The sequence below is a fragment of the Pseudaminobacter soli (ex Zhang et al. 2022) genome, assembly GCF_014595955.1.
Taxonomy (GTDB): domain Bacteria; phylum Pseudomonadota; class Alphaproteobacteria; order Rhizobiales; family Rhizobiaceae; genus Kumtagia; species Kumtagia pseudosoli.
On sequence record NZ_JABVCF010000009.1, the window covers coordinates 111,481 to 168,675 of the forward strand.

Sequence of the window (57,195 nt, forward strand, 5' to 3'; positions counted from 1 at the left end):
GGTGATCTCGGCCCGTTCCTTGGTGTGGACGAAATAAAGCTTCAGCGTCCGTGTCTCGGCGCTTGCCATTGAGGTTCCGGTCCCGGCCGCGCATAACGCGACGACCAGCCCCGCAAACCATTGTTTCCAGCGGCGATAGGCTCGCCGGGACTCTTCCTGCTCGACTCGTGTCAAATCAAATGGCCTTGTGGCTGCCGTTTGTCCCCGGATTTGAACACCGGACACGCCCTCACGCGTCCGAATATCGACCCTAATGGTTAATCACAGCTTATTGAAGCCTAAATGCGGTGAGAGCGTGGCGGAACGGCTACAAACGTTCCCTCATCCACGGCATGGTTAACTACCGGTTCTGGGGTACGAGCCTTACGCGACGATGGTGTGACGGAGGTCGCTTGGGAGGCTTAGACGCGGGGCGCCGCTTTCTACGACGCGATCCTGTCGGAGCGGCCCGTCTCGGGATCGATCCCGTATTCCTTGAGCTTCCTGTAGAGCGTGGAGCGCCCGATGCCGAGACGCCGTGCGACCTCGCTCATCTGGCCGCTGTAATGCTCGATGGCCATGAGGATCATGTCGTACTCGACTTCCGAGAGGGGCCGGACCTCCCCTTGCTCGTCCAGGGCTCTGAGCGTTCCGCCAGATGAAGGCTCGACCGTGTTCGCCGGGAATTGCGCATTGGCGAACTGCGTTTCCTGCTCGTCCTCTGGCGAGAACTCCCGCGCGAAATCGGCTTCCGTTGCACCAGGCTCATAGCGGTTGAAGGCGGCCCGGTCCAGATCCACTGTCCCTTCTACCTGCGCCCTGATCTGTGGAAACTCGTCTTCGGTGAGGGTATTTCCTTCGCAAAGCACGACGGCGCGAAAGAGGGCGTTTTCGAGCTGGCGGATGTTGCCGGGCCAGTCGTAGGCCTCCAGCATCGCCAGCGCACGCGGCGAAATACCCTTCACCCGCCCCTTGGTCTCGGAGGCGGAGAAGCGGGAAAGAAAGTGCCGGACCAGCGGCTCGATGTCCTCCCGGCGATTGCGCAGGGGCGGCACGATGATCGGGTAGACGCTAAGCCTGTAGAACAGGTCCTCGCGGAAGAGGCCATCCCTGACCCGCTGCAGGAGATCGCGATGGGTCGCCGAGATAAGGCGGATATCGACCTTGACCGTCGACCGTCCGCCGACCGGATCGACCTCGCCGTTCTGCACGGCGCGCAGGAGTTTCACCTGCACGTCGGGCGCGAGATCGCCCACCTCGTCGAGGAAGAGCGTACCGCCATTCGCCTCCACGAACTTGCCTGCGTGCTTCTCGGTCGCCCCGGTGAATGAGCCCTTCTCGTGCCCGAACAGGATGGATTCGACCAGGTTCTCCGGGATGGCGCCGCAGTTGACCGTCACGAACGGTTTTGAGGCGCGCTCGCCGCTGCCCTGGATGGCGCGGGCGACCATCTCCTTGCCCACCCCCGATTCGCCCTCGACGAGGATGGGGATGTTCGAGGCGGTCGCCTTGCGGGCCAGAGAGAGCGTCCGCTCCATCGCCGCGCTGCGCGTGATGATGTCGCGGAAGCCGAGCGGGCCGGCGGCCTGTCGCACCGTGCGCCGGGCTTCACCGCCCCGGGATTCTACCTTCAGCGCATTCGCGATCGCGGTCTTCAGCCGCTCCGGCGAGGCCGGCTTGACGACGAAATCGAACGCGCCGGCCCGCATGGCCGCCACCACGGTGTCGATGCCGCCCTGGGAGGTCTGCACGATGACCGGCAGCTCCAGCCCGCGCTCGGCCATGCCCTTCAGCACGCCCAAACCGTCCACACCCGGCATGACGAGGTCGAGGATGACCAGCGAGATGTCGCCCCCTTCGGGACCGTCCAGCACCGCTAGTGCAGTTGCCCCGTCGTGGGCAGCGACTGGATCGTAGCCGAAGCGCCGTACGGCCGCGTCGAGAAGCCGCCGCTGGACCGGATCATCGTCGACAAGGAGGATGCGCGCCGCCATGGCCGTTTGACAAACCCCGGGACCCTTCTGGCCATGAATGCCGTGTGGATGATAGTGGCAGCGGACCTAAATAAGCGTTTAAGTGCGTGGTCCAATTTTCGCGGACTGCCGCGATTGCATGCAAGGATTGGGCGGCGCAGGAACCCGCCATCCTGGCGCCAGCGTTGAATGGAAAGGAAGTGCGATGGGATCGTTTCCAGGAGGGACTGCCCATGCGGCAGTTGCTGCGGCCGCCGGTTCGGCGCCGAGCGGCGAACTGCCGGAGTGGGACCTCACCGATCTCTATTCCGACATGGACAGTCCCGAGCTTAAGCGGGATCTCGCGCTTGCCGCCGAACAGGCGATCGCGTTCGAGAAGCGCTGGAAGGGAACCCTGGCATCGGAGGCTGCGGCCGGATCAGCCAGCCGGCTCGGCGAGGCCCTGCAGGACTACGAGGCGCTCGAGGAACTGATGGGGCGCATCGCGTCCTATGCCGGCCTGCTCTATTCCGGCAACACCGCCGATCCGCAGCGCGCAAAACTCTATGGCGACGTGCAGGAGAAGATCACTGACGCCAGTTCGCACCTTCTCTTCTTCGCGCTGGAACTGAACCATATCGACGACGAACTGGTCGCCTCCGCGCTCGAAGCTGACCTCGCCTTCGGCCACTATCGGCCCTGGGTGCTCGATCTCAGGAAGGACAAGCCCTACCAACTGGAGGACCGGATCGAGCAGCTATTCCACGAAAAATCGGTTACCGGCCGCGGCGCCTGGAACAGGCTCTTCGACGAGACGATGACCTCGCTGCGGTACAAGGTCGACGGCGAGGAACTGACGCTCGAGCCTACTCTCAACAGGCTGCAGGACCCCGACCCAAATGTGCGGCAGACCGCAGCCGAGGCACTGGCCGCGACCTTCAAGGACAACCTGCGCACCTTCACGCTGATCACCAACACGCTCGCCAAGGACAAGGAGATCTCCGACCGCTGGCGCGGTTTCCAGGACATCGCCGACTCGCGCCATCTCGCCAACCGGGTCGAGCGCGAAGTAGTGGACGCGCTCGCCGCCGCGGTACACGACGCCTATCCGCGCCTGTCGCATCGCTATTATGCGATGAAGGCCCGATGGCTCGGCATGGAGCGCATGAACCATTGGGATCGCAACGCGCCCCTGCCGGAAACGCCGCAGGCGACCATCGGGTGGGACGAGGCGAAGCGAACCGTGCTGTCCGCCTACAATAGTTTCTCGCCTGACATGGCCGACATCGCCCGGACCTTCTTCGACCGCAGGTGGATCGACGCGCCGGTCAGGCCCGGTAAGGCGCCGGGCGCCTTCGCGCATCCGACGGTGCCGTCGGCCCATCCTTACGTGCTGCTGAACTACATGGGCAAGCCGCGCGACGTGATGACTCTGGCGCATGAGCTCGGTCATGGTGTGCATCAGGTGCTGGCCGCATCGCAGGGCGCGCTGATGGCCTCGACGCCCCTCACTCTGGCGGAGACGGCATCGGTCTTCGGCGAGATGCTCACCTTCCGCTCGATGCTCGACCAGACCACCGACCCGCGCGAACGCAAGGCGATGCTCGCCCAGAAGGTGGAGGACATGATCAATACGGTCGTCCGCCAGATCGCCTTCTACGAGTTCGAGCGGAAGGTGCACACCGAGCGCCGCAACGGCGAGCTGACAGCCGACCGGCTCGGCCAGTTCTGGCTCGAAGTCCAGAAGGAGAGCCTTGGCGACGCGATCGTGCTGCGCGAGGGATACGAGACGTTCTGGACCTATATCCCTCACTTCATCCATTCGCCCTTCTACGTTTACGCCTACGCCTTCGGCGACTGTCTGGTGAACTCGCTGTTTGCCGTGTATCAGGGCGCCGAAACGGGCTTTCAGGAAAAGTACTTCGACATGCTGCGGGCAGGCGGGACAAAGCATCATTCGGAACTTCTTGCGCCTTTCGGCCTGGATGCGTCGGACCCAGCCTTCTGGCAGAAGGGACTCTCGGTCATCTCCGGTCTGATCGACGAACTCGAAAGTCTCGACTGACCAACTTTTGGCTGACGGCAACAGATTGCAGCCGCGTGTACTGACGTGACCTCAGATCCATTCGTCCTCTTCCGCGACGATCCCGCGGGCCGTGACGTGCTGTTCGAACGGCCGAGCGAGATCATCGCGGCCGAGACGGCGCCTGACTTCGCTGCGGCTCTCGAACGAGCGGAGATTGCGCGTCGGCGCGGCAAATGGCTGGCCGGCTATCTCTCCTACGAGGCCGGCTACCTGCTCGAGCCGAAGCTAGCCCCGATCATGCCGGAGGGGCGGCGCGCCCCTTTGATCTGTCTCGGCGTGTTCGATGCTCCTTCGGACCGGCTGCCGGAACGCGCGCTTGCAACGCCTACCAACGGCCCGATCTTCGACGCGCGCGCCGCCTGGAGATTCGAGGACTACGCGCCGCGGTTCGAGCGGCTGCATGGGCATCTTCGTGCAGGCGACTGCTATCAGGGTAACCTGACCTTTCCCATCCATGCGCATTGGTCCGGTGACCCGCTCGCCGCCTTCGAGGCGCTCACCGCCCGCCAGCCGGTGAAATACGGGGCACTGGTTCAACTCAGCCAGCCGGTGGTGCTGTCGCGTTCGCCCGAACTCTTCTTCCAGGTCGACCAGGAGGGCTGGATCGAGACCCATCCAATGAAAGGGACAGCGCGGCGCGGCTCCACCGAGGCCGAGGATCGCCAACTCAGAGAGGAACTGCGCAACGATCCCAAGAACCAGGCCGAAAACCGCATGATCGTCGACCTGCTGCGCAACGACATCTCGCTGATCAGCGAGGTCGGCACCCTCGACGTGCCCGAACTGTTCAGGATCGAGACGTATCCCACCGTGCATCAGATGGTGAGCCGGGTCCGGGCCAAGCTCCTGCCTGACCGGACGATCCGCGACATCTTCGCGGCGCTGTTCCCTTGCGGCTCGATCACCGGCGCGCCGAAGATCCGCGCGATGGAGATCCTGCGGGAACTGGAAGGCACGCCGCGCGACGTCTATTGCGGCGCGATCGGATGGATCTCGCCCGGCGGGCCGATGCGGTTCTCGGTGGCGATCCGCACCATCTCGCTCTTCCCGAATGGCGAAGCCGTCTACAATGTCGGCGGCGGGATTGTGTTCGATTCCAATGTCGAGGCGGAATATCAGGAATGTCTTCTCAAGGCTCGCTTCGCGACGGGGACGGTCCCGGCTTCGGACTGATCGAGACCATGCGGTGGGAACCCGAGCAGGGTTTCATCCGCTTGCCCCGGCACCTTGGCCGCCTTGCCCAATCGGCGGCCGAACTCGGGCTCCGCTGCGATCTTGCCAAAGTCGAACGCGAACTGGCGAAGGTATCAGGCGCATTGCCCTTGCGGGTGCGCCTCGTACTCTCCCCCGATGGCCTTCCCTCCGTGACCACCCAGCCATTCCAGCCGCTTCCGGAGGGCGTGGTGTGGCGCCTTGGGATAGCGAACGCGCGCCTCAACTCCGCCGACCCGCTGCTGAGGCACAAGACCACTCGTCGCGACACGTATCAGCAGGCGCGTTCGGAGTTCACGCCGGCCGAGGCGGATGAGGTCATCCTGCTCAACGAGCGGGATGAAGTCTGCGAAGGCACCATCACCAACGTTTTCGTCGATCCCGGCGACGGCGGACCGCTGCTCACCCCGGCTCTCTCTTGCGGCCTGCTGGCGGGTGTGCTGCGTGGCGAGCTTCTCGACGAAAGCGCCGCGCGCGAGGCCACTCTCTTTCTCGCCGACCTCGAAGGCGCCAAGGCGATCTTCGTCGGCAATTCCTTGCGAGGGCTGATCCCCGCCGAACTCGCACCTCATTGACCCCGGGCGCGTCCCCTCATACCTTCTGGTAAAGCTGTATGGGACGTCCTGATGGCAGCCAGCGAAACATTGACGGTGACCATCCCCTCCGAGACTAGGCGGGAGTTGGAGGAGTACGCGCGACAGACCCAGCAATCCAGCGCCTCGGTGATCCAGGAAGCGATCGAGGCGCATCTGGCCGACCGCCGCGCCTTGCGGCGATCGAGGAGGCAGTGGAAGAGGCCGATAGAACAGGTGAGTTCGTTTCATGGGAGGCCGTCAAGGAGTGGATGAACTCCTGGGGGACCAAGGACGAGATTCCAGTTCCCCAGCCTGACATCTTCACCAAGCGCGGATGAAAGTACGGCTTCTGAGGGCGGCGCTGCGCGACCTTCAGGAAGTGCAGGCGTATATCGCGGCAGAGGATCCTGAGGCCGCGTCTAGAGTGATTGAAAAAATTCAGAAGGCAGTCGATCTGATCGCTGAACGGCCCCAGATTGGCAGACCGGCCTCGCCAGGTAAAATTCGCGAGTGGTCTGTTCCGCGATTGCCGTACGTCATACCTTACCGCATCTCTGGTGAGTTCGTCTAAATCATCCGAATCTGGCACACTAGCCGTAACCGACCCAAAGAATGGCAATAGCAGCACCCCTCCATACGCCCTACGACGGCTCCTCCAAACTCTTCGCAATCGGACTGAAGCCCCTCGACCCAGACACCTGGATCGAGGTCGACCGTCATTTTGAAAGCTATATCGCCGAAAAGAAGCGGCTCTATGCGGAGATTCCCGAGCGGATCTGCGTCGAGGAGCCGGACACCATCGATGGTCAGCGCGAGGTGCTGTCCCTCATCGAAAAGCACCTTCAGACGCATGGGGCGCATCTCTTCGGCAGCCCGGACAGACTCACGCATGCCCTTGCGACAACGGAGACTCACGATACGAAATCCCCGCTCCGAAAAGCCTCGCTGCTCGTCCAGGAGGATCTCGTCCTGATGCGCAAGGGCGAAGGCGGCTGGCGCCTTGCCGCAGCCTCGCTGTGCTTCCCCTCCTCGTGGTCGCTGCTGGAGAAATTCGGCAAGCCGCTGCAGGACATTCATCAGCCTGTCCCGGGCTTCGGCCCCGGAACTCGGATGGCCGAACTGATCAACCGCATGTTCGACAGCCTCAAGGTGGAACAGCCGGTTGAGCGGTGGAACTGGTCGCTTCAGGCCGGCAACGATCTTTACCTACCGCTATCCGATGACGAGCGCACTGATCGAGCCCTTACCCGGCCCTCGAAATTCCCGGATGGCGACATGGTGGCCCGCGCCTTCATGCGCCTGGAGCGACAGACGCTGCGCAAGCTTCCGGTTTCGGGGGACATTCTGTTCACGATCAGGATTCATCTCGATCCGCTGTCTACGCTTTCACGCCATCCCGACTGCGCAAAAATCGCCGAATCCTTTGTCGCCCAGCTTGCTGTGCTTGACGAGGCGCAGCTTGACTACAAGGGACTTACCGCCGACCGCGACCTGCTGATTTCCATCCTGCAGGACATGGCCGGCAAGGCGAACGCGCCAAGGGAAATGGCGATATAGGGTCGCCGTCGCCCGATTCAGCTTTATTTCGGTTCTGTTCTGTGATGTTGCACGCGGGCTCGATCGCTGACGACGAGTTCATGCCTAACGGAGGGACCGATAGAAAATGGTGAGCGGACGATGGCCTGTCCATGGTGAGATAACCGGCCCTGTGGTGATGATCGGCTTCGGCTCGATCGGCCGCGGGACCCTTCCCCTGATCGAACGGCATTTCAAGTTCGACAAGTCGCGCATGGTGGTCATTGACCCAAGCGATGCCGACCGTAAGCTCGTCGACGAGCGCGGCATCAAATTCATGCAAGACGCGATAACCAAGGACAATTATCGGGAACTGCTCACGCCGCTTCTGACGGCCGGCGGTGGGCAGGGCTTCTGCGTCAATCTTTCGGTCGACACCTCCTCTCTCGATCTGATGAAGCTCTGCCGCGAGCTTGGCGTGCTCTACGTCGACACGGTGGTCGAACCCTGGCTCGGCTTCTATTTCGACAATGCGGCCGGCAACGAGGCGCGCACCAACTACGCCTTGCGCAGCACGGTTCGCGAAGAAGTCCGCAGGAATCCGGGCGGCACCACCGCCGTCAACTGCTGCGGCGCTAATCCGGGCATGGTGTCCTGGTTCGTCAAACGCGCCCTGGTCAATATCGCAACCGACATGGGCTTGAATTTCGAAGAGCCGATTGCGTCGGACCGCGAAGGCTGGGCCCGGCTGATGCAGCGGGTCGGTGTCAAGGGCATCCACATCGCCGAGCGCGATACGCAGCGCACCAAGAAGCCGAAGCCGTTCAACGTGTTCTGGAACACCTGGTCGGTCGAAGGTTTCATCGCCGAGGGCCTGCAGCCCGCCGAACTTGGCTGGGGCACGCATGAGACCTGGATGCCCGCCAACGCCAAGACACATGAGAAGGGTACCCAGGCTGCGATCTATCTGGAGCAGCCGGGCGCCAACACACGCGTCCGCTCATGGTGTCCGACACCCGGCCCGCAATACGGGTTCCTGGTCACGCACAACGAGTCCATCTCGATCGCCGACTTCTTCACGGTGCGCGGCAAGGATGGCAAGGTCGAATACCGTCCGACCTGCCACTACGCCTATCACCCCTGCAACGACGCCGTGCTCTCGCTGCACGAGATGTTCGGCGCCGAGGGCAAGGCCCAGCCCGTCCAGCACGTCCTTGACGAGAACGAGTTGGTCGACGGCGTCGACGAACTTGGCGTCCTGCTCTACGGCCACAGCAAGAACGCCTACTGGTATGGCTCCCAACTGTCGCTGGAGGAGGCGCGCCGGCTGGCGCCCTACCAGAACGCCACTGGCCTGCAGGTGACCTCGGCAGTGCTCGCCGGGATGGTCTGGGCGCTGGACAATCCGGAGGCAGGCATAGTCGAGACCGACGAGATGGACTACCGGCGCTGCCTTGAGGTGCAGATGCCCTATCTCGGCCCGGTCCACGGCTACTATACGGAGTGGACGCCGCTCCACGATCGCCCTGGCCTGTTCCCGGAGGACATCGACCAGAACGACCCCTGGCAATTCCGCAACATCCTCGTTCGGTAAGCGTTGCCTTTGACGCAGCCGGCTTGCAATCGCCAGGGTTTCAGGCGATTGCAAGCTGGGCGGACCAAGGAGAGGGATCTGCACATGGCAAATACGATCAGGCCGTTGATTTCTGGCACCGTGGTCCTGCTGGCCGCGGCACTTGCGGGCTGCGTCAGCGGCGGGCCTTCCGGCGGTGGCAGGCCGGTGGCGGCGGCGCCAAGCGGCGTCGAGGGCACATGGATGGATTCGACTGGGGGCGTTTCTACCTTGTCGGGCGGAGTCTTCCAGACAGTCGCCTCCGATACCGGTGAGAAACTCTCAGAAGGCTCTTACGCGCAGACCTCTGCTAATGCGGTTAGCATAAAGGGGATTTCACTCGCGCGGCAGCGTCGGAACCTGCCGGCCGAAGTTGCATTCAACTGCCTGCTGGTGGACCCGAACCAACTTAACTGCACGACGTCATCGGGTCAGAACTTGGTACTGAGGCGGCGCGGCGCGGCCTGACCGCAGTTCCGGAAGCCATCGGCACATCTACCCGGCTCCGCGATTCCGCTTGCATCCCGCAAGGCGGCGATGGAACATGCGCGAATGTAAGAAGCGGTCAGGGCGATGCGCGAGAAGCGCAGGAGAGGGCCGCAGAGGGGAGAAATCCATGAAGAAGTTTGCAGCCATAGTCGCGCTGTCGGCATCGTCGCTTGCAATCTCGGCGGGTGCCTCCTTCGCCGACTACTCCTTGACCATCCTGCACATCAACGACTGGCACAGCCGCATCGAATCCAACAACAAGTACGAATCGACCTGCTCGGCCGAGGAGGAGACCAAAGGCGAGTGCATCGGCGGCGCGGCGCGCCTTGTCACCGCGATCAATGACCGCCGCAAGTCGCTCGAGGGGCAGAACGTTATTCTCCTGAACGGCGGCGACAACTTCCAGGGCTCGCTCTTCTACACGACCTACAAGGGCGCGGCGGAAGCCGAATTCCTGAACCTGATGAAGTTCGACGCGATGACCGTCGGCAACCACGAGTTCGACGACGTCGAGGACGCGCTGGCGCCGTTCCTGGACGTGATCAAGTTCCCGGTCCTCAGCGCCAACGTGCAGGCGAGCGCGGCCGCCAAGGTGGGCGACCGCATCAAGCCGTCGGTGGTGCTCGTCATCGGCGGCCAGAAGATCGGCATCATCGGCGCGGTCACGAACGACACGCCCGAAATCGCCTCGCCCGGTCCGAACATCACGATCGAGGACGACATCAAGACCATCACCGCCGAGGTCGAGAAACTGAAGGGCCAGGGCGTCAACAAGATCATCGCTCTGACCCATGTCGGCTATCCGCGCGACAAGGAGTTGATCGCCAAGATCCCCGGCGTGGACGTCGTAGTCGGCGGCCACTCGCATTCGCTGCTCTCGAACACCGACGCCAAGGCCGAAGGCCCATATCCGACGATGATCGACAATCCGGAGGGCTACCAGGTTCCGGTCACGCAGGCGGCGTCCTATTCGAAGTATCTCGGCGAGTTCACGGTCAGCTTCGACGACAACGGCGTGGTGAAGGAAGCCAAGGGCGATCCGCTCTATCTCGACAACTCGATCAAACCGGACGAGGCCGTGCTGGCGCGCATCAAGGAGCTCGGCGCCCCGATCGAGGAATTGAAGAACAAGGAAGTTTCCGAGACCACGAAGGAGATCGACGGCAGCCGCGAGAGTTGCCGCGCGCGCGAATGCGAGATGGGCAACATGGTCGCGGATGCGATCCTGGATCGCGTAAAGGGCCAGGGCGTCGAGATCGTCTTCCAGAACGGTGGCGGCCTGCGCGCTTCGATCGACCAGGGCGTCGTCACGATGGGCGAGGTGCTGACGGTGCTACCGTTCCAGAACACGCTCGCGACCTTCGAGCTCAGCGGCAAGGACGTCGTCGCCTCGCTCGAGGCCGGCGTAAGCGAGGTCGAGGAAGGCAAGGGCAAGTTCCCCCAGGTCGCCGGGCTGAAATACGCCTTCGACGCCTCGGTGAAGCCGAACGAGGGCCGGATCAAGTCGGTCGAGGTCATGGAAAACGGCGCCTGGAAGCCGATCGACGAGGCCAAGACCTATAAAGTCGCGACCAACAACTATGTTCGCCAAGGCGGCGATGGCTATGCGCTTTTCGCCAGCAATGCGAAGAACGCATACGACTACGGTCCGAGCCTGGAACAGGTTGTCGCGGACTATCTCGCGAATAACCGTCCGTACACGCCGAAGCTGGACGGCCGCATCGTGGAGGTGGCGCAGGCGCAGCCTGCCGCCCCCGAGGCCGCACCTTCCCAGCCTGCACCAGTTCCGACCGAACCGGCGCCGGCTGCCCCGAAAGTGTCAGAGCCTGCCGCCGCCGAAACCACAGCGCCCGCGGCCGCTCCCGCCGAGACGCCGGCTGCTGGCGAAGCGGCAAAGCCGGCCGCGCAGACCCCCAGCTCCTACGTGGTGGCGGCCGGCGACAACTATTGGGACATCGCCGAGAAGCTTTATAATCATGGGTCCAAGTGGAAGCTGATCGCGGACGCCAATCACTACCGGCCGCGCTTCCTGCCTGTGGGCGCGAATCTGACTATACCTCATGCGAAATGACCGTTTGATTTGCGGGCGCGCCCGCATCGGATGCGGCCAGAGGCTGCATTGAAAAGCAAAGCGTGGTGAATACCTATACGGCGGCGCGGAAATCCCTTCCGTGCCGTCGGCGCTTGTCGCGCTGCCCGCCTTGATCATCAGCCGGCTCGAGAGCCGCCTGCTCCGCTCCGGAGAGAAGCCGAATGGACGCAACAACGCCCGTTGCCATTGCGAGGCCAGGAACGGGGCCGCAGCCTCAAGGCCATCCACCGCTGGAGGCGCGTCGGGTCGGCGTTCTGCTGCTCAACCTCGGCACACCGGATGCGACGGACTTCGCCTCGATGTGGCGCTACCTGCGTGAGTTCCTCTCCGACCGACGCGTCATCGAGACGCCGCGTTGGAAGTGGTATCCGATCCTTTACGGTATCGTCCTCAACACGCGTCCGCGTTCGTCCGGCGCGAACTACGATAAGATCTGGGACCGAGAGCGGAACGAGTCCCCGCTCCGCACCATCACGCGCTCGCAGGCGGAGAAACTGCAGCAGGCGTTTGCGGGCGACGAGCGCATCCTGGTCGACTGGGCGATGCGCTACGGCAATCCCTCGACCGAAAGCGTAATGCAGCGCATGCTTGCACAAGGCTGCGACCGCATTCTGGCCGTGCCCCTCTATCCGCAATACTCCGCCAGCACGACGGCCACCGCGAATGACCAGGTGTTCAGCGCGCTGATGAAGATGCGCAACGCGCCCGCCGTGCGCACTCTTCCGCCCTATTATGACGAGCCAGCCTACATCGAGGCCCTCGCCCACTCAATCGAGCGCTTCCTCGGCACTCTCGACTTCCAGCCGGAGATGGTGCTGGCCTCCTACCACGGCCTGCCGGTGAGCTATTTCCAGAAGGGCGACCCCTATTACTGTCACTGCCAGAAGACGACCCGGCTCCTGCGCGAGCGCCTCGGCTGGCCTGCCGAGCGGCTGCTGACCACCTTCCAGTCCCGTTTCGGCAAGGAGGAATGGCTGCAGCCCTATACGGACAAGACGGTCGAGAGGCTCGCGGGCGAAGGAGTGAAGTCGATGGCGGTGATAACCCCCGGCTTCTCGGCCGACTGCGTCGAAACGCTGGAGGAAATCGCCGACGAGGTCGCGGAGGTTTTCCGCCATGCCGGCGGCGTCAACTTCGCCCACATACCCTGCCTGAACGACACCGCCGAAGGCATGAGCGTGATCGAGACGGTCGTGCGCCGCGAACTCGCAGGCTGGATCTGAGCACCAGGGCGGAGCCTACATCACGCGTCGTTCCGGTGACCGGGGAGACCTGTCATTGCATAGTCTCGCCAACCAGTTAGACTGATTCCCGGCCGCTTCCCGGTGGGCTTGGCGGGAAGATGCAACGTTCAAGGGGGGAAGAATGCCGTTCACCGGTTTTGATGTCGTCATACTGGTCCTGGTCGTCCTGGTCCTGCTTGTCCTGTTCATGGGCATCAAGACGGTCGGACAGGGCTACAACTACACGGTCGAACGGTTCGGTCGGTACACCAGGACACTGACGCCCGGACTCAACCTGATCATCCCCTTCATCGATCGCATCGGCGCCAAGATGAACATGATGGAGCAGGTGCTCGACGTCCCCACCCAGGAGGTGATCACCCGCGACAACGCTACCGTCGCCGTGGACGCCGTCGCCTTCTACCAAGTGCTCAATGCCGCCCAGGCCGCCTATCAGGTCGCCAACCTGCAGGTCGCGATCCTGAACCTCACCATGACCAACATCCGCTCGGTGATGGGCTCGATGGATCTGGACGAACTCCTGTCCAACCGCGACGCCATCAACGACCGGCTGCTGCACATCGTCGACGAAGCCGCAAATGTCTGGGGCCTCAAGGTCACGCGGGTCGAGATCAAGGACATCAATCCTCCCGCCAATCTGGTGGAGTCGATGGCCCGCCAGATGATGGCGGAGCGCAACAAGCGCGCGCAGATCCTCGAAGCCGAAGGCCTGAAGCAGGCGCAAGTGCTGGAGGCCGAAGGCCGCAGGGAGGCCGCCTTCCGCGACGCCGAGGCACGCGAACGCGCGGCCGAGGCGGAGGCACGCGCGACCCAGGTGGTGTCAGATGCAATCGCCAACGGCGACGTCCAGGCGATCAACTACTTCGTCGCGCAGAAATACACCGAGGCACTCGGGAAGATCGCTTCCGCCGGCAACAGCAAGATCATATTGATGCCGTTCGAGGCCTCGTCCCTGATCGGAACGCTGGGCGGCATCGGTTCGATCGCTCGCGACATGTTCGGCAACGACGGAGGGTCTCCCGCACCCCGCTCGCCAGCCCGGCCGCCGCTGACGCGCCCGCCTGAGCAGAGGTAGGGAGAGTGCAAGTGCTGGAGTGGATGCTTGTCCAACTCGGGCCCTGGAACTGGATGGTTCTGGGGCTGGTGCTGCTGGCGCTCGAAATTCTCGTTCCGGGCGTCTTCCTGCTATGGATCGGCATCGCCGCCCTGGTGGTCGGCGCGATCTCGCTCATGCCCTGGCAGGCGGAAATATGGGTCTGGCAGGTGCAGGTCCTGGTGTTCCTGGTGCTTGCGCTGATCTCGGCCTATGTGGGGCGCAAGATCACCGCCGCGCAAACCACCACCGATCAGCCGCTGCTCAACCGACGCGGCGAGCAACTCATCGGCCGCACCGCGACCCTGACGGAGCCGATCCTCGAGGGCCGCGGACGCATCAAGCTCGGCGACACCCTATGGCGGGTTTCCGGGCCCGACCTACCGGTCGGCACCCGGGTTATCGTCATCGCAGTCAATGATCTGGAACTGGTGGTGGCGCAAACCTGACCTGCGCGCTGGCCCGGATCGTCAGGCCGCGCCGACCTTGAGCAGATCGTGAAGATGCACGATCCCGACGACCTCGCGGTCCTCGACGACCACGAGCGCGGAAATGGATGCATTCTGGATCATCTGAAGCGCCGAGGCCGCGAGCATATTGGGCTCAACGGTCTTCGGCTTGTGCGTCATCACCTGATCGACGGTCTTCGACGGCAGGTCCTGGTCGAACTGGCGGCGCAGGTCGCCATCGGTGATGATGCCCTGCAACTCGCCGTGGTCATCGAGGACGATCACGCAGCCGAAGCGCTTGGTCGACATCGCCCTGACGGCCTCGGTCATGTCGGTGCCCAGCTTCACCGACGGGATTTCGCTTCCCTGGTGCATGATGTCGCGGATCTTCGTCAGGCTGGCGCCGAGTTGCCCGCCCGGATGGAAGGTGCGGAAATGATCGGGCGTGAAGCCGCGCATCTCCAGAAGCGCGATCGCCAGTGCGTCGCCGATGACCAGTTGCTGAAGCGCCGAGGTGGTCGGCGCCAGCCCGTGCGGGCAGGCCTCGGGCGCGGCGGGCAGGCAGATCACCACATCGGCGGCTCGCGCCAGTGTCGATTGATGGCGCGCCGTCACGCCGATCAGCGGGATCGAGAAACGGCGGGAATAGGCGATGATGCCCTTGAGCTCGTGCGATTCCCCCGACCAGGACATCGCGATGATCGCGTCATCGCGGGCGATCATGCCGAGGTCGCCGTGATTGGCTTCAGCCGGATGCACGAAGAAGGCCGGCGTGCCGGTCGAAGCCAGCGTGGCGGCGATCTTCGAACCGATATGACCGCTCTTGCCCACGCCAGTGACGATCACGCGTCCAGTGATCGAGGAGATGATCTCCACCGCCTGGGAAAACGGCTCCGCGAGACCGTTCTGAAGAGCAGCGGCCAGCGATGCGAGGCCGGCCTGCTCGATGGATACGGTCCGAAGCGCGGATTCAGCCGACGACGAATGGTCCGTCAGCTTCTGCAGTTTCCCTAGCGGCATGCACCCTCTCAGTACGACTTAGTCCCCAAGCTCTCCCATACGCCAGATGTGGAGTTGCTGCCAGTAAACTAGTCTAACTTCTTGTTAGCAACTGCGGACTTTCTGGTCCTACGCGCACCATTGACCGATGCGTTCAAGGCACACCATCCGATTCATTGTTTCATCTGTCGTTCCAGCACCCTCGGCGTGAGCTTACGAGTTTTGGCCGAATTGGCTCAGACTGCGGGCTCCGCTGTCTCTTAACTTGTCGATGGGGCCGAGGCGTCCATCGCTTCCGAGCTACCGCGTGCGACCTCCCCCGACCTCATCCTCTATGGATGATTTAAACCGCTGTTAACCACCCTCCTTTACGGTCCGGTAACCACGGCGCTCGCGCCGCAACATCATTTGGAAGTCATGCCGCCGGTTCGAAACCAGCCACTCAACAGCCTGCGGGCACCGGCGCTCGGCGTACTCCTCGCTGCGGCAGCGGGTACCGCACCTGTTCTGCCGGCCATCGCTCAAGAGACGCCGACCCTGCGCGGGGGGCTATCGCAAGGGAACTCGGCCCGCCCGGCGGCTGAGGCGAGCGGAGCAATTCCGGTGCCCTACGAGCCCGCGAGTGCAGGTGCCGTTCCGGCGGATTCCTCGACTTCCGACGGCAGTCTGTTCGGGCAACGCGACGACGCGCGCAGCGCCTTCTCGGACAATACTCCCACGCCAACGCGCCGGCCCTCCACTGCAGCCGCCCGGGACAGAGAACGGGCACGACTGAACAGCGCCGAGACGGCAGTTGAAGGTTCCGAGCAGCCTGCACCGGAAGACACCGGCCGGCAGGCCACGGCGATCGTCCGGACACCGCCGGTTGGATCTGTCGAGAAGATCGGCCCTCCTGAAGGCACCGGGCGACTCGACGCCATCCAGGACCTCGATCCCACCAACCCCGAAGACAACCCATTCGCCCCGCTCGGTCTGCGGGTCGGCACCTTCATTTTGCGGCCCTCGCTCGAGCAGGGGCTGACCTATACGACGAATGCCGATTACAGCCCGAACGGTACGGATGCCCTGCTCTCGGAGACGACGTTGCGGCTCAACGCGATCTCCGACTGGAGCGAGCATTCGGCCTCGCTCGACGCCTACGGCACCTTCCGCGACTCGCTGTCCGGCTACGATCTGAGGGAGACCAGTGCCGGAGCGCTGGCGGCGCTCAATCTGGACCTCGGCGAAGAGACGCGGGCGCGGACCACGCTGGAGTACGAGCGCGCACCCGAGACAGCATCCTCTCCGGTCACGATCGAGGGTACCGTGTCGGAGCCGATCCGCCAGACATTCAGTGGGAGCATCGGGCTGGAGAGAGAAGTCGGGAGGGCGCTCTTTGGCGCCACAGGCCGCATCGAACACGACCGATACGGCGACGCGGAACTGTCGAACGGGGACTCGCTGTCGCAGGAGGACAGGAATTCCACCCTCGCGACGTTGTCCCTGCGTGCCGGATACGAGATCTCGCCAGTGCTTGCTCCGTTTGTCGAGGGCGAAGTGGGCCGCCGCTTTTATCAGCAGGAGACCGACGGCGCCGGCTTCGAGCGTTCATCCGATCGGCTCGGCGCCCGTGCCGGTCTGGCGGTAGACCTTGGCGAGAAGCTGAGTGGCGAAATTTCCGGCGGCTGGATCCGCGAACAATTCGACGATGACCGTCTCGCGCCGATCGAGGGTCCGACATTGAACGCCCTGATCACTTGGTCGCCCGAACGCGAAACGACCGTCGTTGCATCAGCTTCCACCACCGTCGAAGGCACGACCAATGCTGGCGAAAGCGGATCGATCCTTCACTCGGGAGAGATCTCCCTCGAACGTCAAGTCCGTTCCAACCTCACCGCGAATGGGATGATTGGCGCGGGCTATCGCGACTACTCGGGCAGCACCTCGCACGACTTCCTGTTCAACGCTCAGGTCGGCGCGACCTGGTGGCTGAACCGCTATACCGGGATCACCGGCAGACTCCGTCACGAGAGCCTGCGCAGCAACATCGAGGGACGCGACTACGATGCGAGCAGCGTCTTCCTGGGAATGACGCTGCAACGCTAGGCTTCGCGATCTACTCGGCAGCCTTGGGCCTTGCGGGCTCCAGGTTCGCGATCTGGCGCTCGAGCATGGCGAGCACGTTGGCGCGCATCTCGGCGTGGGCAAGCGAGAAGGCGATGTTCGCCTCGACGAAGCCCTCCGGCGACCCACAGTCGTAGGTGCTGCCTCGGTAGTGATAGCCGAAGAAGGGCTGCTCCCTCACCAGCTTCAGCATCGCGTCGGTAAGTTGGATCTCGTTTCCGGCGCCTGTCTCCTGGCTGGCGAGCACATCGAAGATCTCCGGCTGGAGGATATAGCGGCCGTTAATGTAGAGGTTTGATGGCGCCGTGCCCGGCTTGGGCTTCTCGACCATTCCGGTGATCTCGAACCCGGTCTCGACCGGCCGGCCCTTACCTACGATGCCATATTTGTGCGCTTCGGCGGGGTCGCACTCCTGGACGGCGATGATGTTGTTTCCAGTATGGTTATAAAGATCGACCATGCCCTTCAGACAGCTCTTGTCGGACTGCATGATCATGTCTGGCAGAAGGACCGCGAACGGCTCGTCCCCAACGAGATCGCGCGCGCACCAGACCGCGTGGCCGAGGCCGAGAGGAACCTGCTGTCGCGTGAAGCTGGTCTGGCCCGGTCCCGGCTGCAACTTCTTCAGGTACTCCAACTGACCTGTCTTTCCGCGCTGCTCGAGCGTGTCGTAGAGCTCGAACTGGAGGTCGAAGTGGTCCTCGATCACGGCCTTGTTGCGGCCCGTGACGAAGATAAAGTGCTCGATGCCGGCTTCCCGCGCCTCATCCACCACATACTGGATGACTGGGCGGTCCACGACCGTCAGCATCTCCTTCGGGATCGATTTCGTGGCGGGGAGAAACCGGGTGCCGAGGCCCGCGACAGGAAAGACAGCTTTTCTGACTCGTTTCATGGGCAGGAGATATCCGTTTCGAAAGGAGAATGCCTGGGACAGGCAGACATTTTCATGCCGGATTTAGACGATAATCCAACACCAACAACAAGGGGCATCGCCTTCAAACAAGGCGTCATGAATTTGGTTCCGGGGACCCCATGGTAAACCGATTGCTAACTCTCCCTGGTGCTGAATGAGTCTTCCACGTCCCGAACTGGAGGAACACATGCTCGTTCGCACACTCTCGAGGCGCTTTTCGGGCGCGGTTGCGGCTGCCGGCCTTTTTTTGGCTGTCATCGCATCCGGCAACCCTGCACATGCCGATGCCGGATTCAAGCAATGGGTGGCCGGATTCCGCGCAACGGCCGCGCAGAGCGGAATTTCCAGGTCGACCTACGATCGCGCGTTTCGTGGTGTCGACAGCCCCGACCTGGAAGTGATCGAGAAGGCCCGCTACCAGCCGGAATTCACCGCGCCGGTCTGGGACTATTTCGACAATCGGGTGAACGAGCACTCGGTGGCGGTTGGCCGCCAAATGGCACAGAAATGGAAGCCCTGGCTGGACAGGATCGAGGCGAAGTACGGCGTTGATCGCCACATCCTCCTCGCCATCTGGTCGATGGAATCGAACTACGGCGAGATCCTGAAGAACGACCGCGTGATGCGCAATGTCGTCCGCTCACTGGCGACGCTCGCCTATGCGGACCAGAGACGCGCCAAGTTCGCCCGCACCCAGTTGATCGCAGCCCTCAAGATCTTGCAGTCCGGCGACATTGATGAGAGCCATCTCACCGGCTCCTGGGCGGGCGCGATGGGCCATACGCAATTTATCCCGACCTCTTATCAGGCCTACGCGGTCGACATCGACGGCAACGGCAAGCGCGACATCTGGAACTCCGTTCCCGATGCGCTGGCGACCGCCGCGAACCTACTGAGGAAGAATGGCTGGCAAACGGGCAGAACGTGGGGATACGAGGTGAGCCTACCCGCTGGACGCAAGTTCCCGAGCGGTTCGGTGTCCCTTGCCAAATGGGCCGAGATGGGGGTGACGCGCCCAAGCGGCAAGCGGTTTACGAACCCTGCCGAGAACGCCGTGCTCAAGGTGCCGGACGGCCGCGGGGGGCCTGCGTTCCTGATGACGCGCAACTTCTTCGTCCTCAAGAAGTATAACAATGCCGACAAATATGCCCTTGCAGTAGGCCTGCTGGCCGATCAAATTGCTGGTTATGGGCAGCTTGCCCGCGATTGGCAGCGGCCCTTCACCAGGTTGAGCTACGACGAGAAGCTTGAACTGCAGCAGAGGCTTTCCGCTCATGGCTACTACGACGGTAAGGCCGACGGAAAGATCGGCGAGGGATCGAAATCGGCGATCAAGGCGTTTCAGGTCCAGGCAGGATTGAGCCCGGACGGCCACCCGAGCTTGGAAGTGCTGCAGTCGCTCCGACAGAGATAGCGAGAGCATATTGAAGCCACGCAGATGCTACGCAGCGTGCCTGCTCGTGTTCGCGACGCTTGCGTTCGCGACCGGCAGCATGCTCGTGGCATCGACGCCGCCCGCCTGGTCGCAGGACTCCCGCCCCTGGTTTCTGAGAGGCCTGCTCTCTCCCTTCTTCCCGCAGCGGCAGAGATACCCTGAAGCATACCCGCCGCCGGGTTATGAAGCGCCTGCACAGCCGCCAAGAACCGTCAGACCCAAGAGGACCGTTCGAGAGCGGCCGTCGAAGCCCCAGCCACAAAGTGGCCCGTCCGCAAACAGCGGCCGCTCCGCAGTCAAGCGAATCGTCGAGCCGGAAGTCGCGATCCAGCCCAAGGCGCCGGATGCCAAGGTCGTGCTCGTGGTCGGCGATTTCCTGGCGACCAGCCTGGCCGAAGGCCTGGACGCGGTTTTCGCGGAGAACCCTAAGGTCAAGATCGTGGATCGCTCGAAGGGTTCCTCCGGTTTTGTGCGTCTAGACCGCTTCGATTGGCCGGACAAGATCTCGGAGATCATCCAGGAGGAGAAACCGCAGGCGGTCGTCGTTCTCATAGGCGCCAACGACCGGCAGCAGATGCGAATTGCGGAAGCGCGCGAAACGCTGCGCAACGAAGCCTGGCTTCGGGAATACACCGCCCGCGCAGCCAATTTCGCCAGCGCCGTCTATGCGACGAAGGCTCCTCTCGTCTGGGTCGGAGCTACGCCTTTCCGGTCGCCCAAGGCTTCTGCCGACATGCTGGCCTTCAACGAGATCTTCCGCAAGGTATCGGCCGATGTTGATGCGGAGTTCGTGGACGTCTGGGAGGGTTTTGTCGACGAGAATGGCGCTTTCGTCACGCACGGGCCTGATGTCGCCGGCCAGCAGGTCCGCCTGCGTACCGGGGACGGTGTCAACTTGACCCGCGCCGGCGAGCGAAAGCTAGCGTTTTACACAGAGAAGGCGCTCAAGCGCCTCCTCGGAGAAGCAGGCCGGCTTTCCCCCGCAAACCCGGGCATGAACATGCCTTCGGCTGGTTCGCCCGGAGCCCAGATGCCCCTCGACCGGACGGTGCCGGTTTCGCTTAGCGATCCAGAACTGGACGGCGGATCGGACCTCTTGGGCGCGGTAGCCTCTGCGCCTCAAAAGCCGAACTCCGATGGGAAGGCAATTCCCGGTGTGGCGCCTGCCTCGGTAGCCGGTCGTGCGGACAATTTTTCCTGGCCTTCGGAACCCAACTCCGGGCCGTTGCGCAGTACGATCCCGTCTACTTCGCCCTCTGCAGAAACTGCAGCACCCGCCGCCGCGCCGGCAGCTCATTAGACCGAGCCGCCTGTCGCGTCAGCGCGGCAGGACGCTCGATCCCATCAGGGCCTCGTCGATCGATCGCGCAGCCTGCCTTCCTTCCCGGATAGCCCACACGACAAGCGACTGACCGCGGCGCACGTCGCCAGCGGCGAACAGTTTTTCGATGCTGGTGCGATAATCCCGATCGTTAGCGGCGACGTTGGTGGAGCGCCTGCTGTCCACCTTCATCTGCAGGCGGGGACCGAGTTCCTTGACCACGCCGTCCCCGAATGGCCCGGCGAAGCCGATGGCGATGAAGGCGAGGTCGGCGCGGATGACGAACTCGGTACCGGGAACGGGCTGCCGCTGCTCGTCCACCTCGCAGCATTTGACCCCGGTCAGTTCGCCCTCTTCGCCGATGAACTCGAGCGTAGCTACCTGGAACTCGCGTTCCGCGCCCTCGGCCTGCGAGGACGAAGTGCGCATCTTCGTCGCCCAGTAGGGCCAGACTGCAAGCTTGTTCTCCCTCTCGGGCGGCTGGGGCCGGATATCGAGTTGCGTCACCCGAACGGCTCCCTGCCTGAAGGCGGTGCCGATGCAGTCGGACGCCGTATCGCCGCCGCCCACGACGACCACATGCTTGCCTGCGGCGGAGATCGGCTTCGACGGCCAGGCGATGGAACTGATATCCTCGCCCGCAAGCCGCTTGTTCTGCTGCACGAGATACGGCATCGCATCATGCACGCCATCGAACTCCGCCCCCGGGATACCGGCCGCGCGCGGGGTCTCGGATCCGCCGCAATAGAGCACTGCGTCGTAGCTCGCGAGCAGTTCGTCGATGCTCTTGTCGACCCCGACATTGACGCCGCAAAAGAAAGTCACCCCCTCGCCCTGCATCTGCTCGACCCGGCGGTCGATGAAATGCTTCTCCATCTTGAAATCCGGGATGCCAAAGCGCATCAGACCGCCCGGCCTGCTCTCCCGCTCGTAGAGATGAATCTCGTGCCCGGCCCGGCCGAGCTGCTGGGCCGCGGCCATGCCGGCCGGGCCCGAGCCGATCACGGCTACGCGCTTGCCGGTCTTCGTGGCCGCCGGCTGGGGCCGCACCATGCCGAGTTCATACGCCTTGTCGGCGAGCGCCTGCTCGATGGTCTTGATGGCAACCGGGATGTCCTCAAGGTTCAGCGTGCACGCTTCCTCGCACGGCGCGGGGCAGATGCGGCCCGTGAATTCCGGAAAATTGTTCGTGGAGTGGAGATTGCGGATCGCCGTCTCCCAGTCACCATTGTAGACGAGGTCGTTCCAGTCCGGAATCTGGTTGTGGACCGGACAGCCAGTCGGCCCATGGCAGTACGGGATGCCGCAATCCATGCAGCGCGCCGCCTGTTTCTCGACCTCCTTGTCCGACATCGGCAGCGTGAATTCGCGGAAATGCCGGATGCGGTCCGAGGCCGGCTGGTACTTCGGCACCTGCCGGTCGATCTCGAGAAAGCCTGTTACCTTGCCCATCTTCTTTCTTCACTTCTGCGGCGATCTACGCAGCCAATTGTCGAGCGAGAGACCCGGCACTCGTTTGAACTCGCGCTCATTATCCGTGACGAGCACGGCGCCAAGCGCCAGCGCGTGAGCCGCAATCCAGAGGTCGTTCCCTCCGATCGGCGTTCCAGCGCGCTCGAGTTCCGCACGCACCCGTCCATATATCTCTGCGATGCCCGGGCCCAGCGGCTGAACAGGTACCGCGATCAACGTTGTTTCGACCAACCGTGACAGTCTCGGAGAGTTATTCTTTGCAATCCAGGTTCTGAGCTCGCCGGCCACGACTACGCTGGTCACGATCTCATCGGCCGACGCCAAAATCATCGCATCGACCACGCTTCCCTTAGGGTGGCGTACGATATCGGAGATGATGTTCGTATCGAGGAGATAGATCAGAGCTTCAACTCCTCCGGCGGCGGATCGAGATCATCGGGTCCCGGGCCGTCCCAAGGTTCGATGGTTTCAAGCCACTTGAAAAACGAGGATTTGTCCGTGACCATCACGGGCTCAACTACCAGCCTGTTGCCTTCCTTCGTGACGAACACCTCGGACCCCGGCAACGTCAGTTCGGGAGGAAGGGTCAGGGTCTGACCGCTCTCATCCTGTCGTATTCTTAGGCGCGCGATCATATCGGGCCTCCTTCAGGTTAGACGTCCAGTATATGACTACTCCGCGGCGACGTTCATCCTCATGCGCTCCATCTCGATCAGCGCGCGGCGATACTCGACCGGCATGACCTTCCGGAATTTCGGCCGGTAGTCCGCCCAGTGCTCGAGGATTTCCTTGGCGCGTGCCGACCCGGTGTAGTGCGCATGGTTCGAGATCAACTGGACCAGCCGCTCCTCGTCATGCTTGGTCATGTCGCCCGAGACATCTACCCGGCCCATATGGGCCAGGTCGCCGCCGTGATGGTGCAGCCTTTCCAGCATGTCGTCCTCCTCCGGGACCGGCTCGAGCTCGACCATCGCCATGTTGCAGCGCTCGGCGAAGTCGCCGGCCTCGTCGAGCACATAGGCGACGCCGCCCGACATGCCGGCGGCGAAGTTGCGGCCGGTCTGGCCGATCACCACCACCACGCCGCCGGTCATGTACTCACAGCCGTGGTCGCCCACGCCTTCAACGACCGCGACGGCACCCGAGTTGCGCACCGCGAAGCGCTCTCCGGCAACCCCGCGGAAATAGCACTCGCCGTCGATGGCACCGTATAACACCGTGTTGCCGACGATGATCGATCGTTCGGGAACGATCTGCGCATCATCGCGCGGGCGGATGATGATGCGTCCGCCTGAAAGCCCCTTGCCGACATAATCGTTTGCGTCGCCGGTCAGATCGAAGGTGATACCCCGCGCCAGGAACGCGCCGAAGGATTGCCCCGCCGTACCCGTCAGCTGCACCTGGATCGTGTCGTCCTTCAGCCCCTTGTGGCGGTAGCGCTTGACCAATTCGCCAGAAAGCATCGCGCCGGTCGAGCGGTCGGTGTTGCGGATCGGCAGTTCGACCTTCACCGGAATCTTGGTTTCCAGCGCCGGCCGGGCCAACTCGATCAGCTTGCGGTCGAGCACGTCGTCTATCGGATGCTTTTGCTTCTCAGTCCAGTGCGTCGCCTCTGGGGGCGCGTCCGGCTTGTAGAAGATCCGGCTGAAATCGAGGCCCCTCGCCTTCCAATGGTCGATCATCTCCTGTTTCTCGAGCAGATCGGACGAGCCGATGATCTCGTCGAGATGGCGGTAGCCCATCTCGGCCAGAAGCTCCCGCACCTCTTCGGCCACATAGAAGAAGTAGTTGATAACGTGCTCGGGCGTGCCCTTGAAGCGCTTTCGCAGCACCGGGTCCTGCGTCGCGACGCCGACCGGGCAAGTGTTGAGGTGGCACTTGCGCATCATGATGCAGCCGGCCGCGATCAGCGGAGCCGTCGAGAAGCCGAATTCATCCGCCCCAAGCAGCGCGCCGACAATGACGTCTCGGCCAGTGCGCAGGCCACCGTCGACCTGCAGCGCAACGCGCGACCGCAGCCCGTTCAGCACCAGGGTCTGGTGCGTCTCGGCGAGGCCCATTTCCCAGGGCGAGCCGGCATGCTTGAGCGAGGTCAGCGGCGAGGCGCCGGTGCCGCCGTCGTAACCGGCAATGGTGATGTGGTCGGCGCGTGCCTTGGCCACGCCAGCCGCGACCGTGCCGACACCGACCTCGGACACCAACTTGACCGACACGTCGCCAGCCGGGTTGACGTTCTTCAGGTCGTAGATGAGCTGCGCCAGGTCCTCGATCGAATAGATGTCGTGATGCGGCGGCGGCGAGATCAGGCCGACGCCCGGAGTCGAATGCCGGGTCTTGGCGATCGTCGCATCGACCTTGTGGCCCGGCAGTTGGCCGCCCTCTCCCGGCTTGGCGCCCTGCGCGACCTTGATCTGCATCATGTCGGAGTTGACGAGATACTCCGCCGTCACGCCGAAGCGGCCCGATGCGACCTGCTTGATCGCCGAGCGCTCCGGGTTCGCGCCGCCGCCGGGCAACGGCAAATAGCGGTCCGGCTCTTCGCCGCCTTCACCCGTGTTCGACTTGCCGCCGATCTGGTTCATGGCGCGGGCGAGCGTCGTGTGGGCCTCGCGGCTGATCGACCCGAAGGACATTGCGCCGGTGGAGAAGCGGCGCACGATCTCCGCCGCCGGCATCACCTCGTCGAGCGGTACCTTCCGGCGCCCGGTCTCCTCGGCCATCTTGATGCGGAAGAGGCCGCGGATCGTCTTGGCCTCCGCCGAGTTGCTGTCGATCTGGGCGGAAAACTCCTTAAATGTCTCCCAGGACCCCTTGCGTACCGCGTGCTGGAGCGAGGCGACCGCATCGGGCGACCAGACATGCGCCTCGCCGCGCATGCGGAAGAGGTAATCGCCGCCGACCTCCAGCGAATTGCGCAGGACAGGATCGTCGCCGAACGCATCTTTATGGCGCGCGACCGTCTCGGCCGCGATCTCTTCCAGGCCAACGCCCTCGATCATCGTGGCAGTACCAGTGAAAAACCGCTCCACGAACTCGGATTTCAGCCCGACCGCGTCGAAGATCTGCGCGCCGCAATAGGACTGGTAGGTGGAGATGCCCATCTTGGACATCACCTTTAGGATGCCTTTGCCGATGGACTTGATGTAGCGCGAGACGACCTCGTGCGCGTCGATCTCCGGCGGGAACTCGCCCCGCTTGTGCATGTCGACCAGCGTGTCGAAGGCGAGATAGGGATTGATCGCCTCCGCACCGTAGCCTGCCAGGCAGCAGAAGTGATGGACTTCGCGCGGTTCGCCGGATTCCACCACCAGTCCGACCGAGGTACGCAGCCCCTTTCGGATGAGGTGGTGGTGAACCGCTGCCGTGGCCAGAAGCGTGGGGATGTCGATGCGGTCCGGACCGATCTGACGGTCGGAAAGGATGATGATGTTGTATCCACCTGCCACCGCCGCCTCGGCACGTTCGCAAAGGCGTTCGATCGCGGCCGGCATGCCGGCGGCACCTTCATTGGCGGAATAGGTGATGTCGATCGTCTTGGTGTCGAACCGGTCTTCGGTGTGTCCGATGGAGCGAATCTTCTCCAAATCCGCGTTCGTCAGGATCGGCTGCCGCACCTCCAGCCGCTTCTTCCGCGACGAGCCGACAAGATCGAAGATGTTCGGCCGCGGCCCGATGAAGGACACCAGGCTCATCACCAATTCTTCGCGGATCGGATCGATCGGCGGGTTGGTGACCTGCGCGAAATTCTGCTTGAAATAATGATAAAGCAGCTTCGGCTTGTCGGACATCGCCGCAATCGGCGTGTCAGTCCCCATCGAACCGACCGCTTCCTGACCCGTCGTCGCCATCGGCGACATGAGCAGCTTCAGGTCTTCCTGCGTGTAGCCGAACGCCTGCTGGCGATCGAGCAGGCCCACGTCGCGCCGCAAGGCCCGCGGCTCGACCGGGCTCAGATCCTCGAGGATCAGTTGGGTGTTGGCCAGCCATTGCTTGTAGGGGTGCCTTGTCGCGATCTCGGACTTGATCTCGTCATCCGAGATGATGCGCCCCTCGCGTAGGTCGATCAGCAGCATGCGGCCCGGCTGCAGTCGCCATTTCTGAACGATGTGCTTCTCCTCGACCGGCAGGGCACCGGCCTCCGAGGCCAAAATCACGCGGTCGTCATCGGTCACGACATAGCGCGCTGGCCTCAGCCCGTTTCGGTCGAGCGTGGCGCCGATCTGGCGTCCGTCGGTGAAAGCGACCGCCGCCGGGCCGTCCCACGGCTCCATAAGCGCGGCATGATATTCGTAGAAGGCCTTGCGGTCGGCATCCATGAGCTTGTTGCCGGCCCAGGCTTCCGGGATCAGCATCATCATGGAATGCGCCAGGCTGTAGCCGCCCTGGAACAGGAATTCGAGCGCATTGTCGAAACACGCCGTGTCGGACTGGCCCTCGTAGGAGATCGGCCAGAGCTTCGAGATATTGTTGCCGAAAAGCTCGGAATCGACCGAAGCCTGGCGCGCCGCCATCCAGTTGTTGTTGCCGCGCACGGTGTTGATCTCACCGTTGTGGGCGACCATCCGGTAGGGATGAGCGAGCTTCCACGACGGGAAGGTGTTCGTCGAAAAGCGCTGGTGGACCAGGATGAGCGCCGTTTCGAAGCGCGGATCGGTGAGGTCCTTGTAGTAGGCGCCGACCTGATTGGCCAGGAACATGCCCTTGTAGACGATGGTGCGCGAGGACAGGGACACGCAATAGGCGCCCACGTCACGGTTGTTGTTCTCGGCATAGATCCGGCCCGAGATCACCTTGCGAAGCAGGTAGAGCCGCGCCTCATACTCCTCGTCGTCGACGATGTCGGGCGTGCGGCCGACGAAGACCTGCCGATGGTAGGGCTCCGCCGCCACGATCTCCGGCGCCTTGGACAGGCTGGAGTTGTCGACAGGCACTTCGCGGAAGCCAAGGATCGGCAGACCTTCGGACTGCGCGGACTCCCGGATGATCTCGTCGACATGCTCGCGCAAGGCGGCGTCCTGCGGCATGAACCAGTGGCCGACGCCGTACTGGCCGGCTGAAGGCAGCTCGACGCCGAGCTTCGCCATCTCTTCTCTGAAAAGCCGGTCCGGGATCTGGACGAGCACGCCCGCCCCGTCGCCGACGAGAGGATCGGCCCCGACAGCGCCGCGATGCGTGAGATTCTCAAGCATGAAAAGGCCGTCCTGGACGATCTGGTGCGACTTCACGCCCTTCATCTGCGCGATGAAGCCAACCCCGCATGCGTCATGCTCGTTGCGAGGATCATAGAGGCCCTGTGCGGCCGGCGTCGATTTCGTCGCGGTAGCACTCACCGATGCGGCAGCAAGCTGCCCACGCGTCGCAAATGACATATCGGTCATGGCCGGCCTCGTTTCGTTGGCTCGTCCGCCTCGCTGCAATCGGTCAAGTCCCGGCCGCCAGCAGACAGAGCTGCCGAATGCTCATCAACCGGAGAGCCGGCGTCATGTCGCGGAAACAGCCAAAAGGGCGCTCCTCCGACGGTCGACCCGGTTCGCCGCTCAGCGGAAAAATAAGACAGCACTGCTGTCCTATATTTCCTATGACAGAAACCAGTTTAGCGCACAAGATCGAACTGCAAACAATGGGGCCGATTGGCGCAACAAAACTGCGGTAGGCGATCGCGCGGCGACATTTTCGAACGCAGGGGCTTCCAGCCGTAAGCGAATGAGGGTTGCGCCCTTGAAGCCCACACCGATTTCCCGTTCTGTGCGTCGCGAAACCGCAGGACGATTCAAATGCACTTTTCTTCCGACAATTGGGCAGGCGCGCACCCGAGGGTGGCGGAGAGCCTGCTGCGCCATGCCTCCGGATACGAGCGCGCCTATGGGGCCGGCGAACTGGACAAGGCAGTGGCCCAGAAATTCGCCGAGGTCTTCGAGCGCGAGGTGGAGGTCTTCTTCGTCGCTACCGGCACCGCGGCGAACACCCTCGCCTTGACCCTCTACAACCGCCCCGGAGGCATCGCCTTCTGCCATCGGGAGGCGCACGTAGTTGAAGACGAATGCGGCGCCTTCGAATATCTGTCCGGAGGCTCGCGACTTCACACGGTGGATGGCGCCGAGGGCCGGATCGCGGCGGACCGCCTCGATCGGGCGATCGGCAGGTTCGTGCCGCATGTCGTGCACTCCGGCCGCCCGATCGCCGTCACCATCACGCAAGCCACCGAGGCAGGGACCGTCTATTCGCTGGATCAGATTTCCGCGATCTCGGCGGTGACGCGCAAATACGGACTGCCGCTCCACATGGACGGCGCGCGCTTCGCCAATGCGCTGGCGTCGCTGGGCACCACGCCCGCCGAGATGACCTGGAAGCGTGGGGTCGACATCCTCTCCTTCGGCGGCACCAAGAACGGCTGCTGGTGCGCAGAGGCGGTCGTGCTGTTCGACCGCTCCCGCGCCGAGGAGTTCTCGTTCCTGCGCAAGCGCGGCGCACAGCTCTTTTCGAAATCGCGCTTCATTGCGGCGCAGTTCGACGCCTACTTCGCCGACGGCTTATGGCTCGAGACCGCCGCGCACGCCAACCGCATGGCGGCAAGGCTCGCGGACGGCATAAGGGCTTCGAGGACCGCCCGGCTCGCCTGGAATCCGCAGGCCAACGAGGTTTTCGCGATCGTGAGCAAGGCAACGATGCACAAGGCCTTCGACGCCGGTGCATCATTCTACGATTGGCACCCGCCGCAAGGCTTTGCCGGAGAGATCGGGGCGGACGAGGCCATGTGCCGCCTCGTCACCAGCTTTGCGACGACCGAGGAGGATGTGGACGGGCTGGCCGAGTTGATCGCGTAATCGGCAACGAAAAAGCGGCGCCGAATCGGCGCCGCTCGGATGGATCGGTCTTGCCGGCCGAATTAGGCGGCGTTCGCCTCGATCCGCTTGGACTCAGCCGGGGCAGCGGCGATCGCGATCTTGCGGGGCTTCATCTCCTCGGGAACGTTGCGCTTCAGGTCGATGTGAAGCAGGCCGTTCTTGAGGTTGGCGCCGGTGACCTCGACATGGTCGGCGAGTTGGAAGCGGCGCTCGAAGGCACGAGCGGCGATGCCGCGGTAGATGACGTCACCGCCATTACCGTTCTCTTCCTTGCGCTCGCCCTTTACGGTCAGCACGTTGCGGTGCGACTCGATCTCGATGTCGCCTTCGGAGAAGCCGGCAACCGCCATCGAAATTCGGTAGGCGTCGTCGCCGGTCCGCTCGATGTTGTAAGGAGGATAGGACTGGCCGTTGTCGGGCTGCCCAAGCGAATCAAGCATCGTGAAGAGGCGATCGAAGCCGACCGTCGAACGATAGAGCGGGGAAAAATCGATGTGACGCATAGTCTGTTCTCCATTGAGCAACATGTGGCGTTTTGATCCGTCGCAGAACCCGTTCTGGCCTTCTGCCTGGATCAGCGGCCCCTTCCAGGCGACCGCATTTGCTATGTGGGGATGGCTCGAAAACCATTCAAGACTTGCGAATAGCTCGCAACATGAACCCCGGATGAACCGCATCTTCGGCCGGCATTCAGCAATCTGCCGCTACGGTCCCTGCCATATCAAGGAAAGCGATGCGCCAATTGCGTCATCGCGGAAGCCGAACCGGGTGAAATCGTCCCTTCCGCCCGGTTCGACAGAGGCCGGAGGCCCGCCACGGAATATGGCCTCCGGCCTGCTCCCTTTCGCCACGCTGCCCAAAACCGTCCACTTCTTTGTCATTGCCTTTTATGCTCCTATTTCGAGGGCGATAGGGTTGGCTTGCGTGTCGCAACCCGTGGCGGACAGATGAACGAGATGTTTTTTGACGTTCCGGGCAATCCCCGTCCGGACAATCTGAGAGGCGGGCATCTCGAGACCCGCGACGGCCATCGGCTGCGCTATGCGCTGTCCACGCCTGACGAACGAAAGCCTTCGGGCACCGTCGTCATACTGACCGGCCGAAACGAGGCCCTCGAGAAATATTTCGAGACGATGCGCGACCTCGGCGACCGTAACCTGGCGAGTGCCATCTTCGACTGGCGCGGCCAGGGCGGTTCAGGACGGATGCTGCGCGATCCCCTGCGCGGTCATGTCCGCAGCTTCGACGACTACGCAGGCGACCTCGATCAGTTCTTCACCGACGTCGTCCTGCCGGACTGTCGCGGCCCCTACTTCCTCCTCGCCCATTCCACCGGCGCGCTGGTCGCGTTGCTTGCCTCGAGTTCCCTGGCCAACCGGGTCAGGCGGATGGTGCTGGTCGCGCCATTCCTGGGCACGGCCGCGCTGCCGTTTTCCGTCCGCACCATCAAGCGCGTCATGAACGCCTGCTATTGGATGGGAGCACGCGGCAGCTATGCCTTCGGCAGCAAGCGGGTGGGGGAGATCGCGCCGTTCGCCACCAACAGGCTGACCACCGACGTCGAACGCTTCCGGCGCAACAAGCTCATCTACGAGACTGCGCCGCATCTGGCGCTGCGCGGTCCGACAGTGTCCTGGGTCAGGGCCGCGTGCATTGGCATCGAGAAGGTTCACGAGCCCGCTTTCATCGAGAGTTTCCACGTGCCGACGCTGTTCGTCGCGGCCGGTGCCGACGAGATCGTCTCGAACAGGGCGACCGAGGAGCTTGCGGCCAAGCTCAAGACCGCTTCGCTGATCACCATCCCCGGCGCGCGCCACGAGTTGCTGCAGGAGGCGGATCTCTATCGGGAGCAGTTGCTTGCCGCCTTCGACGCCTTCGTGCCAGGAGCGATCGTCGAACCTGAGTGGGCGGAGTAAAGGGCAATCGCGTACGGATCGTTCCCTCTTCGGGCCACCTTCTCCCCGCTGAGGAGAGGGTGGCCGAGGCTGGATGAAGGGGTATATTTCGAGATGCAATTGGATTGGGCCGAATAGAGGTCAGGGTTCTCCGACACCTATCCGAACAAAATTTCCCGCGCTGCCGCATGTAGTTCGGGCGTGGCGGCGGCAATCACGTCGCCGCCCTGCTCGACCGGTCCGCCGTCGAACCGCGTCACCACCCCGCCGGCCTGCTCGATGATGGGCGCCAGCCCGACGATGTCATAGGACTGCAAGCCAGGGTCGACGACGACGTCCACTTGTCCCGCGGCTACCATCGCGAAGGCATAGCAGTCCGTTCCGTAGCGGGCGAGCCGCACCTGGGCCTCCAGCCTGTCGTAGCGGGCTCGCATGTCTCCCTTGAAGAGCGCGGGCGTGGTGGTGAACAGGATCGCTTCCGACAGCGACTGCGTCTTGCGTGTCGTCAGCGCCCGCTCTCCACCAGGGCCCTCGTAGCGCGCCCCGGCGCCCGTCGCGTAGTAGAGTTCACCGGTGAAGGGCTGAGACATCAATCCCGCTACGGCGTCTCCATCGACGGTGAGCCCGACAAGCGTGCCCCATACGGGGATGCCGGAAATGAAGGCACGGGTACCGTCGATCGGATCGATGACCCATTGATGGCGGCTGGCCGCACCCTCGGAGCCATGCTCTTCGCCAATGATGCCGTGGCCGGGATATTCGGCGCGGATCAGTTCTCGGATCACCCGTTCCGCTTCCTGGTCCGCCTCCGTCACAGGGTCGAAGCCCGCGGCGAGCTTGTTGGAAACAGTGCCCTGGCTGCGAAAACGCGGCAGCGTCTCCTGGGCAGCGGCTGCTGCAATGCGGCGAAGGAACTCTGCCGGAACGATCAAGGACCCACCTTTCTCAGCTTCTACCAAATTGCTCGGAATACAAACAATCGCCTGTTTAACAGGCAGATCTCATCGATTGTGAGGAATTGAACCAGATTCGCTTGACATTTGTGCGATGCACAATATCCTCAACTCGAACAGGGGTTCCTGTTCATGCCCTCCTTGGGCGTTTCCTCCCTAGACTTCCACCGCGTTGTGCGAGCAGCGCGGTTTTTTTTGGGCTCGATGCTCCATCTGCCGATGCGAAAATTCATTCGGCGGCGAGCGGCAGGCCAGTGAACACGTGGTCCGGTAGCGACACCAGATCGGCGCAGAAGCGCGTCAGATCGTCGGCCAGCGAATCGAACCCGGCCGTCTTCTGCAGCGTACGCTCGTTCACGTAAAGGCCGCGATTGACCTCGATCTGGATCGCATGCAGCCCGCGCGCAGGCCGGCCGTAATGTTCCGTGATGAATCCGCCCGCATAGGGCTTGTTGTGCGCGACGGTATAGCCGAGCGACGACAGGAGCGAGATGACGGCTTCGACGACAGCAGCCGAGGCGGACGCGCCGAACCGGTCGCCCACGATGAAATCCGGCCGAACCCCCGTATCGCCAATGCGGATGCTCGCCGGCATGGAGTGGCAATCGACGAGCACGGCATAGCCGAAGCGGGCGTGCGTGCGCGTCACCATGCGCATCAGCGTCTCGTGGTAGGGCTTGTAGACGGCCTCGATGCGGCTGACCGCTTCGCCGAGCGGCAGACGCGACGGATAGATGTCGAGCCCCTCTCCGACCAGCTTGGGAATGGTGCCGAGACCGCCGGCCACGCGGGCCGAGCGGATGTTGGCGAAGGGAGGCAGCGTCTCCTGGAACATGCGCGGGTCAAGTTCCCAGGGCTCGCGGTTCACGTCGAGATACGCCCGCGGAAAATTCGCGGCGAGCAAGGGCGCGCCCAGCGCCACAGCCCCCGCGAAGAGTTCGTCTACATAGCTGTCCTCGGAGCGGCGGATGACCATCGCGTCGAGCTTGGTCATCTCCAGAAAGCGCCTCGGATAGTGGCGACCGCTATGCGGCGAGTTGAATACAAACGGGACCCGCTGTTCGGCCGCCGACCGGATCTCGAACGCCCCTACCGACGTGAAGTCACCGGCCGCCGTCATCTGATTATGCCCACCGCGAACCGCCTGCTGCATTCCCCGAAACCTGCCATCTAGCGCCGGGCCTGTCCAGCATCCAGCCCGTGACCGAGAAGGCGCATTCACTTGATCTTTACGCCGCCCGATTCATATACAAGCTTGGTTAACGGGCCGCGTGCCGCGGCCCTGCAATACTGATTCGGACGGGGAAAAATGACTCGCATTCTTTTGGCAGAGGACGACGACGACATGCGTCGCTTCCTGGTCAAGGCTTTGGAACGCGCAGGCTACGACGTGAGCGATTTCGACAACGGCGCGAGCGCCTACGAACGGCTGCGCGAGGAGCCGTTCTCGCTGCTCCTGACCGACATCGTCATGCCGGAGATGGACGGGATCGAGCTTGCGCGCCGCGCCACCGAAATCGACCCGGACCTCAAGGTAATGTTCATCACCGGCTTTGCCGCCGTTGCGCTCAATCCTGATTCTAAGGCGCCCCGGGACGCCAAGATCCTGTCCAAGCCGTTCCATCTGCGCGAACTCGTCAACGAGGTCGAGAAGATGCTGCAGGCGGCCTGAGCGCCGCAGGGGCTGAGGACATAGAGCCACGCTGCTGACGGGCAGCCCCAGCCGCTCTCCGGGGGCAAATGCGTGGCGAACACCCCCATGACTGCTTCCCGTACAAAGTGCATCGGCGAATTCCCTGAGGTCAGCCGTAACGCTATTGACGCCTCGCAGCAAAAGTGGTGTATGCGCGCCATTCGGATGGGCGTGTAGCTCAGCGGGAGAGCACTACGTTGACATCGTAGGGGTCACAGGTTCAATCCCTGTCACGCCCACCATCCGACCTCCCTGATATTGCTCGATTTTCTGCTTCGTACCCGAGTACGGAAAACGTCTGAATTGCCGGCTGTCACACCTTGGTCACAACAAAGGGATGACGATGGCTACGGTACGCAAGCGGGGGACCAGGTGGCAGGTCCAGATTCGCCGGCAGGGATTTCCTCCAAAATCTCGATCATTTCGAGACCGTAAGAGTGCATTGGAGTGGGCTCGGCACTGGGACGGTCAAGCTGACAGATGCGACCTACCTTTATCACCCAAGGTGCTCGACAGGATCACGCTGGGGCAACTCGTCACCCGATACAGAGATGAGATTTTGCCCACGAAGAAGAGCTGTCAGGTCGAGACGTACATCCTGAACGCCTTCCTTCGCGATCCACTGTGCAAGCGGAAGCTCTCTACGGTCACCAAAGCGGATTTCGCAGCCTATCGGGACAGGCGTCTTGTATCTATCTCAGCGAACTCCCTGAGCCGACAGATCTCCCCTTTGAGGGCGATGTTTGAAGTCGCTCGCCACGAATGGAACCTTCCGCTACGGGGGAACCCTCTCGCGAAACTGAAACTTGGAAGTACGGGCGGGAGGCGGCAACGAAGGATCGGGGCGGAGGAGTTGGACGTGCTGATCAGAGCAGCCAAGCAGACGAGAAACCCCTTCATTCTGCCAATGATACTTCTTGCCCTCGAAACCGGGATGAGGCGGGGAGAACTCATTGGGCTCGAATGGGAGAACATCGATTTTAGGAGTCGAACAGCTTTTCTTCCGATGACCAAAAACGGAGAAAGCCGCTTTGTGCCGCTTTCACCAAAGGCGCTCGAAGTGTTCGGAACGCTGCCTGTCACCGACACACGGATATTCCCAGCGTTGACCGGCAACGCAGTAAGGCTGGCGTGGGAACGAATGCGGAAGCGAGCGGGGCTTGAGGACCTGCACTTCCATGATCTCAGGCATGAGGCGGTCAGCAGGTTTTTTGAAAAGGGCCTCAGCATCCCTGAAGTGGCACTCGTGAGCGGACACAAAGATCCCCGAGCGCTCTTCCGCTACACTCATATGAGGGTACGCGAGATTGCCGAGAAGCTCTCAGCGAGCTCTTCATAAGGCGGGAGGAACCTAAGTGACCCTTGTGCTGACATCCGCTTGCAGAATCCTTCGAGCCTCACCATCTACCGAAGGTTCTACAATGCGAGTGCAATCGGTCAGCCTTTTTTAAGTCCGAGGGCTGAAGGCTCGCTTATTGATTTTTGATTGAGACGCCTTCGGAGGGTTGGTCCGGGCGTAAAGAGTTATTGCGACCCTATTCGAACGTATTCAGATGCCCTACACCCCTCCCCGTCGTCACGACATAATGCATAGCAAGCACCTTCGCCTGAACTTTAGGCTGGGTGAACCCTTGTTCGGACCTTACCTGGATCAGCTAGCGGAAGATGTCATAAGGCATCATGGTCTAGGAAACAGAAGAGATCTAAGGGAAGCCATCAAGAACAGCCTGGCGCTCGTTCTCGGGAATGCATACCGCGCACATCAATTAGATCCAGATCGTTATGTAGTCATCGGGCTTCGAAACAAAGACTATAAGATCTCTCCACACAACCCGTTTAGAATGAATATAAGACAGACTAGGAATGTAATAGACTATTTGGCACGTGAAGGAGGTCACGGTTATTTAGAACGAAGGGCTGGCAACTTTATTCAAGAACAAGGAAAGGGATTTAGGACAAGAGTAAGGGCTACGAGACGTCTCATCGAAGAGATTGATCGATGGGCCCTACGAGAAGATAATAACAACCGTATTACTGGGAACACTTTAGAGAATAATCCAAACTCCCCTGAACTCTCACAACTATTTTCTATTCATACCCCTCCCCTCTTACAACTCAGAGACCCACAGGGAGGATCACTCTCATTCAATCCGACACACGAAACGGGCAGGATGAATGCCAATCTCGTTGCGCTCAACAGGTTCATAGCAGAGGATCACTGGATCGATCTGCTCATTCCCGACCGGGAATCTAAGGCTCTGAGCCAAGGGACAGACGAGGAGCAGGATGCCTTTGGAGAGCGTAGCGGATCTCGGAAGGACCTCGACCTTCTCGGCAGAAGTCAACTCTACCGTGTTTTCAATAACAGCACGTTCGGCAATGGAGGGCGGTTCTATGGAGGCTGGTGGCAAGAGATCCCAAGCCGGTACCGTAGATTCATCACCATCAACGGCTATCCGACTGCTGAACTGGACTACTCCAACCTGCAGATCGCGATGCTCTATGCCCGAGAAGGCCTGAAGCTGGAGGGTGATGCGTATTCGATCGACGGCGTACCTCCTGAGTTCAGGAAGCTTATCAAGTTGACCACCCTCAAGATTATCAACGCCGAGGGTCGCATCAAGGCACCTCGCAAAGACATGCTTCCGCCGCGAGTGTCGTGGCGGGACCTTCAGAGTGCAATCAAGGAGAAGCACACCCCCATTGACCGCTATTTCAACACCGGCGTGGGTATTGAGCTTCAGCGACGGGACGCAGACATTGCAGAGGAGGTGATGCTCACACTGATGGCAGAGGGCACATTAGCCCTTCCGGTTCACGATAGCTTTATCGTGGAGGATGGGAGACAGGACAGGCTGAAGCAGGTGATGTCAGACGCTTATCGCAGGCTGGAGGGCCAAGCCATCGAGATCGACGCCGACACCACCTGGCATGAAGAGAATCTGCCGGAGAACGCACAGCTTCTGCACGATCTTGGCGTCAAGGATCTCGAGGAATACGTTTCGGAAGTCGAAGAAGGCCCAGACTACCGCTACTATCTAGAGCGACGCAGAGCCTTCATTCGACAGAAGGGAGAGCGATGGGTACGAGAGCACCGCATTCGTATATGAGCGGTTACGGCGAACCACGACATTGAAGCCTACAACCTCTCAGGTAAAGCTGCCAGCACCGCCATTGCGTCCGACGTCAACTCAACCCCCTCTCGCCGGATTCTATTCAATAGACCTGCCTTGGTGCGGTAGTAAGCCATCCCTCGCCACCTAGCCTCACCCTTGTCCAACCCACCTCTCTTTTGCAGTATCCATTGTATGCCATCCTTGCACAGGATCACCCGCCACCTTTCATTCAGGTCTACGATCTTGAAGGGATAGCTCTCCCCCTCTTCCCGGATGGCCTTCCTTGACCCATAGAGCTTGGCGAGAAGCGATTTCGGATCATCTACGGTAAACGTAATCATCTTGGGGTGAGCCGTCATCTCGCCACCCTATATTCACAATTCACTTTGATCATAAAATTCCTTTCTACAATATCCTCCTACATGTGTTCTACCAGCAATACTTGGTAGATAAGATATTATACCACATTTCAAGTAAAATTGCAATTTTAATCATCCTAAATTATAGTAACTTGCAGGATGAATTCGATGGTTTACACCGAGATTTCCATCTTTTACGTGATGGGCATATACGCGTACCAATACGCCCCCACCTGGCACTCGCCCGCCCCCCCCCCGGATCAGCCACTCTCCACACTCCGCGTGATGCTGAGCATTGCCGACCGTCTGCACTGACGCCGCTAGAGTAAACCTTTCTGGCGGGCCTCTCTGTACACCTTCTCGTATTAGTCGTGAGAAGACCTCCGGGTGTTCAAAAAACCCCGGCGACAACGGCAAGAAATTCCCTCGAAAAATCAGGCTTACTCAGCACGGCAAAACAGTGTTCAATAAACAGATGTTTGGTGAACAGGAGGGAAGAGTGAAGCGAGCAGCATTGTACCTGCGGGTGAGCACCAGAGATCAGACTACCGAGAACCAGCGCATTGAACTGGAGCGTGTTGCGGCAGCGAAGGGATGGCCGATTACCGCCATTTACGAAGACGAGGGTATTAGCGGTTCACACGGTAGAGATAGGCGTCCACAGTTCGACCAGGCCCTGAAAGATGCTGTGAGGGCGAGATACGATGTGCTCATGAGCTGGGATGTGTCCCGCCTCGGTAGGAGCCTTGCAGGTTTGGTCCAAACACTGGAGGAGATGCAGGCGAATGGCGTCGATTTGTATCTTCACCAGCAGGCCGTTGATACAACTACGCCGTCGGGAAAAGCCTTATTTCAGATGTGTGGCGTGTTCGCAGAGTTCGAACGATCCATGATCTGCGAGAGGGTTCGTGCCGGGATTGCTAGAGCCGTGGGGAGTGGGCAGAAGCTGGGACGCCCCAGACTACGGGTAGACAGACCGACCATTCTGGCTGAGCGCAGCCAAGGCCACTCGATTCGCAAAATCGCAAAACGACATAATATTTCCGTCGGTAGCGTTTACACGATCATCAAAGCCGGGAGCGAAAATACACCTTCATTCGGTAAGGGCTTCTGTCGACTCTGACGTGCTCGCTTCCTCACTCGGCGCAAAGATATCATTCAGGGCCCAGGCCAGCCGCATTCCTGCAGCCTTCAATCTCCGTTCAACGATCGGCCAATTCGCTTGGTAGTAGACCACATTTAAGGCGTAGCTCCCATCCTCCCGGCGCAGGTGCTTTGCATCGCGTACGATTTCCTTGGCGAGCTGATGGCTTTCCCAAGCCCAATCCGCGATCGAGGCCCGCTCTCTGGGATCGCTTTCTTCCGCATCCACTCGACCAGCAAGCCTTTTCCATTTTGCATTTTGCTGTCGGATGATGTCGGTATCCCAAGCCTTGTGGAGACGACTTGCCCGGATAGTATGAAGGGGCTGATGGATATCGCCCACGAAATGGACCAGATACTTCAGGGCGACCATCTTGGCTGGATCTGGTAATTTTGGGTCTGACAGCGCCCGGATATTAGCGCCGATAGCCGCCACTACGCATTGTTTCTCGGGACAATCCCTGTCGGGAACGTACTCTTTAGCGCCGAACGGCATCAGGACAACATGGGACGGTTGTACGGGTATAGTCAAACGCCTCACATGGTCCGCCCAATTCGCCACTTGAACAAGGGACTTCTTGCCTTCCGTGGCGAGGATTGCAGCTATCCTCTCCCGTGCCGCTGACGTGAGATGTCTCTCTGCAATTGCCCCGACAACCTGGTGGCCAATTGTGCCCCATGCCAGAGCGTGACAATTCATTGTCCAGAGCGCCCCGACAACAAGAAGGCACCTACAGAAAAACAACATATTTTCGGTCCTATGCGGAATGGCTCCAAGGAACAGTCCAGATTTGTAAGACGTTCACCAGTTCAGCCTATTCCGGAGGTGTGTTGGTTCCATGAGGGCATGCCGGAGACTTTCGTCAAGGACGGCATCTGCCATGTCTACTACTTCATCCCGCTAGGCTGCCGAGTGTGAGTCTCAGATCCATCACGCCGGAGGGTCCGCACTTCCGCGCTCGACGGCAATTGCTCCAGCTGTTGCAGTATCCTGGTGCTGATCTCTTCTAGAGAAGCTTCTGTCGCGAATGGGATGTAGTCCGACAACACGTTGGAGATCACAGCGCGTTTGCATTTCATAGAGAACTCTCCGAAGAACCGAGTCGTCTTATGGGTGCCGTTCATTACGTTACGATGACACTCGGCTCCTTCCAGCTCTCGCTAGAACCGCAGCCCCCTGCAGTCCTAACCCATTGTAGCAGTTCACTCGCTCGCTGAAATCTTAGAAAGGTAGATCGGGCAGGAACGTAGGTCTTCGCTCGGCTTTGCTCTCGCAGCTCGATCTCGAGCTTGCGGTGTGCCCAGGCTTTGTTGTAGCGCATTGAATTCCCATGGCTGAATGCGAGTGATCCAGTGTCTGTTGCCGCGGAGAGAGTTGCCTTCATAGGATGGAATCCGTTTCAGCTACTACATTTTCTAAGGCTCATCCGCGCGCTGCCCGGTTCCGTTTTTGTTCTGGAGGATCGCGGCTCTAACCTGGAGATGTTTCCGCATGACCTACTGCATGCCTCCAGTTTTGAAATCTTGATCGCCAACAAGGAAATGATGGAGGATCTGGACCGACGTTTCGATGTGATCGTCTGTCAGACGCCGTTCCATGGCATCGATCTGATCAACGACGCCAAGATCGTGATGGTGCAGTACGGCTACGCGAAATCAGCTCACAATTATGGAGCATGGCGATCCCTTGCGGATTTAACGCTTGTGTATGGAGACGTCGCGGCGCAGCACATATCCCGTTTCTGCCCTGTCGACGTGATCGGCTGTCATCGCTTTGATGACTGGCGGGATGAGGAGTGGCGTGCGGATGCCGTGCAACGACATAAGTCAGCACTGGATCGGGGAAAGCCGATCCTGCTTTATGCGCCCACTTGGGGAGAGTTGAGCAGTTCAGATCGTTACTTGGATTCCCTCTTAACGCTACGCACAGATTTCACGCTGATCGTCAAGATCCACCACAATGTCGGTGATCAATTGCGACTTCCCGATGACGTGATCCGCTGTGGACGAGAAGACGACCTGTTCTCGTTGATGTCGGTATGTGACGCCCTGGTGTCAGACTATAGCGGGGCCATTTTCGACGCAGTCCTCTGCCGCGTACCCACCATCCTACTCGATATGCCGACAGACTGTCTGGTAGGAAACAAGACGGAAAAGGGAAGCCTAGAAGTCGGTCGGCGAGAAGAATTAGGACTCAGGATCGCTTCTCCCACCGATCTGAGTTCCGCGAGGCTTCAAGAAGCTTTCGATGATCCGATGCACCTACTTGCGAGGAGCGACCGCGTCCGGTCAGAGCTATTCTACACGGGCCACGCTACAGAAAGGTTTATCACTGCACTGACTGAAATATCCAGTGAACGTCGCGATCGGCCAGAATACCAAATTTACGTGCGCAACGAAGTCCGAGAGCGCCTAGCCGCCCAGCGGGCGCTTAGGCAAACCCGAAGGGAACTGAAGGCAAAGCTTCGCGACCTACGCTCCAGATCCATAACTCTCCCCTTTCGGATCAGGGGCCTGTAGTCGTCATCGCTATGTGTCCGGGTGCCACCCTTTGCGACCCGAATCCCTCTCAATGTGGGCAACACGATCTGCTCTGCAGGGTCCCTTGTCGTATATCGCACTGAACGCTGTCCCACTTAGACCTGTTTGGTCGCGGGCCTTGCCCACGATGGCACGTTCCCTTAAAGCCGCTTAGTAAGCCGGCGCTGTTGTTCAGTTCAGCGCTTGTGAATAGTCACGAGGGTTGTATGTCTGAAACTTATCGATTGGCAGTCGAGGGAATGCTTTCGGCCTCTCAGTTAGCGTTTTCTGATTTGACGGCTTTTAAGGAGCCCAACACACCTGTCACCTTGAGTTTTGACGATCCAGAAATCAGATTCTTGCGCATCGGAGTGCCAGGGCTCCCCCGCTTGGATGCTGGGCATGTCTCGGTGTTCTCAAAGGGTGAGAGTGGTAAGAGTGACCGGGTTTCGACACAGCCTTGGAATCCGTCACTCCACGCTACCAACCTTGAACTTTTTAACGAGATGTCGACTGCATCCCTGGATGTTGGCTCCGCGATCAAGCTCTCCCACTTAGTGATCGAGAAGGCCATGTTTTCAGGGGCAAAGACCCCGGATTTCGTCGCGGCCGCGTCATCTGACGGCACCGAGTGGCAAGTACTCTACAATTCAAAGGCCCGCGCTATCGAGCGAACCAAATTCATACGTGCTCTAGGGAAATCGGCTGCGCTAGGCACTCCCCTTCGGGCAGAGATGCTGGCCATTGCTGAAATTGTTGCTGCCATGGCGAACAATTACCACCAGCGCTCATATCAACTCATGAAAGACTTCAAACTGCCCCGTGAGGCTGTCATTGCCATCCGTGATATTTTCAACGAGCGTGTGCTCGGGAGTATGGATCTGGAATGGAACCATCACGGTGTGCGCCGTTCCTTCAGATTCTGGTCTACTGCTGAGAAAGTTACGTACATTAATTCAGCAAACACCTTTATCGAGGGCCTTTCGAAACAGGTGTCAGATAAGGTTTGCCTAGGGTTCGGATCAGTGCTCTCTCTTGTTCGAGACCGGGACTTAATCCCTCACGACGATGATTTGGACATTATTCTCGCATTCGATCGCGAAGAAGTACCTACAATTTCGCAAGGACTGGCGATAATAGAGGATTTCGCTGCGCGAAATGGCTATGAACTCAACAAGGTCGCCCCCTCGAGATCAGTAAGCCATCGCCAGCTTATTATTTCGCGGGGGGCCAAGAAGGTTGATATATTCGTCGGTCTTTGCGAGGAGGGCCGAGTGTCCTGGCTTCCCCAGAAACGGAAAAGCTTAGCCGTTAGCGATGTATTCCCTTCGGTTAAGGCATCGCTTCTCGGAGTCGACTGCCTCGTTCCAGCTAACGCTCTCAGATACTTGGAGATCGTTTACGGAAAGGATTGGCATATCCCCGATCCCTTTTTCAGCCACAATTGGAGCGTCAAGGACTACCTCGATATCCTCTAAGTGCACTTTCAGCATGGAGCATGCTGAGTTCCGTCCCTCGAAGGTGCGTGGCTACCAGCAACTTGCCACTTTGGGTCGACGATTGCGACGCTGCGATCACCCCTCGCTCGCCTATCAGACCCAACGCCTCGCCGAGGTCCTCACCGCAACCGGCTCCGACACTGTGCTCAATGCGGGCTTCGCGTCTCCCCCTGTTGCCCAACTGCGGCCTCCGGTAACAAAACGCCTCGCCGCTCGATCAAAGCTTAGTGGCGATGGCGGTGCGGGCTCGATCGTGGTCGAAGAACAGGCTCTCGTTCAAACGTTCCTCCCGCATCCGGCGGTCAGCACCCTGCATCGCGGAGAATGCCTGGGTGCAGAGAAAACCAGCGGATACAGCAGGCCTAGGTAAAGCTCTGACGCAGATCCTTCGCTCCAGAACTGCCAGGCGCGCTTTTGCAATCATTGTAATCTGTCGAGCAGCCACTCCGCGGCCCGCCGGGAGGCATTACCATCCTCGTTAACAACATAGCGCCGAATCCAGTGGGCGTATCGTTCGCTGTAGGCCTGCATACTGGCGCTTATGTCCTCCAAAATCGCGCTGACTTCCTCTTTCGTGCGCGCTATCGGACAAGGAATCTCGTTCTCGAAGTCGATATAAAACCCGCGCAGGTTATCACGATATTCGTCGATGTCGGGCGCATAGCAGATCATTGGCTTTCGCGTCACCGAAAAGTCGACCATCGTTGAGGAGTAATCTGTAATCAATAGATCACTCATAGCGTACAGATCCGTGATATTCGGATAATAGCTCACCTCAATGAGGCGAGGGTTATTTGACGTAATCAACGGCACACTGATTTGATGATGGCGGCGAACGAGGAAATAGCAATGCGGATGCTTTTCACAGAGATGCTCCAAGTCCAGGGCTTGATCGAAGCGGTACTTCCCTGAAGTTGAGTATTGATTGTCCCGCCACGTCGGTGCGTATAAGGCTACGGTGGATTGATCTGGTATACTGAATAGACGACGAAGTCGCGCGCGCTCCAGTACCGCGTCAGGCCGACTGAGCATGTCAATACGCGGCGACCCCACCTCAACAAACTCGCCGCCAAAGCGAAACGCACTGCGAAAGAGTTGGCTAACATAGTCACTCGGGCTTAGAAGAGCATCCCAGTTAGCAACTTGCGCTGGCAATTCGGCCAGATAATTCTTGTTGAAGAATTGGACCTCCGAGATATCAAAGCCAATTTTCTTGAGGGGGGTGCCGTGCCATGTTTGCAGCACAATCTGCCCTTCTCTCCGTTTAAATTGCCGCGGGAGGTCATTGTTTATCACCAGCGCAGCGGCCTCACCCAGCGCGGCGTAGAAGGCTGTGCTAAACTTGCGCACAGTGTTGACGTTGACGGGTACCGGAACGGTTGCATCCCGCGCCACGAACACTAGCTCGTATCCGGAAGTCATGCCGGCGAGAGCATCGTGGATTGCCTTCGGATGATCATCAATCCGCTTCCCGCCCCAAGAATCGAACAGGATTAACGGTCGAACTGGCTGGCTTCTAGTACTGCCGTAGACCGCATGCTCAAGGCGAGCCTGATTGTCCTTTCCACTCTCATGAGGTGGGAGTGCTGCTCTGACCTTCAGGCGCATCCCCTCTTGCGTCTGAACCAGTTCGAACGAGAGCTCCCCCTTCTTCAACTGGAGTTTCTCCGTTGATGCAATTGAGCACCGGAGAGTAGATCCGGCCTGATCGAACGCGCAGATCAGATATTCTCCAGTGGGCAACGGCGCGACGACGCCGGGCGCGCGCTCTACACTCGTTAAATCCAAATGCGCGACGAGACACTCGGCTTGTTTTTCAACATCAAAGAGGAACTCTTGTCCCCCCTCCTTCGGCGTCATCGACAGTCGCGCGCCATCGACGGAAGTCCGAAACTTGGCACGTAAGCTAGTGCCTAAGAACCTGATCTCCTCAATCCGTATCTCACGCGAAGTGACTCCATTACCATCTTGATCGGAGGTGATCCCAAATTTCCGGGGCGAGACATCGGTGGGCACATCCTTCTTCGGCGATCTACCAACCGACTGAAACCAGTTTGCGCTCTGCCGCACAGCCTGCCGTACGGTTTTACCAAGACTTTGGTTCTGAATTGCTACCGCTAGTTTCTGATCCGCAGTGCTATAGAAACGTCCCTTGGGTGACATCAATCTCCGCAAGAACGCGCGAAGAGCAGTCGGACGATATTTGAACGGAAGCCGATCCGTCCAGGTGTACTCGCCGATCGTCATTGAAAAGTGCAGGTCAAATATACAATCTTTTCCGCCAACAAATGAATTTAGAGAGCGAAAGTCGATTCTAAACTGAAACCCGCCCCAACTATAATCGTGGGCAAAGGGAGACTTGGCTACTAGCTCCTTCCGAAACACCCTAGTAACTTCAATGGGGACCCTGATGTCTCCATCTCTGACATTCGCCCATACCCTAATCTCACACGAACTGGGATTCGAGAGATTTACGCGGTCTATATGCGCGCTAAAACTAAAGATGCCGCCTTCAGGTAGCGTCCAGTGCCCGGTCTTCCGGATCACCTTCCGCAGCGATTCCGTAGCATCAAATAGAGGCCCGGTTGTCTCCTCTCCACTCGCGCTAAGCGGTAGGGTCGCATAGAAGCGGCCACCGACCTGTTTCGTCTGCAACAACGTTTCGGGATTAGAGCTTATCGATAGAACTCGCTCAACAGATTCCCTCCTATCTTCCAATAACAGATGGTAAACGCTACGCCAGACAACCGGAAGCCTTGGGAATACCAGTTCTTGGTTGACTGACGTCAGAACCTTTTTCAGCTCACTGAAGAGGACGTCCCTGTATTCGGCGCTTAGTTTCGCGCACACGCGCAAATAGATTGGGAAATCTATCGTAAGCGTCTTTACGTCAAAATCATTTAGAAGAGTTCTGTAATTCGCGTTTTCTTCATACTCCGACCTCGTCGACAAGATCGCTCGACATCTGTCTTGCAAAGTACTGATTTGTTCGCGACTTTGTGTGATAGACGAGTTATCGTTTCTTACCCGCCAATAGTATATAACATCCGCAATCACGTCCACCGACCGCGCTCGAAGGTACGCGCGGTTGATTGGCTGTATGTCTTCGTAAAGCATCCCCTCTGGGAAGCGGCCAACTTCCTCCCGGATGAACGAGGTTCTAAAGACTTTGTTCCAGAAGGTGATGTCATAGATCAATTGGGGGGAAAGATGGATGGTTGTTGACTGTACAGTGGCCCGTATCGCTCGGTCGTGGATAGTTGACTGCTGGAGTTGTCCATTCCTCCAGCGGCGAACGCCACCTGTTGCAAAGTCGGAGCCGCTAATTAGCAAACTATCCATCAACAGGTGATGGGCATCGCCAGTTATAACGTCGTCTGAATCGACATAGGCAATGAACTCTCCCTTGGCGAGGTCAGTGCCAACGTTTCTCGCCCGCCCAGGTCCAGAATTGTCTATGGTAACGATACGTATCCTGTCATCCTTAGCGGCAAACTGTTCAGCTACAGCTAGAGAGCCGTCCGTAGACCCGTCATTCACTAGAATGACGTCCAGGTTCTTGTATCGCTGGTTGAGAACGCTGCTAACGCTATCTGGCAGCAACTGCGCAACATTGTGAAACGGAATAACCACGCTAAGAAGCGGTGAAACGACTCTCGCCGATCCTGAAGTGTCCGAGTTCATTCTGATGCTCACATTAGTCAGGCGTTATAGCGCAGGCAGGGTCAGACTGCTGGGTGCGCTACGATCCCCTCCGTCCTCAGCTGCAATCGACACGCGCGATCCGGACAACCCCGAGAGGCTGGGCCGGCAGTCAGCGGCCCGGTCAAGCCACTGCGACACTAGATCGAACGGGCTGCATAGCTATTCGACTACGCGGAGGCCGACGCCCTGATTTCTGCCAGCAGCTCCGTTGTGGAGATACCCTCCGTACGCGGCAGATAGACGACTTGGCAAAGATGCCCCCAGTGATCAAAGCGACCCTCCCAGTCATTGCCCATCACAAGGATGTCGGCCTTGTATTTTTTGATGTACTCGCCCTTCTCCTCAAGCGAGTGCTCCAAAAATACCTCGTCAACTCCCGCGATCGCCTTAACAATCTCCATGCGATCGAACTGCGAATAAACAGGCTTCTTCTGTTTCTTGGAGAAATTGAGGGCGTCAGTCGAAACACCTACCGTGAGATGCCCCCCCAAAGCTCGTGCGCGCTGTAGCATCCTAACGTGACCAACATGCAAAACGTCGAAGGTTCCAAACGTAATTACCCGCTTCATTCCCCTACTCCAATTGGTAACTTATTCATGAAGATCTTCGGTAGGCTCGCAACTCAATCCCCCCGGAACGAGACATCCTCCACTAATGTGCCCGGGTGAGTTCAAGCCGACCGTTAGGAACGATTCACCGTGGCGATTCTTGACGATCACACGTCAGCAAGACTCTCCTGACATTGCGTTTCCCCCTTCAGGAATCGCCTTGCGGCCGACCCAAGCCGAACAGACGAAGATCACTATGACCGCTTAGTGCACATAAACCGCGCGACGTAGGCATCGTCGGATTTGTATTTGGCGAAACCAAACCCCTCGACGAAATACTCCGCACTGAACCCCCGCAGCCCCATCTCGGCAAGAAACGCGCTCGGCTCCACAAAGCGTCGGTAGTGAGATTCCGTCACTTTTTCCAGACTCTTGTCGCGGACCGTTCTGAATTCGAAGGCCAATCTGTCGCCGTCTTTACAAACCTGAGCGCAGGTATCTAGGAATGCGGCCTGTGCGGCATCATCAATCGCATGGATAAAGAAGCGGGCATAGATAAGGAGCGGCAGGTCGCCGTTCTTGGCCTCTTCGATGGTCCGGACAAGCGTGTTCTTGTCGTTCACATCGATGGAAGCGAACCTGGCAGGCATACCGAGCCGATCTGCCAGGGCTTGCCCATACTCGACAGCTGCAGAGGATCCATCTACGCCGAGGGCCGCATTGCCATAGGATGAGAAAAAGATTGTATCTCGGCCATTGCCGCAACCGACATCGACTATCAGGTGCGGTGAGGCTAGTTCGCCCTGAACGAACACCGCGAACTGAGATGGAACTGGCCGCCTCTCACGGCTTTGGCTTGCGTAATAGCCGTTCCAGTATGATTTCAAATCCTGCATCGCTGTCCCCGATCGAAGGTGGCTCGGCAACTTGCAGGTTTCAGATCGATCGTCAATGCTGCGAGGCGGTCAGCACCGAATCCAGCTTACTTCGAAGCTGGAGGAGATTGCCTTAGCGATGGGTTGCCTTCATTCACGCTCTTAGTTTTGAGCGAATCGGGCGGGCTGGCGGCTTAGGAGCCGTAATCGCCTTCTTGGGGGGATCCAACGCTTCGAGCATCTTCCGGATGGTGCGGAGCGTCTCCAATTGCAGCTCGGCGGGTGAAACATTGGACTTGTCCGGCTTAGCCGTCTCTTGGAGTCCTCCCTTACCACTTGCCCTGTGGAGCCGCTCCCTTTCAGAGGCTCCCTTCTTCATCGTCTCGAGGAGCGACAACGCCTCCTCGAACTCAATCAGCCTCCGCCTATAGGGATCGAAGTATCGGGGATAGAGGATGTACGCGCCGGCGAACAGCTGCTCGATCGTCAGCTTTCGAGACCGCCGCGCTACTCGCTGTCGATCATCAGTGAGCCCCCACCCCGAATAGAACGGGGCCCCAAGGCATGTAACCGGGATTCCCCTGATCAAGGCCTCGAAACCGGATAAGGACGTTATCGTGTAGACCTGATCGATTGTCTGCAAGGCATCGGCAAGCGAGATGTCTTCGAAGAGAACCTGGGCTATGCCCAGCACCTCACGCGAGTCTGACTGGGGTGGGTCCTTTCGGATGCCGCGCAGGACCTCTGGGTGAGGCTTGTAGATGATCTGTGCCTTGGGGTTTTCGCTTCGCGCGATCCAAACGAGGTCGTTGTTGGTAATCCCCGGAATGTTGCACCCCTTGAGGATGGACATGTCGCCTTCGACTTGGCCAAGGACCAGAATACGCTTGCGGTCCTTTGGCCCATAGATCTCATCAACGTCGACGCCGAGTCCGACATTGTATTTGCTGAGTCTGCTCGCGAGCAGTGCCTCAATGCCGGCCCGGCCCCTCGCGACCACCTCAGGGTTCGCATCGAACGGGAAGGTGTTGAGAATCTCCTCCAAATCCGATGGGCTGGTCGGGTCATAGTACAATGCCTGGCGGTCGATGCAGATCGAGAGCGGAGGTACCTTGGTTGCGCCGAGCTGGACGGATCTTATGAAGCCGTCCTCGACCCGGTTAAGGGGAATTTTGTGCCGCTCGCAGAACCGCCTGACGAAATCGGGCTCTTTGTAACCCCAGACAAAGACCTCCGCCCTTGATCGATGTCGCAACAGGAGCGGGGCGGTAACGAGCCAAAATTCTTTCTTGGAAAGATTGTACCTTTCACGCCTGATTTCACAATTCGGAAGCCAGTCACTGATAAATGTCTTCCAAGGCGAGAACCCGATCACCACAGAGAACTTGTTAATAGATGCCTTATTCAGCCGAATTGGAATCAAGCAATAGCGATATATAGCCTTGATCCATTGCGATATACCAATATTCGTCATTCGCGCAACGCTTCCACCAGAACGTCAGGTCCCCACCGACCCGCCGCTCGGCTCGCAGCCTCGATAGGGAACCAGGGTTCCATTTCGTCTTTTCCACCCAATATGGAACTGATGTGAAGCACGTGTGACAATCTTGTCCGACGAAGGGAACCGAGGACCGACTACATCTAGGCGAAGTTTGCGCGTCGTTGCCTGGCCTCGGTTGGTATCGGCACGCGTGGCGTCTGCTCAAAGGAATCAGCCGGTTCGCGAACCTTGACGGTCGTCGACACCTGATCGCATTAGGTTACTCTACCACCGGAGTTGGCAAGCGAAGCGGTGGCCCAAATTTGAGGTGTTCAACTATGCCCCAAGACGACAAATTCGATGAATTGTCCATTCCGCCCGGACCTTCCGAAACCGGAATCGAGAATCTTGACCGAATCGCCGCTCTTGAGGCCCGAGTCCTGGCGCTCGAAGCCTTGGTAGAAATGCTGGTGGGCAGGGACGTAGACGAAAGCGACGATGACCCAGAAAGGTATGTCGATCGCGAGTGCTCTGCCCTATTCGGACGGATGATGTTCTCGGAGGGATGGGTCTCCGCTGCAGATACAGATGTTGCGAACGTTGCCGAGACCATTGCAACCAATCTGATCGAGCGCAACGGCCGAGCCAAGCAGCGGAGAAATTCGCATTAGGTTCAAACATATCACCTCTTGGAACTTCATAGAGGGCTTGTTCCTGAGGCCGCGCTGCAAACAGGAAGACGGCTGAGCAACGGGCAGGTGCTTGATCCGGCAAGCAGCGACCCTTTCGCTGTGTCTCGATGACCACCAAGATCACGGGGCTTCCCTCCGTCTTGGCCGTGACCGGTTCCGTGCTCCGGCACACCGACCCGGCTGCGAGCGGATCGGGCAGACCGTAGCAGATACTGGGAGGGCTGCAGAACAGGCTGTGGCTGCCCCTCGACGATTCCCAGGGCTGTCACACTCCTGTCACAACGCGCTCTCCAGAAGTGAACTGAACGAACGGATAGGCGTGTAGCGAGAAAAATGGTACACTGCCGTCAGGCAGCTGAATTTATTCAGTTTTTCGATAGCGAGAGAGCGAAGCGAAAGAGCGGCTCAGCGGGAGAGCACTACGTTGACATCGTAGGGGTCACAGGTTCAATCCCTGTCACGCCCACCATCCGAAAACATTGGAAGCATTGAGCAAATCGGCTTCCGGCGTCCCCCCACAAGACCCTCTGATTTCGCTGCTTCTCGTTCTGGATGCCGCGATTGATCGGAGGTCGCCCGTAAGCCATCAGGCGCGGCCACTTTCGCCTGCGCACCTTGTGGCCCGAGTTGTCAGGTGCGCTGGGCGGCGAAATGGTGTGGTCACGCGGGAGAGGATCGCCCTGCCCGGCACCCACCTTTAGGCTGATCAGCGGAGATCACCTGACCTCTCACGCTCTCGTGAGGAAAACGGCCTTGCTGACAGATTGGCCGGCTGCCTTAATACAGCCCGTTGGCGTGGCCGCGTGCACCGGACGCCGCCCCTTCTCCTGACACGATGTTGTCGGAGCCATTGTAATCCTGCTGACCACCGAAGCGTTCCCGCGACCCGGAGGTGTTGATGCCTGCCGTCACGTCTCGTGTCCTGAAGCGATCCGATCCGCCGAGCGCATCCGCGCCTATCCTGCAGCTCTCAGCGGCCGCCTCGCGCGCCGACTGGATAGCAGCCTATGAGGCCGTTCGGACCGAGACCGAGCGGCGTACCGCGCCGCTTTCCGCCGAGGACCAACTCGTTCAGTCCATGCCCGATGCCAGCCCGATCAAATGGCATCGCGCCCATGTCACCTGGTTCTTCGAGCAGTTTCTGCTTGTGCCGCACGCGGCAAACTACCGCGTTTTCGATGAACGCTTCCCCTTTCTGTTCAATTCCTATTACGTCAGCGCCGGGCCGCGTTACGAGCGGCCCAGACGGGGACTGATCACCCGCCCGGATGTCGAGACAGTCACCGCTTACCGACAGCATGTCGACGCGGCTGTCCGCGCCCTCATCACCGCGGCCGACAATGAGCTGTTTGCCACCCTATGTCCGATCCTGGAGATCGGGCTTCATCATGAGCAGCAGCATCAGGAGTTGATGCTGACCGACATCCTGCATGCCTTCGCACAGAATCCGGTGCTGCCTGCATATGATTCCGGCTGGCGCTGGCCGGTGACTGCGGGCACGGCCTGCGCGTTCGCCGAACTCGCGGAAGGAGTCCACACAATCGGACATGATGGCGACGGCTTTTCCTATGACAATGAAGGTCCTGCCCATCGGGTGCTGGTCGGTCCGGTACGGATCGCCCGTCGGCTTGTCACGAATGGTGACTGGATGCGCTTCATGGCCGATGGCGGCTATGAGACGCCGACACTCTGGCTCTCGGACGGCTGGACGGCGGTCCAGGCGGAAGGGTGGAAGGCGCCCGGCTACTGGCGCGAGGTCGACGGCGCCTGGTTCCGATTGACGTTCGGCGGTCTCGGGCCCGTCGATCCCGACCTACCGGTCTGCCACATCAGCTATTATGAAGCAGACGCGTTTGCCCGCTGGGCGGGCAAGCATCTCCCGAGCGAAGCGGAATGGGAAGTGGCGGCGCGGAGCGGCATGCTCGACGATGCTTTCGGCCATGTGTGGCAGTGGACGCGCAGTGCCTATCTGCCCTATCCCGGCTATCGTGCGGCGCCCGGTGCGCTCGGCGAATATAACGGCAAGTTCATGGTCAATCAGATGGTGCTGCGCGGCAGTTCGCTCGCCACGCCGGGAGGTCACGCCCGATATAGCTATCGCAACTTCTTCTACCCCCAGGCGCGCTGGCAATTCACCGGACTGCGCCTCGTCGACCATCCCTGACGATGTCGCAATGAAAGCGATTCCCGCACGCAGCGTCCGCCCTGCCGAAATGGAAGGCGGGGCGACCTTCGATTTCGCGGCCGATGTCGTGGCGGGCCTCCAGGCAACGCCGAAGCGCATCCCCTCGAAATATTTCTATGACACAGCCGGCTCGCTTCTTTTCGAGGAGATCACGCAGCTCCCAGAGTATTACCCGACCCGAGTGGAGCGCGGTATCCTCACCGAGAACGCCGAGGCAATCGCCAAGTTGTTGCCGGCGGGCAGAGCGCTCATTGAATTCGGGAATGGTTCGAGTGCCAAGACGCGCATTGTTCTGCGTGCGGCAAGAGAGCTCTCAGCCTATGTGCCCGTCGATATCGCCGCCGAGTTTCTGGAGGAACAGGCCAAAACCTTGCGGCTCGAATTTCCGTCCCTGAATGTGCTGCCGGTCGCCGCCGACTTCACGAGAGCCTTCGACCTGCCGGCGAGCCTTCGGACGATGCCGCGGGTCGGCTTCTTTCCAGGCTCCACGATCGGCAATTTCGATCCGCCGGACGCCGCTGCATTCCTTCATCATTCCGGCCTGAGCCTCGGCACGGGCGCGGTGATGGTCATCGGGGTCGACCTCGTAAAGAACGAAGCCGTCCTCCACGCCGCCTATAACGACGCTGCCGGCGTGACCGCCCGTTTCAACCTCAACCTGCTTGCCCGTATCAACCGGGAGCTCGGTGGCGATTTCGATCTCGGTTCATTCGAGCATCGGGCGTTTTTCGACCGCGGGCACTCGCGCATCGAGATGCATCTCGTAAGCCGCGCAGTTCAGCGTGTGTCGGTCGACGGCTGTTCGTTTGATTTCGCGGAAGGCGAGACGATCCACACGGAGAACAGCTATAAATATACCGTGGAGGCTTTTCAGGCGCTCGCCCGTGAGGCCGGTTGGCGACCCATCAGAGTCTGGACAGATAGCGATGGCTGGTTCTCGATCCATGTTCTCGCAAATGAGGCCGATGCCGCCAACCAACCAGGGCCCCGACGCCTGTAACGGCCGGCATTGCTGTCGTGGCCTTCGGTTCACTGTTGCGCGCCGTCGTTCCAGCGCGCCGAGGTGCGAGCGGACATGCCGCCGAGGAGAGTGCATGCTTCCCCGTCGGTCAGGCCCCACGCCCTGAACAGGTTCACCGTAGCGCGCGCCGGAGCGCCAGCCTTGTCATCGGAGATGGAGGGACTGGCGGTGTTGGCAGGGATAGCGACAACGTGCCGGAACTGCAGGCAGATGATGCATGGCACATCATTCAGAATCAATCTGAACCCAGCTCAGCAAAGAAACCCGACTCGTCTGCACGACTTACGTTCCTGGTGCAGGGATTGAGAGTCTGGCTTCCACCTCGGACGAGCATCGCCTCGTGGTCCGACGAGGTTAGGGCAAGACAGGCGTCAGGCCGCCGCGAGGAACCGAAGGTTCCAGCACGCTCCCGGCGAGAGAGCCGGGCGAGGCGGCCCTGCGGCTGGCCTTCCTGAGCCCAATGGCCTAAGGACGGCAATGAAGAACGACCGATTTGAAATACCCATAACCGTCCGATCCGGCGCCGCAGGCACCAATCTCGCCTTGAACTCGGCTCGGGAAGCCTCGGATTTCCTCCTGAACGACTGGTCCGGCAAAAGAACGCCCAAGCATCGCGCAGCGCTCCAGGCCTGCCATGATGCGATTGCCGGCGAGAAACCCGCCATGAATGCAAGGCGTGCCTTGATTGCGGCAGCACGCGAGGCGGATGTTTTCGTCAGCGACAAGCTCCCTGCCTGAACCTGGGGCGTCGCGCCGGCGGAGTTCCCGTTATTCCTCGGTGTTGGATTCAGTCTCGTCGGCAGGCTTCGTGCGTGCCTTCGCCGCCTTGGCTGCCTCCCTCTCCGCTTTTTTCGCCGCCTTGATGCGGTCACGGTCCTTGCGTTCCCAGGCGTAGTTCGGCGCTCGCGCCATGTTGACTCCTTCTGTGACTGAGGCATGGGTACGTGGTTCCAGCCGCTAACACAACAGCGGCCTGGTCCAGCCTCTTAGCTGTGCCGGCGGTCTTGGGCCGTGGGCGCCCCTGGTGGTCGCGCCTTCCTTGCTATGTCCCAAGTGGTGAAGCCGCGACCACGTAAATAGGACGCGCCGCCGCGTACGGAAGGCTGGACACAGCTTCTGGACTGATCATCGCAGGAGCATTCGTTTGCGGGCAGGACAGGCGACATTCGCTGCACTTGTGTTCGTCGCGCCGGCGGTCTATATGTGCGCTGTTGATATTTCGGCCGATCGATCCGGGCCTCGCGATTTCCTCGCGCTTGCTGCGTCAGTCTCCAAAATCTCGATACAAGATGGTCCGGCTCACCGCTGGACTAAACACGATGCATGCGCAAAGGGTTACGCACATGGCAACAGGTACCGTTAAGTGGTTCAACAGCACCAAGGGCTTCGGCTTTATTCAGCCTGACGATGGCGGCCAGGACGTCTTCGTCCACATCTCCGCGGTCGAGCGCGCCGGTCTGGCGGGCCTCGTGGAAGGACAGAAGATCAATTTCGAGGTTCAGCAGGACCGCCGTACCGGCAAGTCGGCAGCCGAGAACCTCAGCAAGGCAGGTTGATTTTAGCTCGCGCGCACCGCTAGACGGAAGGCGGCAAGTCACAGATGAACTGGCGGCCGCGCTGAAATAGCGCGCGAGAACATGTTTGGGTCTGAAGACCGGGGCAGCAGATTGCTGCAAGTCTTCAGACGGGTTGTGAGAGCCAGGCTGCAGAGCAGCGGAAGGCGGGGCCATGCCCCGCCTTTTTCGTGTGCCCGAACAGCGGAGCAGCCTGGCTGACCGCCTGCGCGAAGTCCGGCTCGCTGCCCGCCTTGATCGCGATCTCGGCGAGTTCGATGAACATGGGTTCCACCTCAACTGTTGGGCTTCCGGCCGTGCTCGGCATCAATGGTACGCGTGTCGCCCGTCTCGATCAGCGTACGCGTTGCTTCCACGCTGGCATAGATCCAGAGGATCTTCATCGGCTCGAGCTTCGACGCGTTGATGAACCGGTGCGGCAGGTTGGCGGGAATGAAAGTGGTGTCCTGCGGCTTCAACTCGTGGCGCTCGCCATCGATCTCGGCGATCGCATGCCCCTCGAGCAGCATCACGCTTTCCTCGCAGTTGTGCTTGTGAAGCGGGATCGCCGCGCCCGGCTCGAAGATGGTGATCCCGTTGATGAAGCTGGTCGTTCCAGAGGCGCGGTTCACCAGTGGAATTGTCCTGGCCCCGCCGCCGCGCTCGTGGGCGCAAATCTGGTCAGGTCTGAAGACGGCGGCCTTCTGCGTCATCGGGTTGCCTTTCGTTTGGGGGGTCTCAGCCGGAATTGGAGCCGGTGCCCGGCGGCGGTGCAGCTAACCCGCCAGGTGGGCATCGGACACCAGCAGCCCGTCGGGATCCGCGTAGGCGAAAGCGTTGGGCCGGAACTCAACGCCGCCGAACCGCACGGTCCTGCCCGCCTGCCCTGCCCCCTCCTTCGATGATTTCTTTGGCGACACGCCCAAGCAGAATACCGCGACGTCCATCTGATCGATCTCCGCGCTATCCCGGACGGAGCCATTGATGACGATCCCCGCCCATCCGTTATCCCGCAGGATCAGCGCGATCTTGTCTCCGAGCAGCGCGCAGCGCGTGGAACCGCCTCCGTCGACGATCATGACCCTGCTATTGCCCGGCTTCTCCAGTTCGGCTTTCAGTAGAGCGTTGTCTTCGAAGCACTTCACGGTGGCGATCGGCCCGCTGAAGGACTTCTTTCGCCCGAGCTTGACAAAAGGCGGGTCGCAGAACCGGACGGCATCGTCATAGGCATCAACGAGGTCGGCTGTCTTCATCGATCGTTTCCTCTTTCAGTAGGCGTCGGAGCTTCTGGACCGCTGCATCGGGGCTCGTCAGAACCGGAATGCTCGTAACCGCCTCGACCGCTGCCCTGGCCCGCGAAGTCGAGAAATGGGCAAGGGTGATCGCGTCAATGCCTTCGAGCTTGCCGGCGGCTTCCGAGACCAGCCGATCGTGCGTGGCGGAATCGCCCGCCCGGATGGCCTCGATCGCTCCTTGCACGAGGAAGCTCGTAATCGTCGCCGAAGGGTTCACCCTTTCCGCCTCTTCCCGGAACTCCTGCTCCATGCCGGCGCAACCTTCGTTGATACAAGCGCTCCTTTTTTTGCTCGAACTAGTCCGTTCTGCAAAGAAAGCAGAAACTGGTACTCGCGCATCTTTTACCCAAGGGGACTTGCGTGGAGAAGAGAAATGAATGGGAAGGACAACAAGCACGTCACTGCCTTTCGGCAGGCAAAACTCAAATCGGGGGAGAGCATCGAAGCTCATCTAGAAGGCTGGATCGGCGAGATGATGGGGTCGGGCGACAAGACGCAGCACAATGGACAGTTCGTGCTGACGAGCGAGCGGGCTTGCTTCTATCGTAAAGGCATTTTCGGAGAAGGTTCGAGACAATACCACTTTCGAAGGTCACTTCGGTGGAAACGTTGTCGCTCATGGGCTATAGGGTGCTCCGCCTCCACACATCTCACGACGAACTCGCATTCAAAACAATCGAGTCAAAGTCAGCCTTTGATCAAGTTGTCAGTATCATTGAATCTCTTCGGCATCCGCCGAGCATTGATCCCGCTTTGAAGAAAGATGGCTCTGTTTCAGATAAACTCAAACAACTGGCCGAACTGTATGATGCGGGAATATTAACGGAGCAGGAATTCATCACCAAGAAGGCCGAGCTCTTAGCGAGGCTATAACATGCCGTATTAAGTGCGTGACAACCTACGCGGTTTACGATTGAGAACTCAAACGAGGTTGGTTGCGACCTGTGCTCTCACGGTGGGTGAAACGACGGCTGGAGCTTCGCCGAGCTTGGCAAGCGGACGCGCGAGCGCTTGTTCGGAGCCACGGAAGTCACGCCTACTATCATGCGCAAAGGCTTGCGGCGCGTGCGCGAGCTCGTCGAGATCGCTCGGCCTTTTGGCATTGGTGCAAGGTTGCAAATGAGGTGGCGCGGCTCTCGCCGGCCGTCGAAATGGACTGGCAGATTTTGAAAAGAATAGTTGACGAAGAGAAATATTAAAAGGACTGGGCGTGCCGTTACTTTATTATTGGAGGGGAGACAATTACAGATCTGACTTGGATCATGGGGTCGGT

52 protein-coding genes and 1 tRNA gene (2 of these 53 cut by a window edge) are annotated in these 57,195 nt (G+C 60.3%); 30 read left to right on the top strand and 23 right to left on the bottom strand.

What is annotated here, in order from left to right; all coding sequences use genetic code 11:
* Positions 1-69, bottom strand: the beginning of a protein-coding gene (locus HUI96_RS17385) for a DUF882 domain-containing protein (RefSeq protein ID WP_188255950.1). It extends 1,689 nt beyond the left edge of the window; only the first 69 of its 1,758 coding nucleotides appear in the window; the start codon lies at positions 67-69; its stop codon lies off the left edge, out of view.
* A 353-nt stretch (positions 70-422) separates the two neighbouring features.
* Positions 423-1,973 (bottom strand): sigma-54-dependent transcriptional regulator, encoded by a 1,551-nt coding sequence (locus tag HUI96_RS17390; protein WP_188255951.1) that lies wholly within the window; start codon positions 1,971-1,973, stop codon positions 423-425.
* Between the two features lie 184 nt (positions 1,974-2,157).
* Here HUI96_RS17390 and HUI96_RS17395 point away from each other — a divergent pair, with 184 nt between their 5' ends.
* The 11 genes from HUI96_RS17395 to HUI96_RS17445 all read left to right on the top strand — a co-directional run bounded on the left by HUI96_RS17395 (position 2,158) and on the right by HUI96_RS17445 (position 14,298).
* Positions 2,158-3,996 (top strand): M3 family oligoendopeptidase, encoded by a 1,839-nt coding sequence (locus tag HUI96_RS17395; RefSeq protein ID WP_188255952.1) that lies wholly within the window; start codon positions 2,158-2,160, stop codon positions 3,994-3,996.
* A 45-nt stretch (positions 3,997-4,041) separates the two neighbouring features.
* Positions 4,042-5,190: an aminodeoxychorismate synthase component I gene (locus tag HUI96_RS17400; RefSeq protein WP_188255953.1), complete on the top strand. Its 1,149-nt coding sequence runs from the start codon at positions 4,042-4,044 to the stop codon at positions 5,188-5,190.
* On the top strand, positions 5,139-5,804 hold the full coding sequence (locus HUI96_RS17405; protein ID WP_188255954.1) for an aminotransferase class IV family protein: 666 nt from the start codon (positions 5,139-5,141) through the stop codon (positions 5,802-5,804). Before HUI96_RS17400 ends, HUI96_RS17405 begins: the two co-directional genes overlap by 52 nt.
* A gap of 334 nt (positions 5,805-6,138) precedes the next feature.
* Positions 6,139-6,375: a type II toxin-antitoxin system RelE/ParE family toxin gene (locus HUI96_RS17410; RefSeq protein WP_188255955.1), complete on the top strand. Its 237-nt coding sequence runs from the start codon at positions 6,139-6,141 to the stop codon at positions 6,373-6,375.
* A gap of 41 nt (positions 6,376-6,416) precedes the next feature.
* The gene (locus HUI96_RS17415; protein WP_188255956.1) at positions 6,417-7,361 is read left to right on the top strand and encodes a heme-dependent oxidative N-demethylase family protein; all 945 of its coding nucleotides are present in this window, start codon (positions 6,417-6,419) and stop codon (positions 7,359-7,361) included.
* Positions 7,362-7,467: 106 nt separating this feature from the next.
* Positions 7,468-8,913, top strand: a complete 1,446-nt coding sequence (locus HUI96_RS17420; RefSeq protein WP_188255957.1) for a homospermidine synthase — start codon at positions 7,468-7,470, stop codon at positions 8,911-8,913.
* A gap of 84 nt (positions 8,914-8,997) precedes the next feature.
* Positions 8,998-9,399: a hypothetical protein gene (locus HUI96_RS17425; protein WP_188255958.1), complete on the top strand. Its 402-nt coding sequence runs from the start codon at positions 8,998-9,000 to the stop codon at positions 9,397-9,399.
* A gap of 148 nt (positions 9,400-9,547) precedes the next feature.
* Positions 9,548-11,491: a 5'-nucleotidase C-terminal domain-containing protein gene (locus tag HUI96_RS17430; protein ID WP_188255959.1), complete on the top strand. Its 1,944-nt coding sequence runs from the start codon at positions 9,548-9,550 to the stop codon at positions 11,489-11,491.
* Between the two features lie 182 nt (positions 11,492-11,673).
* Positions 11,674-12,735, top strand: a complete 1,062-nt coding sequence (hemH, locus tag HUI96_RS17435) for a ferrochelatase (RefSeq protein ID WP_188255960.1) — start codon at positions 11,674-11,676, stop codon at positions 12,733-12,735.
* A 142-nt stretch (positions 12,736-12,877) separates the two neighbouring features.
* Complete coding sequence (locus HUI96_RS17440; protein ID WP_188255961.1) at positions 12,878-13,831, top strand: SPFH domain-containing protein; 954 nt, start codon at positions 12,878-12,880, stop codon at positions 13,829-13,831.
* 11 nt (positions 13,832-13,842) lie between these two features.
* A complete protein-coding gene (locus HUI96_RS17445) occupies positions 13,843-14,298 on the top strand; it encodes an NfeD family protein (protein ID WP_188255962.1) in 456 nt (151 codons plus the stop codon).
* Between the two features lie 21 nt (positions 14,299-14,319).
* Here the strand turns inward: HUI96_RS17445 and HUI96_RS17450 are convergent, their stop codons facing one another.
* Positions 14,320-15,318 (bottom strand): KpsF/GutQ family sugar-phosphate isomerase, encoded by a 999-nt coding sequence (locus tag HUI96_RS17450; protein ID WP_188255963.1) that lies wholly within the window; start codon positions 15,316-15,318, stop codon positions 14,320-14,322.
* 396 nt (positions 15,319-15,714) lie between these two features.
* Between HUI96_RS17450 and HUI96_RS17455 the strand changes: the two genes are divergently transcribed.
* The gene (locus tag HUI96_RS17455) at positions 15,715-17,382 is read left to right on the top strand and encodes an outer membrane beta-barrel protein (protein WP_188255964.1); all 1,668 of its coding nucleotides are present in this window, start codon (positions 15,715-15,717) and stop codon (positions 17,380-17,382) included.
* A gap of 10 nt (positions 17,383-17,392) precedes the next feature.
* Here HUI96_RS17455 and galU read toward each other — a convergent pair whose 3' ends face one another.
* The gene (gene galU / locus HUI96_RS17460) at positions 17,393-18,295 is read right to left on the bottom strand and encodes a UTP--glucose-1-phosphate uridylyltransferase GalU (RefSeq protein ID WP_188255965.1); all 903 of its coding nucleotides are present in this window, start codon (positions 18,293-18,295) and stop codon (positions 17,393-17,395) included.
* A gap of 208 nt (positions 18,296-18,503) precedes the next feature.
* On the opposite strand from galU, the gene HUI96_RS17465 reads away from it, so the two are divergent.
* Entirely contained in the window at positions 18,504-19,730 is a 1,227-nt protein-coding gene (locus HUI96_RS17465) for a lytic murein transglycosylase (RefSeq protein WP_188255966.1), read from the top strand.
* A 10-nt stretch (positions 19,731-19,740) separates the two neighbouring features.
* Complete coding sequence (locus HUI96_RS17470) at positions 19,741-21,051, top strand: SGNH/GDSL hydrolase family protein (protein ID WP_237684185.1); 1,311 nt, start codon at positions 19,741-19,743, stop codon at positions 21,049-21,051.
* Positions 21,052-21,069: 18 nt separating this feature from the next.
* Here the strand turns inward: HUI96_RS17470 and HUI96_RS17475 are convergent, their stop codons facing one another.
* From HUI96_RS17475 to gltB, 4 genes are read right to left on the bottom strand one after another with little or no spacing between them, the layout of a single operon-like run.
* Positions 21,070-22,524, bottom strand: a complete 1,455-nt coding sequence (locus HUI96_RS17475; protein ID WP_188255967.1) for a glutamate synthase subunit beta — start codon at positions 22,522-22,524, stop codon at positions 21,070-21,072.
* 9 nt (positions 22,525-22,533) lie between these two features.
* Positions 22,534-22,947 (bottom strand): type II toxin-antitoxin system VapC family toxin, encoded by a 414-nt coding sequence (locus HUI96_RS17480; RefSeq protein ID WP_210320228.1) that lies wholly within the window; start codon positions 22,945-22,947, stop codon positions 22,534-22,536.
* Positions 22,944-23,180 (bottom strand): AbrB/MazE/SpoVT family DNA-binding domain-containing protein, encoded by a 237-nt coding sequence (locus HUI96_RS17485; protein ID WP_188255968.1) that lies wholly within the window; start codon positions 23,178-23,180, stop codon positions 22,944-22,946. The genes HUI96_RS17480 and HUI96_RS17485 overlap by 4 nt, the downstream gene beginning before the upstream one ends.
* 36 nt (positions 23,181-23,216) lie before the next feature.
* A complete protein-coding gene (gene gltB / locus HUI96_RS17490) occupies positions 23,217-27,923 on the bottom strand; it encodes a glutamate synthase large subunit (protein ID WP_188255969.1) in 4,707 nt (1,568 codons plus the stop codon).
* Positions 27,924-28,319: 396 nt separating this feature from the next.
* Here gltB and HUI96_RS17495 point away from each other — a divergent pair, with 396 nt between their 5' ends.
* Positions 28,320-29,369, top strand: coding sequence for a threonine aldolase family protein (locus HUI96_RS17495; protein WP_188255970.1), 1,050 nt, complete (start codon positions 28,320-28,322; stop codon positions 29,367-29,369).
* Between the two features lie 62 nt (positions 29,370-29,431).
* On the opposite strand, the gene HUI96_RS17500 is transcribed toward HUI96_RS17495, so the two are convergent.
* Entirely contained in the window at positions 29,432-29,893 is a 462-nt protein-coding gene (locus HUI96_RS17500; RefSeq protein WP_188255971.1) for an Hsp20 family protein, read from the bottom strand.
* A gap of 444 nt (positions 29,894-30,337) precedes the next feature.
* Between HUI96_RS17500 and HUI96_RS17505 the strand changes: the two genes are divergently transcribed.
* Positions 30,338-31,306 (top strand): alpha/beta fold hydrolase, encoded by a 969-nt coding sequence (locus HUI96_RS17505; protein ID WP_188255972.1) that lies wholly within the window; start codon positions 30,338-30,340, stop codon positions 31,304-31,306.
* A gap of 137 nt (positions 31,307-31,443) precedes the next feature.
* Here HUI96_RS17505 and hisN read toward each other — a convergent pair whose 3' ends face one another.
* Complete coding sequence (hisN, locus tag HUI96_RS17510; protein WP_188255973.1) at positions 31,444-32,217, bottom strand: histidinol-phosphatase; 774 nt, start codon at positions 32,215-32,217, stop codon at positions 31,444-31,446.
* 250 nt (positions 32,218-32,467) lie between these two features.
* A complete protein-coding gene (locus tag HUI96_RS17515; protein WP_188255974.1) occupies positions 32,468-33,358 on the bottom strand; it encodes an N-formylglutamate amidohydrolase in 891 nt (296 codons plus the stop codon).
* Between the two features lie 189 nt (positions 33,359-33,547).
* Between HUI96_RS17515 and cpdR the strand changes: the two genes are divergently transcribed.
* The 4 genes from cpdR (at position 33,548) to HUI96_RS17535 (ending at position 37,041) form a co-directional block, all read left to right on the top strand.
* A complete protein-coding gene (gene cpdR / locus HUI96_RS17520) occupies positions 33,548-33,910 on the top strand; it encodes a cell cycle two-component system response regulator CpdR (RefSeq protein WP_188255975.1) in 363 nt (120 codons plus the stop codon).
* Positions 33,911-34,098: 188 nt separating this feature from the next.
* Positions 34,099-34,173: transfer RNA gene (locus HUI96_RS17525), tRNA-Val, on the top strand.
* Between the two features lie 263 nt (positions 34,174-34,436).
* The gene (locus HUI96_RS17530; RefSeq protein ID WP_337918432.1) at positions 34,437-35,270 is read left to right on the top strand and encodes a tyrosine-type recombinase/integrase; all 834 of its coding nucleotides are present in this window, start codon (positions 34,437-34,439) and stop codon (positions 35,268-35,270) included.
* 214 nt (positions 35,271-35,484) lie between these two features.
* Positions 35,485-37,041, top strand: coding sequence for a hypothetical protein (locus tag HUI96_RS17535; protein WP_188255977.1), 1,557 nt, complete (start codon positions 35,485-35,487; stop codon positions 37,039-37,041).
* A gap of 29 nt (positions 37,042-37,070) precedes the next feature.
* On the opposite strand, the gene HUI96_RS29100 is transcribed toward HUI96_RS17535, so the two are convergent.
* On the bottom strand, positions 37,071-37,406 hold the full coding sequence (locus tag HUI96_RS29100) for a hypothetical protein (protein WP_210320213.1): 336 nt from the start codon (positions 37,404-37,406) through the stop codon (positions 37,071-37,073).
* 499 nt (positions 37,407-37,905) lie between these two features.
* On the opposite strand from HUI96_RS29100, the gene HUI96_RS17540 reads away from it, so the two are divergent.
* Positions 37,906-38,529, top strand: coding sequence for a recombinase family protein (locus tag HUI96_RS17540; RefSeq protein ID WP_337918433.1), 624 nt, complete (start codon positions 37,906-37,908; stop codon positions 38,527-38,529).
* On the opposite strand, the gene HUI96_RS17545 is transcribed toward HUI96_RS17540, so the two are convergent.
* Positions 38,500-39,297, bottom strand: coding sequence for a S1/P1 nuclease (locus HUI96_RS17545; RefSeq protein WP_337918434.1), 798 nt, complete (start codon positions 39,295-39,297; stop codon positions 38,500-38,502). The genes HUI96_RS17540 and HUI96_RS17545 overlap by 30 nt on opposite strands.
* Positions 39,298-39,902: 605 nt before the next feature.
* Here HUI96_RS17545 and HUI96_RS17550 point away from each other — a divergent pair.
* Together HUI96_RS17550 and HUI96_RS17555 are read left to right on the top strand one after the other, a co-directional pair.
* Positions 39,903-41,069, top strand: coding sequence for a CDP-glycerol glycerophosphotransferase family protein (locus tag HUI96_RS17550; RefSeq protein WP_188255979.1), 1,167 nt, complete (start codon positions 39,903-39,905; stop codon positions 41,067-41,069).
* A 227-nt stretch (positions 41,070-41,296) separates the two neighbouring features.
* Entirely contained in the window at positions 41,297-42,547 is a 1,251-nt protein-coding gene (locus HUI96_RS17555; RefSeq protein WP_188255980.1) for a hypothetical protein, read from the top strand.
* A 441-nt stretch (positions 42,548-42,988) separates the two neighbouring features.
* Here the strand turns inward: HUI96_RS17555 and HUI96_RS17560 are convergent, their stop codons facing one another.
* The 4 genes from HUI96_RS17560 to HUI96_RS17575 all read right to left on the bottom strand — a co-directional run bounded on the left by HUI96_RS17560 (position 42,989) and on the right by HUI96_RS17575 (position 49,170).
* Positions 42,989-46,252, bottom strand: a complete 3,264-nt coding sequence (locus HUI96_RS17560) for a bifunctional glycosyltransferase/CDP-glycerol:glycerophosphate glycerophosphotransferase (RefSeq protein WP_188255981.1) — start codon at positions 46,250-46,252, stop codon at positions 42,989-42,991.
* 188 nt (positions 46,253-46,440) lie between these two features.
* Positions 46,441-46,842 (bottom strand): adenylyltransferase/cytidyltransferase family protein, encoded by a 402-nt coding sequence (locus tag HUI96_RS17565; RefSeq protein WP_188255982.1) that lies wholly within the window; start codon positions 46,840-46,842, stop codon positions 46,441-46,443.
* A gap of 233 nt (positions 46,843-47,075) precedes the next feature.
* Entirely contained in the window at positions 47,076-47,717 is a 642-nt protein-coding gene (locus tag HUI96_RS17570) for a class I SAM-dependent methyltransferase (protein WP_188255983.1), read from the bottom strand.
* A 133-nt stretch (positions 47,718-47,850) separates the two neighbouring features.
* Positions 47,851-49,170 (bottom strand): capsular polysaccharide biosynthesis protein, encoded by a 1,320-nt coding sequence (locus tag HUI96_RS17575; protein ID WP_188255984.1) that lies wholly within the window; start codon positions 49,168-49,170, stop codon positions 47,851-47,853.
* A gap of 344 nt (positions 49,171-49,514) precedes the next feature.
* On the opposite strand from HUI96_RS17575, the gene HUI96_RS17580 reads away from it, so the two are divergent.
* The 3 genes from HUI96_RS17580 to egtD all read left to right on the top strand — a co-directional run bounded on the left by HUI96_RS17580 (position 49,515) and on the right by egtD (position 53,053).
* Positions 49,515-49,847 (top strand): hypothetical protein, encoded by a 333-nt coding sequence (locus HUI96_RS17580; protein WP_188255985.1) that lies wholly within the window; start codon positions 49,515-49,517, stop codon positions 49,845-49,847.
* 919 nt (positions 49,848-50,766) lie between these two features.
* On the top strand, positions 50,767-52,032 hold the full coding sequence (gene egtB / locus HUI96_RS17585) for an ergothioneine biosynthesis protein EgtB (RefSeq protein WP_188255986.1): 1,266 nt from the start codon (positions 50,767-50,769) through the stop codon (positions 52,030-52,032).
* Positions 52,033-52,081: 49 nt separating this feature from the next.
* Complete coding sequence (egtD, locus tag HUI96_RS17590) at positions 52,082-53,053, top strand: L-histidine N(alpha)-methyltransferase (protein ID WP_237684205.1); 972 nt, start codon at positions 52,082-52,084, stop codon at positions 53,051-53,053.
* A gap of 29 nt (positions 53,054-53,082) precedes the next feature.
* Here the strand turns inward: egtD and HUI96_RS30075 are convergent, their stop codons facing one another.
* The gene (locus HUI96_RS30075) at positions 53,083-53,298 is read right to left on the bottom strand and encodes an antitoxin Xre-like helix-turn-helix domain-containing protein (RefSeq protein WP_337918450.1); all 216 of its coding nucleotides are present in this window, start codon (positions 53,296-53,298) and stop codon (positions 53,083-53,085) included.
* Positions 53,299-53,551: 253 nt separating this feature from the next.
* Here HUI96_RS30075 and HUI96_RS17595 point away from each other — a divergent pair, with 253 nt between their 5' ends.
* Positions 53,552-53,812 (top strand): DUF982 domain-containing protein, encoded by a 261-nt coding sequence (locus tag HUI96_RS17595; RefSeq protein WP_188255988.1) that lies wholly within the window; start codon positions 53,552-53,554, stop codon positions 53,810-53,812.
* A gap of 30 nt (positions 53,813-53,842) precedes the next feature.
* Here HUI96_RS17595 and HUI96_RS17600 read toward each other — a convergent pair whose 3' ends face one another.
* The gene (locus tag HUI96_RS17600) at positions 53,843-53,986 is read right to left on the bottom strand and encodes a hypothetical protein (RefSeq protein ID WP_188255989.1); all 144 of its coding nucleotides are present in this window, start codon (positions 53,984-53,986) and stop codon (positions 53,843-53,845) included.
* 431 nt (positions 53,987-54,417) lie between these two features.
* Between HUI96_RS17600 and HUI96_RS17605 the strand changes: the two genes are divergently transcribed.
* A complete protein-coding gene (locus tag HUI96_RS17605; RefSeq protein ID WP_188255990.1) occupies positions 54,418-54,630 on the top strand; it encodes a cold-shock protein in 213 nt (70 codons plus the stop codon).
* Positions 54,631-54,754: 124 nt separating this feature from the next.
* Here the strand turns inward: HUI96_RS17605 and HUI96_RS17610 are convergent, their stop codons facing one another.
* From HUI96_RS17610 to HUI96_RS29435, 4 genes are all read right to left on the bottom strand, one after another.
* Positions 54,755-54,913 (bottom strand): hypothetical protein, encoded by a 159-nt coding sequence (locus HUI96_RS17610; protein ID WP_188255991.1) that lies wholly within the window; start codon positions 54,911-54,913, stop codon positions 54,755-54,757.
* Positions 54,914-54,923: 10 nt separating this feature from the next.
* On the bottom strand, positions 54,924-55,340 hold the full coding sequence (locus tag HUI96_RS17615) for a cupin domain-containing protein (protein WP_188255992.1): 417 nt from the start codon (positions 55,338-55,340) through the stop codon (positions 54,924-54,926).
* 63 nt (positions 55,341-55,403) lie between these two features.
* Positions 55,404-55,880 (bottom strand): ribonuclease E activity regulator RraA, encoded by a 477-nt coding sequence (rraA, locus tag HUI96_RS17620; protein ID WP_188255993.1) that lies wholly within the window; start codon positions 55,878-55,880, stop codon positions 55,404-55,406.
* Positions 55,858-56,373: an aspartate/glutamate racemase family protein gene (locus HUI96_RS29435; RefSeq protein ID WP_237684186.1), complete on the bottom strand. Its 516-nt coding sequence runs from the start codon at positions 56,371-56,373 to the stop codon at positions 55,858-55,860. The genes rraA and HUI96_RS29435 overlap by 23 nt, the downstream gene beginning before the upstream one ends.
* A gap of 149 nt (positions 56,374-56,522) precedes the next feature.
* Here HUI96_RS29435 and HUI96_RS17630 point away from each other — a divergent pair, with 149 nt between their 5' ends.
* The gene (locus HUI96_RS17630) at positions 56,523-56,795 is read left to right on the top strand and encodes an SHOCT domain-containing protein (RefSeq protein WP_337918436.1); all 273 of its coding nucleotides are present in this window, start codon (positions 56,523-56,525) and stop codon (positions 56,793-56,795) included.
* 337 nt (positions 56,796-57,132) lie between these two features.
* Positions 57,133-57,195: the start of an HNH endonuclease gene (locus HUI96_RS30080; RefSeq protein ID WP_188255994.1), read on the top strand. Its footprint extends 795 nt past the window's final position; 63 of the gene's 858 nt are visible here — the first part of the coding sequence; its start codon is at positions 57,133-57,135; its stop codon lies beyond the right edge, outside the window.

What these genes read in the sequence shown, in the direction of transcription:
- HUI96_RS17390 (WP_188255951.1), bottom strand. Translation starts at nt 1,973, where the DNA reads ATGGCGGCGCGCATCCTCCTTGTCGACGATGATCCGGTCCAGCGGCGG.
- HUI96_RS17395 (WP_188255952.1), top strand. Translation starts at nt 2,158, where the DNA reads ATGGGATCGTTTCCAGGAGGGACTGCCCATGCGGCAGTTGCTGCGGCC.
- HUI96_RS17405 (WP_188255954.1), top strand. Translation starts at nt 5,139, where the DNA reads ATGTCTTCTCAAGGCTCGCTTCGCGACGGGGACGGTCCCGGCTTCGGA.
- HUI96_RS17410 (WP_188255955.1), top strand. Translation starts at nt 6,139, where the DNA reads ATGAAAGTACGGCTTCTGAGGGCGGCGCTGCGCGACCTTCAGGAAGTG.
- HUI96_RS17415 (WP_188255956.1), top strand. Translation starts at nt 6,417, where the DNA reads ATGGCAATAGCAGCACCCCTCCATACGCCCTACGACGGCTCCTCCAAA.
- HUI96_RS17420 (WP_188255957.1), top strand. Translation starts at nt 7,468, where the DNA reads ATGGTGAGCGGACGATGGCCTGTCCATGGTGAGATAACCGGCCCTGTG.
- HUI96_RS17425 (WP_188255958.1), top strand. Translation starts at nt 8,998, where the DNA reads ATGGCAAATACGATCAGGCCGTTGATTTCTGGCACCGTGGTCCTGCTG.
- HUI96_RS17430 (WP_188255959.1), top strand. Translation starts at nt 9,548, where the DNA reads ATGAAGAAGTTTGCAGCCATAGTCGCGCTGTCGGCATCGTCGCTTGCA.
- hemH (WP_188255960.1), top strand. Translation starts at nt 11,674, where the DNA reads ATGGACGCAACAACGCCCGTTGCCATTGCGAGGCCAGGAACGGGGCCG.
- HUI96_RS17440 (WP_188255961.1), top strand. Translation starts at nt 12,878, where the DNA reads ATGCCGTTCACCGGTTTTGATGTCGTCATACTGGTCCTGGTCGTCCTG.
- HUI96_RS17450 (WP_188255963.1), bottom strand. Translation starts at nt 15,318, where the DNA reads ATGCCGCTAGGGAAACTGCAGAAGCTGACGGACCATTCGTCGTCGGCT.
- HUI96_RS17455 (WP_188255964.1), top strand. Translation starts at nt 15,715, where the DNA reads ATGCCGCCGGTTCGAAACCAGCCACTCAACAGCCTGCGGGCACCGGCG.
- galU (WP_188255965.1), bottom strand. Translation starts at nt 18,295, where the DNA reads ATGAAACGAGTCAGAAAAGCTGTCTTTCCTGTCGCGGGCCTCGGCACC.
- HUI96_RS17465 (WP_188255966.1), top strand. Translation starts at nt 18,504, where the DNA reads ATGCTCGTTCGCACACTCTCGAGGCGCTTTTCGGGCGCGGTTGCGGCT.
- HUI96_RS17475 (WP_188255967.1), bottom strand. Translation starts at nt 22,524, where the DNA reads ATGGGCAAGGTAACAGGCTTTCTCGAGATCGACCGGCAGGTGCCGAAG.
- HUI96_RS17485 (WP_188255968.1), bottom strand. Translation starts at nt 23,180, where the DNA reads ATGATCGCGCGCCTAAGAATACGACAGGATGAGAGCGGTCAGACCCTG.
- gltB (WP_188255969.1), bottom strand. Translation starts at nt 27,923, where the DNA reads ATGACCGATATGTCATTTGCGACGCGTGGGCAGCTTGCTGCCGCATCG.
- HUI96_RS17495 (WP_188255970.1), top strand. Translation starts at nt 28,320, where the DNA reads ATGCACTTTTCTTCCGACAATTGGGCAGGCGCGCACCCGAGGGTGGCG.
- HUI96_RS17500 (WP_188255971.1), bottom strand. Translation starts at nt 29,893, where the DNA reads ATGCGTCACATCGATTTTTCCCCGCTCTATCGTTCGACGGTCGGCTTC.
- HUI96_RS17505 (WP_188255972.1), top strand. Translation starts at nt 30,338, where the DNA reads ATGAACGAGATGTTTTTTGACGTTCCGGGCAATCCCCGTCCGGACAAT.
- HUI96_RS17515 (WP_188255974.1), bottom strand. Translation starts at nt 33,358, where the DNA reads ATGACGGCGGCCGGTGACTTCACGTCGGTAGGGGCGTTCGAGATCCGG.
- cpdR (WP_188255975.1), top strand. Translation starts at nt 33,548, where the DNA reads ATGACTCGCATTCTTTTGGCAGAGGACGACGACGACATGCGTCGCTTC.
- HUI96_RS17535 (WP_188255977.1), top strand. Translation starts at nt 35,485, where the DNA reads ATGCCCTACACCCCTCCCCGTCGTCACGACATAATGCATAGCAAGCAC.
- HUI96_RS29100 (WP_210320213.1), bottom strand. Translation starts at nt 37,406, where the DNA reads ATGACGGCTCACCCCAAGATGATTACGTTTACCGTAGATGATCCGAAA.
- HUI96_RS17545 (WP_337918434.1), bottom strand. Translation starts at nt 39,297, where the DNA reads ATGTTGTTTTTCTGTAGGTGCCTTCTTGTTGTCGGGGCGCTCTGGACA.
- HUI96_RS17555 (WP_188255980.1), top strand. Translation starts at nt 41,297, where the DNA reads ATGTCTGAAACTTATCGATTGGCAGTCGAGGGAATGCTTTCGGCCTCT.
- HUI96_RS17560 (WP_188255981.1), bottom strand. Translation starts at nt 46,252, where the DNA reads ATGAACTCGGACACTTCAGGATCGGCGAGAGTCGTTTCACCGCTTCTT.
- HUI96_RS17565 (WP_188255982.1), bottom strand. Translation starts at nt 46,842, where the DNA reads ATGAAGCGGGTAATTACGTTTGGAACCTTCGACGTTTTGCATGTTGGT.
- HUI96_RS17570 (WP_188255983.1), bottom strand. Translation starts at nt 47,717, where the DNA reads ATGCAGGATTTGAAATCATACTGGAACGGCTATTACGCAAGCCAAAGC.
- HUI96_RS17575 (WP_188255984.1), bottom strand. Translation starts at nt 49,170, where the DNA reads ATGACGAATATTGGTATATCGCAATGGATCAAGGCTATATATCGCTAT.
- HUI96_RS17580 (WP_188255985.1), top strand. Translation starts at nt 49,515, where the DNA reads ATGCCCCAAGACGACAAATTCGATGAATTGTCCATTCCGCCCGGACCT.
- egtB (WP_188255986.1), top strand. Translation starts at nt 50,767, where the DNA reads ATGCCTGCCGTCACGTCTCGTGTCCTGAAGCGATCCGATCCGCCGAGC.
- egtD (WP_237684205.1), top strand. Translation starts at nt 52,082, where the DNA reads ATGGAAGGCGGGGCGACCTTCGATTTCGCGGCCGATGTCGTGGCGGGC.
- HUI96_RS17595 (WP_188255988.1), top strand. Translation starts at nt 53,552, where the DNA reads ATGAAGAACGACCGATTTGAAATACCCATAACCGTCCGATCCGGCGCC.
- HUI96_RS17600 (WP_188255989.1), bottom strand. Translation starts at nt 53,986, where the DNA reads ATGGCGCGAGCGCCGAACTACGCCTGGGAACGCAAGGACCGTGACCGC.
- HUI96_RS17605 (WP_188255990.1), top strand. Translation starts at nt 54,418, where the DNA reads ATGGCAACAGGTACCGTTAAGTGGTTCAACAGCACCAAGGGCTTCGGC.
- HUI96_RS17610 (WP_188255991.1), bottom strand. Translation starts at nt 54,913, where the DNA reads ATGTTCATCGAACTCGCCGAGATCGCGATCAAGGCGGGCAGCGAGCCG.
- HUI96_RS17615 (WP_188255992.1), bottom strand. Translation starts at nt 55,340, where the DNA reads ATGACGCAGAAGGCCGCCGTCTTCAGACCTGACCAGATTTGCGCCCAC.
- rraA (WP_188255993.1), bottom strand. Translation starts at nt 55,880, where the DNA reads ATGAAGACAGCCGACCTCGTTGATGCCTATGACGATGCCGTCCGGTTC.
- HUI96_RS29435 (WP_237684186.1), bottom strand. Translation starts at nt 56,373, where the DNA reads ATGAGCTTCGATGCTCTCCCCCGATTTGAGTTTTGCCTGCCGAAAGGC.